This is a genomic window from Paenibacillus sp. SAFN-117, assembly GCF_051966115.1.
Lineage (GTDB): Bacteria > Bacillota > Bacilli > Paenibacillales > NBRC-103111 > Paenibacillus_L > Paenibacillus_L residui.
The window spans coordinates 1-57671 of record NZ_JBQCLK010000037.1; the positions used below are offsets into that span (position 1 = coordinate 1).

Annotated in this window: 51 protein-coding genes, 3 pseudogenes and 1 CRISPR repeat array (1 of these 55 running past the window's edge); of the genes and pseudogenes, 46 read left to right on the forward strand and 8 right to left on the reverse strand. The window is 49.2% G+C overall.

What is annotated here, in order from left to right:
* Positions 1–211: 211 nt before the first annotated feature.
* Complete coding sequence (locus tag ACTHRH_RS20685) at positions 212–388, forward strand: hypothetical protein (RefSeq protein ID WP_379287034.1); 177 nt, start codon at positions 212–214, stop codon at positions 386–388.
* A gap of 46 nt (positions 389–434) precedes the next feature.
* Here ACTHRH_RS20685 and ilvD read toward each other — a convergent pair whose 3' ends face one another.
* Together ilvD and ACTHRH_RS20695 are read right to left on the reverse strand one after the other, a co-directional pair.
* Entirely contained in the window at positions 435–2132 is a 1698-nt protein-coding gene (ilvD, locus tag ACTHRH_RS20690) for a dihydroxy-acid dehydratase (protein ID WP_440417514.1), read from the reverse strand.
* Between the two features lie 6 nt (positions 2133–2138).
* Positions 2139–2822 (reverse strand): GntR family transcriptional regulator, encoded by a 684-nt coding sequence (locus tag ACTHRH_RS20695; RefSeq protein WP_150959888.1) that lies wholly within the window; start codon positions 2820–2822, stop codon positions 2139–2141.
* Positions 2823–3010: 188 nt separating this feature from the next.
* On the opposite strand from ACTHRH_RS20695, the gene ACTHRH_RS20700 reads away from it, so the two are divergent.
* From ACTHRH_RS20700 to ACTHRH_RS20765, 14 genes are all read left to right on the forward strand, one after another.
* The gene (locus tag ACTHRH_RS20700) at positions 3011–3352 is read left to right on the forward strand and encodes a hypothetical protein (protein ID WP_440417465.1); all 342 of its coding nucleotides are present in this window, start codon (positions 3011–3013) and stop codon (positions 3350–3352) included.
* A gap of 156 nt (positions 3353–3508) precedes the next feature.
* Positions 3509–4162, forward strand: coding sequence for an oxidoreductase family protein (locus ACTHRH_RS20705; protein WP_440417467.1), 654 nt, complete (start codon positions 3509–3511; stop codon positions 4160–4162).
* A 926-nt stretch (positions 4163–5088) separates the two neighbouring features.
* The gene (locus ACTHRH_RS20710) at positions 5089–5787 is read left to right on the forward strand and encodes a GntR family transcriptional regulator (protein WP_144938114.1); all 699 of its coding nucleotides are present in this window, start codon (positions 5089–5091) and stop codon (positions 5785–5787) included.
* A gap of 65 nt (positions 5788–5852) precedes the next feature.
* Entirely contained in the window at positions 5853–7355 is a 1503-nt protein-coding gene (locus ACTHRH_RS20715; protein WP_144938111.1) for a sugar ABC transporter ATP-binding protein, read from the forward strand.
* Positions 7348–8334 carry an ABC transporter permease gene (locus ACTHRH_RS20720; protein WP_144938108.1) on the forward strand — a complete coding sequence of 329 codons (987 nt, stop codon included), beginning with the start codon at positions 7348–7350 and terminating at the stop codon, positions 8332–8334. Before ACTHRH_RS20715 ends, ACTHRH_RS20720 begins: the two co-directional genes overlap by 8 nt.
* A gap of 25 nt (positions 8335–8359) precedes the next feature.
* Entirely contained in the window at positions 8360–9328 is a 969-nt protein-coding gene (locus ACTHRH_RS20725) for a substrate-binding domain-containing protein (RefSeq protein ID WP_144938105.1), read from the forward strand.
* A 31-nt stretch (positions 9329–9359) separates the two neighbouring features.
* Complete coding sequence (locus tag ACTHRH_RS20730) at positions 9360–11591, forward strand: glycoside hydrolase family 20 zincin-like fold domain-containing protein (protein WP_440417470.1); 2232 nt, start codon at positions 9360–9362, stop codon at positions 11589–11591.
* Positions 11592–11622: 31 nt separating this feature from the next.
* Complete coding sequence (locus tag ACTHRH_RS20735) at positions 11623–12789, forward strand: M20 family metallopeptidase (RefSeq protein WP_150959859.1); 1167 nt, start codon at positions 11623–11625, stop codon at positions 12787–12789.
* 6 nt (positions 12790–12795) lie between these two features.
* Positions 12796–13182 (forward strand): RidA family protein, encoded by a 387-nt coding sequence (locus tag ACTHRH_RS20740; RefSeq protein WP_150959858.1) that lies wholly within the window; start codon positions 12796–12798, stop codon positions 13180–13182.
* Between the two features lie 36 nt (positions 13183–13218).
* Positions 13219–13956, forward strand: coding sequence for an MBL fold metallo-hydrolase (locus ACTHRH_RS20745; RefSeq protein ID WP_379287045.1), 738 nt, complete (start codon positions 13219–13221; stop codon positions 13954–13956).
* 55 nt (positions 13957–14011) lie between these two features.
* On the forward strand, positions 14012–15163 hold the full coding sequence (locus ACTHRH_RS20750) for an aminotransferase class V-fold PLP-dependent enzyme (RefSeq protein WP_379287047.1): 1152 nt from the start codon (positions 14012–14014) through the stop codon (positions 15161–15163).
* On the forward strand, positions 15160–16200 hold the full coding sequence (locus ACTHRH_RS20755; RefSeq protein WP_379287049.1) for a galactitol-1-phosphate 5-dehydrogenase: 1041 nt from the start codon (positions 15160–15162) through the stop codon (positions 16198–16200). The genes ACTHRH_RS20750 and ACTHRH_RS20755 overlap by 4 nt, the downstream gene beginning before the upstream one ends.
* Complete coding sequence (locus ACTHRH_RS20760; protein WP_379287051.1) at positions 16197–17192, forward strand: Gfo/Idh/MocA family protein; 996 nt, start codon at positions 16197–16199, stop codon at positions 17190–17192. The genes ACTHRH_RS20755 and ACTHRH_RS20760 overlap by 4 nt, the downstream gene beginning before the upstream one ends.
* A gap of 29 nt (positions 17193–17221) precedes the next feature.
* Positions 17222–18157: a fumarylacetoacetate hydrolase family protein gene (locus ACTHRH_RS20765; protein ID WP_440417474.1), complete on the forward strand. Its 936-nt coding sequence runs from the start codon at positions 17222–17224 to the stop codon at positions 18155–18157.
* 161 nt (positions 18158–18318) lie between these two features.
* On the opposite strand, the gene ACTHRH_RS20770 is transcribed toward ACTHRH_RS20765, so the two are convergent.
* Complete coding sequence (locus ACTHRH_RS20770) at positions 18319–18744, reverse strand: VOC family protein (RefSeq protein WP_144938083.1); 426 nt, start codon at positions 18742–18744, stop codon at positions 18319–18321.
* 302 nt (positions 18745–19046) lie between these two features.
* Here ACTHRH_RS20770 and ACTHRH_RS20775 point away from each other — a divergent pair, with 302 nt between their 5' ends.
* Together ACTHRH_RS20775 and ACTHRH_RS20780 are read left to right on the forward strand one after the other, a co-directional pair.
* The gene (locus ACTHRH_RS20775; protein WP_440417516.1) at positions 19047–21290 is read left to right on the forward strand and encodes an ATP-dependent helicase; all 2244 of its coding nucleotides are present in this window, start codon (positions 19047–19049) and stop codon (positions 21288–21290) included.
* Between the two features lie 29 nt (positions 21291–21319).
* Positions 21320–21607, forward strand: a pseudogene (locus tag ACTHRH_RS20780) (RNA polymerase alpha subunit C-terminal domain-containing protein); the annotation flags it as partial.
* A gap of 309 nt (positions 21608–21916) precedes the next feature.
* On the opposite strand, the gene ACTHRH_RS20785 reads toward ACTHRH_RS20780, so the two are convergent.
* The 4 genes from ACTHRH_RS20785 to ACTHRH_RS20800 all read right to left on the reverse strand — a co-directional run bounded on the left by ACTHRH_RS20785 (position 21917) and on the right by ACTHRH_RS20800 (position 25024).
* Complete coding sequence (locus ACTHRH_RS20785) at positions 21917–22672, reverse strand: MerR family transcriptional regulator (protein ID WP_150959851.1); 756 nt, start codon at positions 22670–22672, stop codon at positions 21917–21919.
* Positions 22621–23022: a DUF4870 domain-containing protein gene (locus ACTHRH_RS20790; RefSeq protein WP_150959850.1), complete on the reverse strand. Its 402-nt coding sequence runs from the start codon at positions 23020–23022 to the stop codon at positions 22621–22623. Before ACTHRH_RS20790 ends, ACTHRH_RS20785 begins: the two co-directional genes overlap by 52 nt.
* Before the next feature lie 194 nt (positions 23023–23216).
* Positions 23217–24314, reverse strand: coding sequence for a sensor histidine kinase (locus tag ACTHRH_RS20795; protein ID WP_440417476.1), 1098 nt, complete (start codon positions 24312–24314; stop codon positions 23217–23219).
* Positions 24305–25024 (reverse strand): response regulator transcription factor, encoded by a 720-nt coding sequence (locus ACTHRH_RS20800; protein WP_379287060.1) that lies wholly within the window; start codon positions 25022–25024, stop codon positions 24305–24307. Before ACTHRH_RS20800 ends, ACTHRH_RS20795 begins: the two co-directional genes overlap by 10 nt.
* A 155-nt stretch (positions 25025–25179) precedes the next feature.
* Between ACTHRH_RS20800 and ACTHRH_RS20805 the strand changes: the two are divergent.
* From ACTHRH_RS20805 to ACTHRH_RS20815, 3 genes and pseudogenes are all read left to right on the forward strand, one after another.
* Positions 25180–25866: pseudogene (locus tag ACTHRH_RS20805) on the forward strand (ATP-binding cassette domain-containing protein); the annotation flags it as partial.
* A gap of 37 nt (positions 25867–25903) precedes the next feature.
* Positions 25904–26608: an ABC transporter permease gene (locus ACTHRH_RS20810; protein ID WP_440417478.1), complete on the forward strand. Its 705-nt coding sequence runs from the start codon at positions 25904–25906 to the stop codon at positions 26606–26608.
* 203 nt (positions 26609–26811) lie between these two features.
* Entirely contained in the window at positions 26812–26946 is a 135-nt protein-coding gene (locus ACTHRH_RS20815; protein WP_255453003.1) for a hypothetical protein, read from the forward strand.
* A 132-nt stretch (positions 26947–27078) separates the two neighbouring features.
* Here the strand turns inward: ACTHRH_RS20815 and ACTHRH_RS20820 are convergent, their stop codons facing one another.
* On the reverse strand, positions 27079–27657 hold the full coding sequence (locus ACTHRH_RS20820; protein WP_150959849.1) for a hypothetical protein: 579 nt from the start codon (positions 27655–27657) through the stop codon (positions 27079–27081).
* 293 nt (positions 27658–27950) lie between these two features.
* Here ACTHRH_RS20820 and ACTHRH_RS20825 point away from each other — a divergent pair, with 293 nt between their 5' ends.
* The 26 genes and pseudogenes from ACTHRH_RS20825 to ACTHRH_RS20950 form a co-directional block, all read left to right on the forward strand.
* The gene (locus ACTHRH_RS20825; RefSeq protein ID WP_440417481.1) at positions 27951–28634 is read left to right on the forward strand and encodes an ABC transporter permease; all 684 of its coding nucleotides are present in this window, start codon (positions 27951–27953) and stop codon (positions 28632–28634) included.
* Between the two features lie 26 nt (positions 28635–28660).
* Positions 28661–28825: a hypothetical protein gene (locus tag ACTHRH_RS20830; protein WP_191964290.1), complete on the forward strand. Its 165-nt coding sequence runs from the start codon at positions 28661–28663 to the stop codon at positions 28823–28825.
* 588 nt (positions 28826–29413) lie between these two features.
* Entirely contained in the window at positions 29414–30142 is a 729-nt protein-coding gene (locus ACTHRH_RS20835; protein ID WP_379287068.1) for a Fic family protein, read from the forward strand.
* 310 nt (positions 30143–30452) lie between these two features.
* Positions 30453–30749: direct repeats of the CRISPR family, unit length 31 nt; unit sequence GTTTAGTAACTACCTATGAGGATTTGAAACT.
* 70 nt (positions 30750–30819) lie between these two features.
* Entirely contained in the window at positions 30820–30999 is a 180-nt protein-coding gene (locus tag ACTHRH_RS20840; protein ID WP_150959279.1) for a hypothetical protein, read from the forward strand.
* Positions 31000–31606: 607 nt separating this feature from the next.
* The gene (locus tag ACTHRH_RS20845) at positions 31607–32227 is read left to right on the forward strand and encodes a TetR family transcriptional regulator (protein ID WP_440417483.1); all 621 of its coding nucleotides are present in this window, start codon (positions 31607–31609) and stop codon (positions 32225–32227) included.
* 27 nt (positions 32228–32254) lie between these two features.
* Entirely contained in the window at positions 32255–32800 is a 546-nt protein-coding gene (locus ACTHRH_RS20850; protein ID WP_144938063.1) for a GNAT family N-acetyltransferase, read from the forward strand.
* Positions 32801–32972: 172 nt separating this feature from the next.
* A complete protein-coding gene (locus ACTHRH_RS20855) occupies positions 32973–33899 on the forward strand; it encodes an ABC transporter permease (RefSeq protein WP_440417486.1) in 927 nt (308 codons plus the stop codon).
* An 80-nt stretch (positions 33900–33979) separates the two neighbouring features.
* On the forward strand, positions 33980–34852 hold the full coding sequence (locus ACTHRH_RS20860; RefSeq protein WP_144938178.1) for a carbohydrate ABC transporter permease: 873 nt from the start codon (positions 33980–33982) through the stop codon (positions 34850–34852).
* Between the two features lie 97 nt (positions 34853–34949).
* Positions 34950–36452 (forward strand): ABC transporter substrate-binding protein, encoded by a 1503-nt coding sequence (locus ACTHRH_RS20865; protein ID WP_440417488.1) that lies wholly within the window; start codon positions 34950–34952, stop codon positions 36450–36452.
* Positions 36453–37540: 1088 nt separating this feature from the next.
* Positions 37541–38353 (forward strand): annotated as a pseudogene (locus ACTHRH_RS20870) (sensor histidine kinase).
* A gap of 23 nt (positions 38354–38376) precedes the next feature.
* Positions 38377–39984, forward strand: coding sequence for a response regulator (locus tag ACTHRH_RS20875; protein WP_144935541.1), 1608 nt, complete (start codon positions 38377–38379; stop codon positions 39982–39984).
* Between the two features lie 101 nt (positions 39985–40085).
* Positions 40086–41222, forward strand: coding sequence for a VanZ family protein (locus tag ACTHRH_RS20880; RefSeq protein WP_150959275.1), 1137 nt, complete (start codon positions 40086–40088; stop codon positions 41220–41222).
* A 250-nt stretch (positions 41223–41472) separates the two neighbouring features.
* On the forward strand, positions 41473–41811 hold the full coding sequence (locus ACTHRH_RS20885; RefSeq protein ID WP_440417490.1) for an antibiotic biosynthesis monooxygenase: 339 nt from the start codon (positions 41473–41475) through the stop codon (positions 41809–41811).
* Positions 41812–42116: 305 nt separating this feature from the next.
* Complete coding sequence (locus tag ACTHRH_RS20890) at positions 42117–42308, forward strand: hypothetical protein (protein WP_150959274.1); 192 nt, start codon at positions 42117–42119, stop codon at positions 42306–42308.
* Positions 42309–42315: 7 nt separating this feature from the next.
* Positions 42316–42579 carry a YqkE family protein gene (locus tag ACTHRH_RS20895; protein ID WP_144935530.1) on the forward strand — a complete coding sequence of 88 codons (264 nt, stop codon included), beginning with the start codon at positions 42316–42318 and terminating at the stop codon, positions 42577–42579.
* A 422-nt stretch (positions 42580–43001) separates the two neighbouring features.
* Positions 43002–43316, forward strand: coding sequence for a metal-sulfur cluster assembly factor (locus ACTHRH_RS20900; protein WP_144935527.1), 315 nt, complete (start codon positions 43002–43004; stop codon positions 43314–43316).
* Positions 43317–44424: 1108 nt separating this feature from the next.
* Positions 44425–45378, forward strand: coding sequence for an ABC transporter permease (locus ACTHRH_RS20905; RefSeq protein WP_144935524.1), 954 nt, complete (start codon positions 44425–44427; stop codon positions 45376–45378).
* Entirely contained in the window at positions 45368–46318 is a 951-nt protein-coding gene (locus tag ACTHRH_RS20910) for an iron chelate uptake ABC transporter family permease subunit (protein ID WP_144935521.1), read from the forward strand. The genes ACTHRH_RS20905 and ACTHRH_RS20910 overlap by 11 nt, the downstream gene beginning before the upstream one ends.
* Positions 46312–47070 carry an iron ABC transporter ATP-binding protein gene (locus ACTHRH_RS20915; RefSeq protein ID WP_379290679.1) on the forward strand — a complete coding sequence of 253 codons (759 nt, stop codon included), beginning with the start codon at positions 46312–46314 and terminating at the stop codon, positions 47068–47070. The genes ACTHRH_RS20910 and ACTHRH_RS20915 overlap by 7 nt, the downstream gene beginning before the upstream one ends.
* Positions 47071–47250: 180 nt before the next feature.
* Positions 47251–48255, forward strand: coding sequence for a siderophore ABC transporter substrate-binding protein (locus ACTHRH_RS20920; RefSeq protein ID WP_440417494.1), 1005 nt, complete (start codon positions 47251–47253; stop codon positions 48253–48255).
* A 431-nt stretch (positions 48256–48686) separates the two neighbouring features.
* Positions 48687–51014: a helix-turn-helix domain-containing protein gene (locus ACTHRH_RS20925; RefSeq protein WP_440417496.1), complete on the forward strand. Its 2328-nt coding sequence runs from the start codon at positions 48687–48689 to the stop codon at positions 51012–51014.
* A gap of 115 nt (positions 51015–51129) precedes the next feature.
* The gene (locus ACTHRH_RS20930; protein ID WP_379285452.1) at positions 51130–52083 is read left to right on the forward strand and encodes an ABC transporter permease; all 954 of its coding nucleotides are present in this window, start codon (positions 51130–51132) and stop codon (positions 52081–52083) included.
* 13 nt (positions 52084–52096) lie between these two features.
* Complete coding sequence (locus ACTHRH_RS20935) at positions 52097–52963, forward strand: carbohydrate ABC transporter permease (RefSeq protein WP_440417498.1); 867 nt, start codon at positions 52097–52099, stop codon at positions 52961–52963.
* Between the two features lie 47 nt (positions 52964–53010).
* Complete coding sequence (locus ACTHRH_RS20940) at positions 53011–54531, forward strand: extracellular solute-binding protein (RefSeq protein ID WP_379285456.1); 1521 nt, start codon at positions 53011–53013, stop codon at positions 54529–54531.
* Positions 54532–54840: 309 nt separating this feature from the next.
* Positions 54841–56247, forward strand: coding sequence for a sulfatase-like hydrolase/transferase (locus tag ACTHRH_RS20945; protein WP_379285458.1), 1407 nt, complete (start codon positions 54841–54843; stop codon positions 56245–56247).
* A 1156-nt stretch (positions 56248–57403) separates the two neighbouring features.
* On the forward strand, positions 57404–57671 hold the 5' portion of the coding sequence (locus tag ACTHRH_RS20950; protein ID WP_379285460.1) for an urease subunit gamma. Its footprint extends 35 nt past the window's final position; 268 of the gene's 303 nt are visible here — the first part of the coding sequence; its start codon is at positions 57404–57406; its stop codon lies off the right edge, out of view.

Consider the following 57671-nt stretch of genomic DNA (forward strand, 5'->3'; position numbering starts at 1 on the left):
TAGTTTATCCAGTTAGTTTGATCATTTTCGCCCATTCGCTTGAATCTACCTGTACAAAATACAGTTAGACGTGCCGCCCGCTTGCAACGATGCCTGCAGACGGTAAAATAGACGGATTTTCAAGGTAGATTCTGATTTTCGCCCCTAAAGGGGCAAACTAGCTGGAAGAAATCGAGTTAGATGCACAACCCGCTGCGGGGCGCGCCACCAGATGAAGAAATTGGATGAATTATTGCAGCAAGAATCTCCAGTTTCCAAGGCAGGCATCGATGCCGGAAAGGGCGCCATTCTCCCTGGATATCAGCGGAATATCTCACATAACGCACTCCATAGCAAAAAGGCCCCGAATCCGAAAATCCGGTTCAGGGCTTTTTCTAAATCAGCTTAAAGGTAAGCGGCTTTAATTATTAACCAGGTCAATCCGCAGCCGCGCCTTATTCGGAAAGGTCAAGGTCGGTTACGGCCCCTCTGGAGGCCGAGGAGACCAGCCGGGCATATTTGGCCAGCGCGCCGGAGGTGAATTTGAGCGGGGGCTTCACCCAGCTTTTCGCTCTTGCTTCCAATTCCTCAGCCGTGACATCGAAGTGAATCTCCTGCGTTTCGCTGTCAATCGTAATGAGGTCTCCATCCTGCAGTAAAGCGATAGGGCCGCCTACCTGGGCTTCGGGCGCAATGTGCCCGACGACGAAGCCGTGCGACCCTCCGGAGAATCTTCCATCGGTAAGCAGAGCCACCTCGCTGCCCAGCCCTTTGCCGACAATCATGGCCGTCACCGAAAGCATCTCGGGCATGCCCGGCCCGCCTTTGGGCCCCGCATACCGGATGACCAGCACATCCCCCGGGCGTATTTCATCCTGCATAATTGCCCGAGTGGCTTCCTCCTCACTGTCGAAGACGCGGGCCGGACCGGAGAAGCGAAGCTTCTTGAGCCCGGACATCTTGGCCACAGCTCCTTCGGGAGCCAGATTTCCTTTTAGCACGACCAGGGGGCCTTCGGGCTTGATCGGATTGTCAAAGGGCCGGATGACGGTCTGATTTTCCTTCAACGGAGGGGCGGATGCGAGATTCTCGGCCAAAGTCTGCCCGGTAATCGTCAGGCAATCGCCATGAAGGAGTCCTTTCTCCAGAAGCAGCTTCATGACGCCCGGGACTCCGCCGGCATCGCTGAGATCCTGCATCGCATATTTTCCGCTTGGCTTCAGATCCGCCAGATGGGGGACCCTCCGCCGGATTCGTTCAAAATCGTCCAGGCTCAGATCGACCTGAACCGAATGGGCGATGGCCATCAGGTGGAGGAACGCATTTGTCGAGCCTCCAAGGGCCATCACCAAAGTGATGGCGTTCTCGAACGCTTCCTTGGTCATGATATCCCGGGGCCGTATGTTTCGCTCCAGCAGCCGGATCACCTGTTTCCCGGCCTCCGCGCATTCAACGGCCTTATGGGGGGATATAGCGGCCGTGGAGGATGAACCCGGCAGGCTCATGCCCATTGCTTCGGCTGCGGCCGCCATCGTGTTGGCGGTGTACATCCCTCCACAAGCTCCCGCTCCCGGACAAGCATGGCATTCAATCCGATGCAGTGTCTGATCATCCAAGTTGCCCGCCTGGTGCTGTCCTACCGCCTCGAACGCGGAGACGATGTCGATCTCCTTGCCATCCAGCTTTCCCGGTTGAATGGTACCTCCATACACATAGATGGCCGGCAGGTTCAAGCGGCCTATCGCCATCAGACAAGCCGGAGTATTCTTGTCGCAGCCTCCGATGGCGACTAGGCCGTCGAAGCGTTCCGCTCCTGTTACGATTTCAATAGAATCGGCTATCGCTTCACGGCTGGGCAGAGAGAACAGCATGCCCTCATGCCCCATAGAAATTCCATCCGATACCGTTATCGTGTTGAAAATAAGCGGAGCCCCTCCGTTCAACCGGGCCCCCTGCTTGGCTTCCCGCGCTAATTCATCGAGATGAATATTGCATGGGGTTACTTCGCTCCAGGCACTGAAGACGCCGATCATCGGCTTGCGGAAATCCTCATCCTGAAAGCCGACCGCGCGAAGCATCGCCCGGTTGGGCACGCGGTTAACCCCTTCACTGATTACCTTGCTGCGAATCCTCAAATCCCGCTGTTCTGACATCATACATCACTCCTTGTTTTGGGATGAAATCCATTCATACAGCTCTCGCATAGGTCTTAACAGATTCTGTTTCATCATGGCCGCGGCCGTGTCCGAATCCTTGCGTTCCAAAGCTTCAATGATGCCGGCATGCTCTTGCACGGAGGAATGAGTAGAGGGCTCGGGCTGCTGCAGGAAAACATACTTGAACCGGCGGATATGATTTTGCAGATAGGAGCTGAAAGAAGAAATATAGGGATTGTCCGACATCTCCACCAGGAAGTTATGGAAAAGCTCGTCATATTCCATCGCCTGATAGGGCTGACCATGATCAATCGCCGCGGCAAACTGCCGGTTGAACTCTCTTAACTGCTCAAGATGCTCCGGCAGAATATGCGGACAGGCTTGCTCGACCGCCAAGGAATGCAAAGAAGCAAGGGTTGGATACATCTTGAGAATGTCATCCTTCTGAATAGCCGTTACTCTCGTATCCTTCCCCGGATGCATTTCCACTAGTCCTTGAACCTCCAGAAGCTGCAGGGCTTCTCTGACCGGGGTCCGGCTGACGCCGAGCGCTTCCGCCAATTCCGCGTCCATCAATTTCTCCCCGGGCTGCAGCGTACCGTCTATAATCCATCTCTGAATTTGCGACAAAGCCCGTTCTTTGGCAGACAATCGAATAGGTTTTGAAAAATTGCTGGGAATGGGCATGGCTCTCTCTCCTTCAATATTTAATATGCAATATATCGCATATTTATATTTCAATCAAGTGTTTTCTGTAATTTCATTTCCCCGGCCATTAATAAAAAATACTTGTTGGGCGAAAATATGTTCGGTAAGATGAATAGAAAAAGTACAGGGAAAATGATCCTATTTTTCCTTCCTGGAGGGATGACGAGGTGGGGCAAACCCGGGAGATTGACAAACGGCATGATTTGAATGTAGAAGTGTTGGAGTACGCTGCCAACCGCGCCGCCGGCATAGATGGGAAACTGGAAACATGGACAGGTACGCCTATAGGGGCGGGGGCCGGGAATTTTGTTACTGACGGGGTTTACCGGGTGAAGGGCGCCTCGAAGGCGGGCGCAGGGACCGTGTCGTGGTCTATGGTCGTCAAGCGACTGCGTCCCGACCCGGATCGGGATGATCCGGCACACTATAATTACTGGAAGAGAGAAGCGCTGGTGTATTCGTCCGGGCTGCTGGAGCGGTTGCCGGGCGAACTGCATACTCCTGTTTGATATGCGGTTGAGAATAAACCGGACGGTTCCCTCTGGCTGTGGTTAGAAGATATCGGGGAACATACACAACCGGTCTGGCAAAAAGAAGACTACGCATTCGCGGCTGCGGAGCTTGGGCGATTCCAGGCGGCATTCTGCCTTGGGGAGCCGCTTCCGGTGGAGCCTTGGCTTAACCGGGCCTGGCTGCGCTCCTGGATCAACGAGTGCAGAAAATATCAGCCGTGGCCATCGCTAGCTTCTGCGGAGATACGCGGGAAGGACAAACGGCTGGAGCGGATTGTGGAGCAGTTTGAGCGGGTGAATCATCAGATGGACAACTGGCTTCAAGCTGTAGAACGTCTGCCAAGAACGATGGCCCATCAAGATTTCTATGAAAGTAATCTGATGATCACTCGCGATGCTGCCGGTCAGGCCCGGCTTACGGTAATAGATTGGCAGTTTGCGAGTTTATCCGGCATCGGGGAAGACCTGGGCCGTTTTTACGGACTGACGATGAGCAGAGGAAGTGCGCCTATCGAATGCCTGGACGAATATCGGGAGCTTTTTATAGGTTCATACATAGAAGGAATGCGTCAATTGGGGTGGAATGGGGACGAGCGAGACATCCGCCTGGGCTTCAACATTTCCTGCGCGGCACGCTCTGTTTGGGAGGTCCCGAAGCTTCTGAGGAAGGTCACGGAGGAGGTCAATAAGCCGGAGGAGGAACGATCTGCGGGTTCTGCGGCCGAAGCGTTATTGGAGAGGCTTGTCCGAGCCACGGAGATCCAGATGGAAATGGCCGCCGAAATGGATGAACTAATCAAGCAGTAGCCATATTATTCTACGAAATTATCCAATTCGAACTTAATGAATCCATCACCTGACCAAAAATATAGCCAAGAAGGAGGTAAGCCGCTGATCCCTTATGGAGCAGCTTTTGCAAAGTTACGGACCTGGGGAGGCTGTCGATTCATTATGGGAAAGGTGTAGAACAGGATGTTGTGCTAGTGAAAAGTCCAATTGGTAATCAATGAAACCGGAAATGGAGAAACAGCGAAATTGTAACGGACCTAGGAGACCCTATTTCGTCAAAATAGGCGGTTTTTTTAGACTAACGGAAACAGTTGCGCTTATTGCTTGGAATTCTCCTACTTTCGCGAGCATTTCTTGGGAATAAGGTCATCTGGTTCCGTTAAAATGATCGAGAGGCCCTTTTTAGAGCGATTAAGGTCTCTGGGTTCCGTTAAAACCAAACTGTGCAGGATTTTCGCATGATCTTTGGTTGTACACCATTAATCGCCAATCCTCCGGGGTCCTTTAATAGAATAGGTCTCGTAGGATGTCTCTTTGATTGTAACGGACACCGTTGATGTTTAATTGGTGTTTTCGATACGTATACAAGCCCGGAAATCAGTCAATTCAGGTCAGTGAGCCCCGTTTTTTTTTCAAAAAGGCCAACGTTGCCAATAAGCCTCACAGTGTCCGTTAGCCCGCTGCGACATTCTCTTGTCCTTATGAGGTACGGTCAAATACAGCTAATCTCTTAATCTCCATATTGCGGCTCCCATCGTAGGGTGGGGGCTTTTTGACGTTCGCGCCGACGCTCTTTTTCTATTCTTTAGAAAATAAATATGTTGCACCAAAATTATATATTATATATAATCCATAATATATAATCCGAACATTGGTCTTGAACTGTTAACTTTATCGGCTTTATTAACAAAGCAACCATTATTCTTGTCAGAGCAGGTGATTGGATGAGCGTTATGAGAAATAAACAGTTTTTTATGGATAAGCAGAGCATTAGCCAGGATTTGGTCGATCATATTAAGCAGTTGATTTTAGACGGTGAATTGAATATGGGAGACCGCATAGTGGAAACGAGAGTGGCCAAAGATCTGGGGATCAGCCAAACCCCGGTCAGGGAAGCCATCCGCCAGCTATGCGGAGAAGGAATTCTCATTGTTGTACCCAACAAGGGACCGATGGTAAGAACCTTCGATCAGAAAGACGTCTATGAGATTTATTCCTTGAGAGCGGTGACGGAAGGGATGGCCATTCGTCTAGCCACCCTTAACGCATCGGAGGAGGATATCGATTCCCTTAAGCAGTTTTATGAAGAAATGAAGCGGAAGGAGGAAGACCCTGCCGTCGACTCTTTGTTAAGCGACTCTCTGCACATTCATCAGACGATTATGAGGCTTTCCAACCATTCCCGTTTGATTCAGACTTACGATTCGATATCTTTCCAAATTTCCATGGTCAACCGGATTCTTGGCCGGGAATCGACCAAGCGCAAGGAGGTAGAACAGCACCAGGAGCTGGTGGAGGCCTTGGCGTCAAGAAATCCGGAACATGCCGAGAAAACGATGAGAAGGCATATTTATCGCTCTTATGGAGAGTACGTTCAGCTTCAGGAAGGGGTCATTGAGCATGATGAGCAGGCCTGGTTTTAAACCGGCTGCTCGTCTTCGTCGGAACCCGGCCTCAAACAGGATTCAGCCGATAAGGAGGCTCCAGGATGGATGAGATACTGCTTGAAATGAAAGGAATCACTAAATCTTACTTTGGAATTAAAGCGCTTTCGTCAGCTAACCTTCAAATTAGAAAAGGCGAGGTTCACGCTTTGATGGGGGAGAATGGCGCAGGCAAATCTACATTGATGAAAGTACTGACCGGATTGGTAAAGCCTGATGAAGGAGAGATTTACTTTCAGGGGGAGCGGGTGACGATCGGCAGTCCTAAAGCTGCACTTGATATGGGGATTGCGATGATCCATCAAGAATTGAATCCCATTCCCGAGATGACGATTGCCGAAAATTTATTTCTTGGCCGAGAAAGCAGGTATTCTTACTTGCCCTTCGTCAATCGCAGAAGGATTCATGAAGATACGGAGCGCTTGCTGCAGGAATACCATCTGAGCCTGACTCCGAATCAGAAAGTGAAAGAATTGAATGTAGCCCAGAAGCAAATGCTCGAAATTATTAAAGCGCTTACTTATGATGCCAAGCTGATTATTATGGATGAACCTACCTCCGCGTTATCGGATGAAGAAGTGCAGACTCTGTTTGCAGTTATTAAGCGAATCAAGCAGGAAGGGGTTCCCGTCATTTATATTTCCCACCGAATGGAAGAAATTTTTGCTTTGGCGGATCGGGTTACGGTTTTGAGAGACGGGGAGTACATCGGAACGGAGCCGATTTCCAATCTGACCAAGGAAAGCTTGATCACGATGATGGTAGGCCGGCCCTTGACCAGTATTTTTCCAAAAACAGAGGCCGCAATAGGTGAGCCGGTTCTTGAGGTCAGAGGCCTTACGAGGAAAGGGGTGTTTGAAGAGATCAGCTTTCAGGTGCACAGGGGAGAAATTCTTGGTATTGCCGGATTAATGGGCGCGGGGCGGAGCGAAGTCATGAGAGCCGTGTTCGGGATCGACAGGGCTGATTCCGGGGAGATATGGATAGACGGCGTGAAGGCTTCCATTCGCCGTCCGATCGATGCCATCGCCTTGGGCATGGCCATGGTTACCGAGGACCGGAAGGAGCAGGGCCTTGTTCTAAGCCGCTCAATAAGGGAGAACATCTCCCTGGCGAATCTTCATAAAGTTGCCCGCAGCGGATTTGTCCGCTCCAGGGAGGAGAAACGGCTCTGTGAATTGATGATGAAAGAGATATCCATTAAAGCGAGCGGCTTAGGCCAGCAGGTTTCCTTCCTTAGCGGAGGAAATCAGCAGAAAGTGGTATTGGCCAAATGGCTGATTAACCGTCCCAAAGTGCTTATCCTTGATGAACCGACCCGGGGAATCGATGTAAAGGCCAAGGCGGAAATTTATCGGCTTATTTCGGAATTTGCCTGTCAGGGGATGTGCATTGTCATGGTGTCGTCGGAACTGCCGGAAATAATGGGGATGAGCGATCGGATTCTGGTCATGGGGGAGGGGAGGATCAAGGGCGAATTTTGGAGAGATCGGGTGACTCAGGAGGAAATATTGGAATGTGCAATAGGAGGGGACGGAATTGTCTAAATTGACGGCGGAAGTAAACGACAGAAGTATTTTCAAGGCTTGGAAAAGCAAGCATTCGGCGGATCTGATGAGAAAATACGGTATTATTATCATCCTGCTTCTGATGGTGCTGGTGCTGAGCTCCATCTCCGATGCTTTCCTGACCTGGAACAACATGATGAACGTGCTGCGCCAGGTATCCATTATAGGAATACTGGCCGTGGGGATGACTTTTATTATATTAACCGGCGGGATTGATTTGTCCATTGGTTCATTGATGGCCGTGTCCGCGGTTATTGCGGCGAGTATTGTTCAGATGAATCCCGATTATGTCCTCCTGGCCGTTGCTGCCGGAATGCTGGCTTCGGGAGCGTTGTCCGGAGTCAGCGGGACTATGACGGCCAAGCTCAACGTGGCTCCTTTCGTGGCAACGTTGGCGATGATGACGATTGCGAGAGGAATCGCCCTGATTTATACCAACGGCCGGCCGATCGTCATTGAATCCAAGCCGTTTCTGACGCTGGGTCAAGGTTATATCGGCCCCATACCGACACCGGTTGTCATCTTTGTAAGCGTATGCATCATTTTTGGAGTTCTGTTAACGAAAACCAAGTTCGGGAGGTATGTGTATGCGATAGGGGGAAACGAGAATGCGGCCAGAATATCGGGAGTGAATGTAACGAAGGCCAAAATTTCGGTTTATGTGCTGAATGGTCTCCTGGCCGGACTGGCCGGAATCTTGCTGGCCTCCCGAATCAGTTCCGGTCAGCCTAATAGCGGCCTGGGATACGAGCTTGATGCGATTGCCGCTGTAGTTATCGGAGGCACCAGCCTGTTCGGGGGTGTCGGCACATTGACGGGCACGGTCGTTGGAGTGCTGATCATCGGGGTTATCAATAACGGTTTGAACTTGATGGATGTGTCTTCCTATTATCAGCAGATTATTAAAGGGGTGATTATTGCAGGAGCAGTCATCTTGGACCAAAGAGCCAAAAAATAAAACCCAATAATGGAGGGTGCAGAAGATGAACAGAAGCGCTTGGAAAAACAGAATCCTAGGTTTGCTTGTTATCTTATGTATAAGTTTGGCCGGCTGCGGGAATCCGCCGCAGAGTGAAGGGGGAACCGGGAAGGAAGGCGGCGGATCGGATGCGAAATACCGAATCGGCGTCGCTGCCCAGGGCTTATCGCACGAGTTTATTAAAGCTCTTGTGGAAGCTATGCAGGACAAAGCGAAGGAGCTCAATGTCGAGCTGCTCGTCATGGACAGCCAGGATAAAATTGAAACCCAGCTTAGCCAGGTCGATAACCTGGTCACGCAAAAAGTGGATGCCGTCATTTTGAATACGGTTGACTTTGTAGGCCTGGGTCCTGCTGTGGATCAGGTAAAGGGGGCCGGCATTCCCCTGGTAGAGGTTATTACATTTACGAAGAATGAAAATTATGACGTATTTGTCGGTACGGATCCCAAACAGTCCGGTATTTTTATGGGCGAAATGCTTGCGGAGGTCTTGGGCGGCAAAGGCAATGTCGCCTTGCTGCAGGGGCAGATTGGCCACTCCGCAGAGATTACCAGGGGGCAGGGACTTCAGGAAGCTCTATTCGACAAGTATCCGGATATTAAGCTGATAACTCAGCAAACGGCAAACTGGAATCGTGATGAGGCAATGAGAATAACGGAAGACTGGCTGCAGCGTTTCCCCGAGATCGATGCGATCGCTGCCCAGAATGACGAGATGGCGATGGGGGCGCTGCAGGCAGTGGAAGCAGCAGGGAAAGACATAGTGGTCATGGGAATTGATGGTATACCGGATGCCCTGAAAGCGGTCAAAGAAGGGCGTTTGGCGGCAACGGTATTGGATAATGTGACGGCAGAGGGCAAACGGGCGGTTGAAGTAGCGGTAGGTCTGATCAAAGGGGAAAAATTCGAGAAGAAAGAATTGATCGACTATGTTCCCGTTACCGCCAAGAACGTGGATGAGTACTTAAAGTGATTAAAGAATACCTAGAGGAGGCTGAGCTTTAGTGAACGTTAACCTTGAAGAGAAGTTCATTCTGTTCCCTACTCCTAAAGAGACCGGGTCGCTCCCCGGGGAATACACCCTGCCGGCATCTCGCTGGAAGGTGTTCGTCCCACAGAGTCTTACGAAGGTTCAAGACATCATAGCAGCGGAATTAACGGAAGCCGGAGCAGAAGGGACCGAATGGTTATCGCAAGGTGAATCGTGCGATTTGCGATTTGCGCTGAAAGAGGAATTAACCGAAGAAGAGGTCGGTCGGCTGAATGGCTGTCCTGTCCCGGAGCAATCGTATGTGTTGGCTGTGAAGCAAGATGGGATCCGACTGGCTGCCCTTACCGTTCAGGGAGCCTTGTACGGACTGACGACTCTGACCCAAATGATCGGCAAAAGCGGCAGGCAAACCATCCCATGCTTGCAAATGCTGGATGGCCCCGATGTGGAAAAACGGGTGATTTCTCCTACCTTGACCTGGTATGCGGGCTATGCCAGAGCCGGCTTCGGCATGCAGTTGTGGAACGGGGAGAAGTGGAAAGCCTTTATCGATTGGTGCTTCCGGCATAAAGTTAACGCGCTGAATGTTGTCATGTACGGCTTCTGGCCGTTTGAGTTTCCCGAATATCCGGAAACCGTTCTAAGGGACCTGCCCGTTCAGACCTGGTGTAAAGAGACAGGCCAGTGGATGGAGGTTTCGTTTACTCATCCCAACCTGCTCCAGCCCTTCCTGTCTGAAGTTATCGAATATGCCAACAGGCGAGGGATTGACGTATACGCCTATATCGGTCTCAACTCATACAGCGGAGGATATGCTGTCCGTCATCCGGAAATGAGGGCGGTCCTTTCCGAAGAGTTGAAGGAAGCCGGGCATGTGAACAATTATGATGCGCTATGCCCTTCCAAGGCAGAGGTAAGGCAGTACTTGATCGCAAGCGTAAAGCAAATCGAAAGTCTCGGCTTTAACGGCCTTGTCTTCGAGGAAAGCGAGGAGGTGCAGTGGTTCTGCCAATGCTCCGCCTGCCGGAACACCTACGGACATTTGCCGCCCAACGATGCCAAGCACCAGGTTTCTGTCGATTTATTGAAGGATTATGTCCGGGTGCTTAACCCGGATACACTCGTCGGCGTAAGGTGGCTGCGTGAACCGCCGATTGTTAAAGAGCCGGATGCACTCAAGCGATGGGCGTCTCTCCTTCCGCCCAAGGTCAATCTGTTCTGGGCACCCGGTTTGGAGGATGACGACCGGGAATTTATCAAGTGGGTCAATATTTTCGGAAGAGAACGAATCTATTCTCGCAACTGCGAAGGCAGCGGATTCGCCGCCAGTCTAGGAAGAATCCCTTATCTGATTCCCGATACGTTCCCCGAAGAGCTCAGCAATTACGCTTTTCAACACCTGCGTAATGACATCGCCCAGTTTCAGGGGGCGGCCAGTGCAGGCTGCAAGGGAATCAACGGCTATGGCTTTGAGTGGTACGGTCACGAGCTGTACTTCCTCGCAACGGCCCAATACGGGTGGAACAGCCGCAGGCTCGATCAAGACGAGTTCCTGGCCGTGGCGAGCCGGCATCTGTTCGGTACGGAGCATGGGCCTGCCTACGAGCGCATCATCCGGACAATTCCATGTATTCACGAAACCCAAATTTGTGCGGAGCTTCCTTCATTTCCATTCATGCCTAACAAATACATCGGACCTGAGGGCCGGTTGTATTTGGAGCAATGCCTCGATTCGGCTGCAGCGGTTATCGCCGCGCTGGAGGCCATTCTGCAAAGCTCCAGTCTAACCAGCCTACAGCAAGAATGTGCCTCGGCAACTCATTTGATGGCGCTGCGCATGAAAGCAGTCGCTGAAGCCGGAATCGCCTACAACCATTATTTGGAGGCCAAGAAGAACATGCCGGAAAATCGGGAGCTGCTCCGTCATTTTGCCCGGAAGGCTCTGGCCGCTGCCGAGGAGGATTACCGGATGATCAAAGAAAATTATTTCGATTCGAAAGAGCATACCTGGACGGGGGTGGCCATTGGAGAGTATTACATTCCGATGGTGATTAACGAATACCGCAAACAATTCGAAGCCGATCTGGGAGAGGAATTTGCCTCCAAGGAAAGGGTCGCTTACATTGTCGGAGGCGAGAGCCTTCCCTGGGAATGGCTGCTGGAATGGGGCCCCAAGATCGCTCAAGCCAAGCCCTTGGCCGCCCTAGGCCAATTGCTTCCTGATGACAAAGCCCCGGTTGGATAAATAAATCATGGAACGAAGTGAGGGCGTATAAGTGCAGGCAGACAAACAAACCGAAGTGCTGGAGCTGCTGGAAGCAATGATTGCTATTCCCTCCGTAAACCCGGCTTATGAAGAAGGAGCGGAAGGAGAGATGGAGCTGTCCCGATTCATTGAGCAGCGCTGCAGAGCCGCCGGCTTGTCCGTATATCGGCAGCCGGTTCTGCCGAACCGGGATAACCTCATCATTGAATTAAAGACCGGTCATCCCCAGCGGACCTTGCTGTTCGAAGCCCATATGGACACCGTATCCCTGGGGGGGATGCCTAATCCGCTGCAGCCAAGGCGTGAAGGAAACCGCCTCTACGGGCGTGGGGCCTGCGATACTAAGGGAGCGCTTGCAGCTATGCTTCATACGATGGAATATTTCTCACTGCATCGGGAAGAGCTGCAGGCCGATCTGCTTATGTGCGCATCGGTAGATGAGGAGCATGCCTACCGCGGGCTGCTGGCATTCATGGACCTGGATCTGCCCATCCAGGGGGCTGTGGTTGGTGAACCGACCAATCTGGATATTGTTATCGCTCATAAAGGCTGTGTCCGATTTGAAGTGGAAACGTTGGGTAAGGCTGCGCACAGCTCGGTGCCATGGGAAGGCCGAAATGCTATTACCGATATGATGAAGGTGATGGAGTATCTCGAGAGGTCCAAGGGGGACCTTGAACGCAAGGTTCATCCGCTGTGCGGCGCACCCACTTTATCGGTAGGAACGATTCATGGAGGCAGCCAAATTAACATCGTCCCCGATCAGTGTGTGATTAAAGTGGACCGCAGGCTCATTCCCGGGGAACGGCCGGATATAGTACTGAACGAAATCAGGAAGGAGTTGGCCGCTTTCCTGCATGGGCAAAATGTACAATTTGCCATTCATGAACTGCTGCTGGATGAAGCATTGGATACTCCGCCTGAATCCGAGGTTGTGAGAAGCGCCCTTGCGGCAGCCGGACGATTGGGGACCAACACCGCATTATGCGGCGCTTCTTATGGCAGCGATGCCAGCAAGCTTCAGCAGAGGAAGGGGATTCCGAGCATCGTATTCGGCCCCGGCTCCATCCAGCAGGCACATACGGATGAGGAATGGGTACCTATGGATGAAGTAGAACTGGCGGCCGAGTTTTACAAGGAGCTTGCCCGTCAGTTCGGAAAGTCGCCAAGGAGGTGATGCCATGTGAGAAAACAAATCATCAGAACCGATAAAGCGCCGGTCCCTTCAGGAGCTTATTCACAAGCGGTTCGTCTCGGGGACATGGTCTATGTATCGGGGATTTGTCCGTTTGATTTAGTTACAGGCGAGGTGCTGTATCCCGGCGACATGAAACGGCAGACGGAGCTGGTTCTGCATTATATATCCGAAATTCTGAAGGCGTCCGGCACTTCCCTGGAGCATGTAGTCAAAGTCCTTTCATTTATAAATGAACTTGACAGATTTCAAGAATACAACGAAGCTTACGGCAAGGTCTTCGCTGCTGAACCCCCGGCCCGAAGCACGGTGGAGATCGTGAAATTCCCGCCGGGAATGTGTGTGGAAATCGAGTGCGTCGCCTATGTACCGTAAGCCGGGGGAAAGAAATAACAGGCGAGGAGGAAGCGGATGAAGATCAGCGATAATCTGTATCTCGTGGGCAGCGGCCAATTCGGCATGCAGCTCAGCGATTTGAAGGACTGCAATGTCTACCTCGTGGATTGCGGCGAGGAAGCTGTGCTCATCGATGCCGGAGGGGGAGTCCGACCGCAGGCTATCCTTTCCAATATTGAACAGAGCGGTATTCCGCTTGAACGGATCACCCACATTCTGCTTACCCACGTTCATGGGGATCACGCTGCCGGAGCGTTCTATTTCCAGAATACTTATGGCTGGAAAGTGATCGTGTCCGAAGAAGCGGCCCCGTGGCTGGAACAGGGGGATCGGGACAAGACCAGTTTGAATCAGGCGATAGAAGCCGGGGTTTACGCCAGAGACTTCTCCTATCCCGCCTGCCCGGTTGCAGGGACGGTTCAGGATGGGGATGAGCTCCGAATAGGCAGCGTTACCTTTCGCGTGATCGATACCCCGGGACATTCCCGCGGCCATGTCAGTTATTTATGGGAAAAGGAAGGAAAACGGAGCTTGTTTTCCGGGGATGTTATTTTTGCCGGAGGGAAGATTGTTCTGCAAAACACATGGGACTGCGTCATTCAAGACTATGCGAGGTCGATAGCGCGGCTTCACGGCTTGAAGATAGACGCGCTCTATCCCGGACATGGCCCTTTCCTAAATACTCTAGCGTGGAAACATATCGAGATGGCCCATGAGAAATTCGTGAGGTTGGACATTCCGCCCAACTTGTAAGAAGATTAACCGTCAAGCACAAATTCCGGCAACGGATGAAGAAAGGTATTGGGATATGATGAGAGCACTTATAGATAAATCGGAGTTTGTCGGACTGGAGAATACGACCTGGCTATACAGCGGCGCGGAGACCCCCACGCACAGGGGGAGTATGGCCGCTGTCGAGGATTATATGCGTTCACGGAGCCTGGGGCCGATCGGAAGGGACCGCAACACGTCCGTGGAAAACAACTGCAAAGCCTTGTTGGCGCAAATGATGAATGGCCGGCCGGAAGATATTGCATTCATGTCCAATTCTTCCGAAGTGATATCGATGATCGCCAGCTCCATGGACTGGCAGGCCGGAGATAATCTGATCCTCCATACATTGGAGTTTCCTTCCGGAGTTTTGCCGTGGCTGAAGCTGAAGGAAAAGGGCATCGAAATCCGGATAGTTGAGGATACGAATGGCGAGGTAGGTGTCGACGATATCCTTCGGGTCACCGATGAGCGGACCAGGCTGGTTATGACCAGCCATGTCAGTTACTTGACCGGGGCGCGGCTGGATTACCGTTCTCTATACCGCAAGCTGAAAGAGACCCGCACACTGCTTCTGCTGGACGTAACCCAGTCTCTCGGCGTTGTTCCCGTACAAATGTACGAGGCGGATTTTGTCGTCTGCAGCTCGTATAAATGGCTTTTGTCCACGCATGGTGCCGCCGTATTCGGGATTAACCGGGAACGGATATCACTGGTTCCCGCTTACGTAGGCTGGAGAAGCGTCAAGGATATGTTCGGTCCGAATCGGTTTCAAGCTTTTGAACTGCAGGATGATGCCAGAAGATTCGAGCTGGGCTACCCGAGTTATCCGACTCTTTACTCAATGAATTTTACCGTTCAACTACTCCTGAATATTGGAATCGCCAATATTGAGCGCCATGTGCTTGAGTTGGGGAGCTATCTCATCCGGGGGCTCAAGGAGCTGGGACTTGAGGTCATGACTCCGGTACAGCCGGAGAAACGGGCGGGAAACATATCGGTAAGGCACGAGGCGGGAGAGCAAATTGCCGAGGGACTGCTGAAGGAACAAATCTATATCTGGGGAGGAGACGGCCGGTTCCGGATCTCTCTCCACTTGTTTAACGACAAGGACGATGTCGATTGGCTGCTGAACAAGCTGGCTCCGCTGTTGGCCGGGATTCAAGGGGAAGGGGGAGAGAATGGATGAAAGCTCTGATCTGGACTGCGCCTAATGAGATGGAATGGACCGAGGTGGAGCCCCCTCGCCCGGGGGAAGATGAGCTATTGATCCGCGTGGAAGCCGTCGGTATCTGCGGATCGGAAATCGAAGGATATCTGGGACATAACAGCTTGCGGGTTCCGCCGCTCATAATGGGGCATGAGTTCTGCGGCATCGTAGAGGGGACGGGATCGAAGGCGGATGAATTCATTGATATGGGAGCCAGGGTGGTTGTTAATCCGCTCCTGGCTTGCGGCCGCTGCCGATCTTGTACGAAAGGCTCGCCTCAATTATGTGTAAACCGGCAGATTATCGGGATTCACCGTCCGGGAGCTTATGGAGAACTGGTCACGGTTCCCGTATCATCGGTTATCCGGCTGCCGGATAGTATTTCTCCTTATCGGGCAGCGCTCGCCGAACCGCTCGCCTGTTCGCTTAGGGCGGTGAGGAGGGCGATGGAAGGATATGTATTTCCGAATGTGGTTATTTTCGGAGCGGGAGGCATTGGTTTGCTTTGCGCCAAATCGGCGAAGCTGCTTGGGGCCGAATCCGTTCTTATGGTGGATACGAATTCCCGGCGATTGGAAATAGCAATGGCGAACGGCGCGGACATGGTGATTAATCCGCTGGAGCGATCCGTAGAACAGGCCGCCGCGGAGATGTATGGAGATAAGGGAGTAGACGTGGTCGTAGATGCCGCAGGGTTTCAGCCGACCCGGTCCGCTGCAGCCGCTTTGCTAAACCCAGGTGGAACTTTAATGAATATTGGTTTGGGAATAGATGCTACCAGCCTGCCGGTTAATCATTTGATCCGCAGCGAAATCAATGTGCTGGGTTCCTTCTGCTACACCCGCCAGGATTTTGCCGAAGCGGTAGAGCTTCTTGTACGCGGGGCAGTTACAGAGGAGGGATGGACGGAAGTTAGGCCTCTTGCTTCAGGCGGCCAGGCTTTTGCGGATTTAGTGGCAGGCCAAGTCCATCATGGCAAGATTTTACTGGATGCGTCAGGGGGGAGAATCGGTTGAGAAAAGTAAGGGTAGCCGTAATAGGACTCGGAAGCTGGGGGGAATGCCATCTTCAAGCTTTTCATTCCCTCCCTTATGTTGAAATTGCAGCCGTATGCGATATCCGTGAAGAGAGAGTACACAGCTTGGCAGACCAATACGGGGTTCCCGGAAGGTATACGGATTATGAGCAGCTTTGTGAACAGGAAGAGATTGATTTGGTCAGTGTCGTCACGTTCGAAAAGGACCATCTGCAGCCGACGTTAAAAGCCCTGAAGTCCGGCAAGCGTGTTCTCGTGGAAAAGCCGGTAGCGACGCTCGTGGAGGAAGCAGCCGAAATGCGGGATGCGTCCATCAATCAGAATCGCAGTATTATCCCAGGTCATCTGCTTCGTTTTGATCCCAAATATGCCGAGGTTTACGAAGGGATTCGCAGCGGCTCAATAGGAAAACCACGAAGCATTTATTTAAGAAGGGGCCGAGCCAGGTCTCTCTTTGCCACCTACCGAAGAACCCATACCGTTTATGAGCTCATGATTCATGATATTGATCTGGCCATCTGGTACGCGGCTAGCCGGGTCCGCAGGGTAAGGGCCTATGAGATAGCGCTGACGGACCCCGAGTGTCCGGAAATTTTGTGGGCGAACCTGGAGTTTGACAATGGAGTGCTTGCTGTATTGGAAAGTCATTGGATGACGCCCGATGAAGCGGGCATTGCCATCGCCGACACCGCTGAAATTATTGGAGAGCAGGGAACCGCTCATGTGGATACGCGTGAGACTGGTGTGCAGATTTGGAACAGCGGGGGAAGATTAACACCGGATTTAGCGATTCACCGGGACATCAATGGTTTACGGTTCGGGGCTTTGCGGGAGCAAATGAACTATGTATGCCAATGTATAGCGCAAGGGGAAGAGCCGCAGTACACTTCTTTTGCAGATGCGCTTCACGGGATTGAAGTTGCCGGGGCCATCTTGCAATCGGCGAAATCCGGTAAAGAGATTAGCTTGTAAAAAGACAGAAGCAGGAAGGAGCGGAACCGTTGAAGCTGGTACAATACCGAATGAAAGAAGGGAACAGGTCTCCAAACACGGCACGGGACCGGGAAGGGACGGCGGCTAGGGGAGAGGAGGCAGCCCTTCGTTTAGGAGCTGTCAACCGGAACGGAGAGGTCATCCCTCTCAGTTTCTCAGGGACGATGAGACAATTAATCGAGAAGGTGAGCCATACTCCCGAATATAAGCGGCAGATAGAGATAGAGGCGGAGGAGCTAACTTCAAGCCTTCCCATGTCGCAGGTCACGCTGTGTTCACCGCTTACCGATCCGGAGAAGCTGATTTTTGTCGGGCTGAATTACGCGGATCATGCCAGGGAGTCCGGGATGGACATTCCCGCGAAGCCGGTTTTGTTCGCCAAGTATAACAACTCCATAGCCGGGCCGGAGGAAGACATTTGGATCCCGGACGAGGTCAGTCAGTGTGATTATGAAGTGGAACTGGCGGTGATTATCGGCAGAACCGCCCGGAACATTACCGAGGAGCAAGCGGTTGAGCACATATTCGGTTATACGATTATTAATGACGTTAGCGCCAGGGATATTCAATTGACGGAGGGACAATGGACCCGGGGGAAGGCGATCGATGGCTTTGCCCCGATGGGGCCATGGCTCGTAACGGCCGATTCGCTGAGACATCCTGATGAGCTGTCTATCTCTTTGAAGCTGAATGGAACAACGATGCAGAGCTCCAATACTAGAGAGCTGATCTTTAACATCCCTTATCTGGTATCGTTCTTGTCCAGAACGATGACGCTGAAGCCGGGGGATGTGATCAGCACCGGTACCCCTCCAGGTGTCGGAATGGGCATGACACCTCCTGTCTGGCTTCAGGATGGGGATGTAACCGAAGCGGAAATCCAGGGGATCGGGATTCTTCGAAATACATTTAAGAGAGGATGCCAATGTCCGGAACATAAATAAAGCCCCATTCGATTTCCCGTGGAAAGAGAAAAGGGAGAAAATATCATTTTTAACATTATTTGGATATTTGTTCTCTGGGAACCGCCGCATGCGGACCGACATGTAAGGTGAGTGGAAGGGGGTTAGCCGCCCCCTTCTTAATTCGTTTGGCCAACGATTCCTTACTGAAGGCCCTCGGTGAAAACTTGGAAGGTGACGCCGAACTTGTCCGTTACACTGCCGTAAGCAGGGCTGAAGAAGGTTTCTTGCAATGGCATGTTCACACGGCCGCCTTGCTGCAGGGCTTCGAACATTTGCTTCGCCTTCTCCTTATCGTTCGTCGAGATACAGATGGTCACTTGATTCCCGCTCTGATGAGGCTGTCCCGGGAACGTGTCCGAAAACATAAGATCGGTTTCGCCGACTTTTAACATGGCGTGGGCTACATGGTCCTTCGCTTCCGCCGGCAGAGGGAAGTCCGGATTCTCCGGCATCTCTCCGAATGATTGGCTGAAGACGAGTTGGGCATCCAAGACTTGTTGGTAGAATTCGATTGCTTCTCTTGCATTTCCGTCCATCACAAGATAAGGGGACAATCTTAAAGACATTACTGATCAGCTCCTTGACCATATTTTTATTACTTGCCTGCTCCGTGCATTCCTCTGTGCAACATGGGTCGTTCAGGACACCGAATGAAACAAATCAAAGGGCCCACCCTCCATTATTACCCATAATTCAAGCATAAATCAGGAACATACGTTTGTAAATGAAAAGTATAAGGATGATGCTACAGAAACAAATGGGCATCCGCACTCTCCATCAAGGTCCCATTCGAATTTATTCCCTATCCGTGCGATGTTATAATGAAGGGACACACAATTTGACCGGTGGAATGGATGGGAATATGGGAATGACCGTACGAGAGCATTTTTTTGCCCGCAGTCGAGATAGGCTTGGGGTGGCCCTGAATGATATTCAGAAGCAAGCCGTTCTTCAGACGGAGGGCCCTTTGCTGCTATTAGCTTCGCCCGGATCGGGGAAGACGACGACCCTTATCATGCGGATAGGCTATCTGATTGAAGAGAAGGGCGTGAATCCTTCACGAATCAAGGCGGTGACCTTCAGCCGGGCATCGGCGACCGATATGAAGGAGCGGTACCGGCTCTTTTTTCCGCAGCATCCGGCCGTGGAATTTTCGACAATTCATAGCTTCGCTTATGAAGTGGTGCGGGATCTCTTCCGCCGAACCGGAATGCCTTATCGAATCATTGAGGGGGATATGAAAGGGGAGAACCAGGCACCGGGTCCGGACCATCTGCCTCTCCACAAGAAAATGATCCTGAGAATGCTGTTCCATTCGATAGTCGGCGAACAGATCACCGATGACCAAATGGACGAGCTGACGACCTATATCAGCTTTATCAAGAACAGGATGGTCCCTAGAGACCAATGGTCCGGGGTTAAGGTGGGCGTTCCGGGAGCCGAGGCTGTCCTGCGCGAATACGAGAAGTACAAGGAGTCGAGCCATCCCGAGCGATTGATCGATTACGACGATATGCTGATCCTTGCTAACGATGCGCTGGAGACGGACCGGGAGCTGCTTCGCAGGTATCAAGGGAGGTATGATTATGTTCTAACGGACGAGAGCCAGGATACTTCCAGGGTGCAGCATGCCATGATCGAGAAGCTGGTTCGGGAGCACCGGAATCTGTGCGTCGTGGCCGACGATGACCAGTCGATCTATAGCTGGAGAGGGGCGGATCCGTCCTATTTGCTTAATTTCAAACAGACCTACCCCGAGGCCGTTATTATGCGAATGGAGCAGAACTACCGGTCATCCAAGGAAATTGTCGGTGCGGCCAATCAATTCATAAGACGCAACAAGAATCGCTACGTCAAAAATATGTTTACCGACAATGCCTCTTCAGAGCCTCCCAAGATTCACGTGTTTGCCCGCTACATAGACCAGACCCGATATTTGACGGAGGCAATTCAGAATGCCGAACTGCTTGGAGAAGTGGCGATTTTGTACCGAAACCATTCCTCATCCATTGCATTAATCAATGAGCTGGATCGGGCAGGGATTCCCTTCTATATGAAGGATGCGGATAATCGTTTTTTCTCGCATTGGGTAGTGGAAGATATATTGAACTTCATGAGGATGACCTTTACCGACAAGCGCCCGGACCTGCTGGAGAAAATCCATCTCAAATTTAACGGGTACATCAGCAAGCGGCAGATGGCGGCCTTGAAGGAGATCGACAATCAGGAATCGGTCTTCGACAATTTGCTGAATCATGTCCCGCTGCAGGATTATCAGGTTAAAGCCCTGCAGATGTGCCAGGAAACCTTTCGACAAATGAAGGGAATGCCTCCGCTGCACGCCATCCGGGTCATTCGCGGACGGTTGGGCTACGAGAAGGCTCTGGAGAAGATGTGTGAGCGTCTCGGGTTCCGCAAGGAATCCCTGATCGGAATTCTCAATACACTGGAGGAAATTGCCCATTCCCTAGAGACGATGGAGGAGTTTGCAGGACGGTTGAAATATTTGGAGTCGGTTCTGAAGTCCGCGAAATCGCGGAAGGGGCAGGACGCCGTGACGCTGTCCACGTTTCATAGCGCGAAGGGCCTGGAGTTCGACAGGGTGTACATGATCGATCTGATCGAGGGCATTATTCCGTCTTCGGAAGACCGGAAGGACGATTCGGGCGGGGCACCATTGATGGAGGAAGCGGCCCGTCTCTTCTATGTGGGAATGACGCGGGCAAGAACGCACCTGGAATTGTTGGCCTATCGGGAGAGGGATGGGGAAAAGACGGAGGAATCCGTATTCGTTACGGAAGTCAGAAATATCCTCAACCCGCCGAAGCCGATTTCGCAGGCCGGGAAGGCAGGGAGCGGAAATGAGGGGCGAAGGGGGAAGAAGGGCAGTCAGGGACAGGTGCCCATGGCAATCGATCCCCACGCGATAAGGACTCTATCGGAATTGCAGATGGGCGAGACGGTAAAGCATTCCGTCTTCGGACACGGGGAAATCGTCGAATTAAGTGAGGAAAGCATCAGCATACGGTTCCAAAGGGGAGTCAAGAAGCTCTCCATCCGGGTTTGTCTGGAGAAGGGGCTCTTATCGAATGGGGCGGAGGATGGATCTTAAAGTTAAATTTCGGGAAGGTGGTAAACAAAATGGCGGCCTCAAAGAAGACATTAAGGATTTGTGACAAAGGACATCGATACTACAAAAGCAGCGACTGCCCAGTCTGTCCGGTTTGCGAACAAGAGCAGAAGCCGGACACCGGATTCCTGTTACTGCTTTCCAGCCCGGCCAGACGGGCATTGGAGCACCATGGAATCACTACATTACACAAGCTGTCAGCCTATACCGAACACGAGATACTGCAAATTCACGGGATTGGACCGCGTTCAATGCCTATTCTTCGGAATGCGCTGCAGTCAATAGGCTTGGCGTTCAAGCCCGGGAACAAAGCGAAAGGCAACAAAGCCAATGCCGTGGAAAGCGGCAAAGAGGAAAACGGGATAGCCGACCATTAACGATTCCGGGGCAGATCATTGACCAGTGCGAAACGGCGGCTCCATTTTTTACGGGGGCATGAAGTGGTGGAAATCGCCGAGAAGCGTTACAACAATTCGCAGAACTTTATCAGGGTGTTCAAGCGGATCCACGGCACAACTCCCGGGGAGTTCAGGCTTCTTCGCGGCAGCGTGGAAATCGCATGGAAGCCTTGCAGTGGAAGAGGATTGAACCATCAGACGGAGCCGGGATTACACGGCTCCGTCTTTGTGCTGATAAGCCTCCATCGCTTCTTTCAAAAAGCGCTCCTCTTCCTCGGTAAATGGGGTGGGGAAATCGAATGCCGTAGCCTCTTCAAGTTTTTGGTTAAACTCTGTCAAATTCCCCTTCAATGTCTTGTCCATAAGAATCATTAGCTTCCGGACCATATCTTGGGCTTCAGGAGCGAATGGAGAAACAGCTTGCTGGACCAGCGATTTTATTGTCGATAAAATCTGCATCCATTCTTGTTCTAACCTGAGCTTATCTTCGTGGTGAAGATCGAACAGTTCGTCCGCCTCTTGCTCCGGGAAGTGCCGGCGGCACCAATCCTTCGCCTCTTCCTCCCAAATAAGGGAATGGAGCATGGAGCAAAAAACGGAGACATCGACTTGATGTTGGCCGGCTATCATTTCGCTTAGGTGAGATAGGTTGGCTAAGATATGTTGAATTTCTTCCTGCTTGGCCTTAAATACTTTTTGCTGATACTGCAGGGATTCAGCCAAAGAGGCTTCGTCGATGATGCTTGTATCGATAATCTCTGCAATTTCTTTCAGCGAAAAGCGGAGAAACTTAAGAGCCTGAATTTGGTGCAGCTTCTGCAGATCAGGTATTCCGTACAAACGGTGTCCGCCTTCGGTATATCGGCTCGGAGTCAATAGTCCGATACTGTCATAATAACGAAGGGTACGGATGCTTACCCCAGACCTCTGTGCGAACTCTCCGATTGTAAAGCTCTCTTGTTCCATTGTCGTCCTCCCCTTTCACTGGTTTTAAAATAATGAATGACGGGATAAGAGAAGGTTTTCCCTCTAAGTGTACTGATGGCTGCAATACCAATCAATACAGTTTCAAGCAGTATTAATGCAAGCGAAATGGTTGAAGCAGGACTCCATAGCCTGGATAAACCAGAAAGAAGCAAAAATACCGGAAAAAAAGTAAAGTGCAGGTTCAACCCCTCCTTGGCATGGAAAGAGAAATAGTCGCTTTTTTTACGAACGGCGAAATAGACGATCAGCGGTAGAAAAAACGTCAATAGCAAGGATAAGAAGTGCATTAAGGCGGCCAATAATCTGTGAAGTAACGGTACTTGTTGCATGGTTTGCTCTCTCCTTCAACTTATGGTTATCGCTCACGGCTTCTGATGCAGAAGGTGACTGATGCCATTGTAAAAGGTGACGCGACTGGAGAATCAAGCCCGATATGCTCCAATAATAAAAGAACAGTATAAACTGTCGCTCGCTGGATCGCACGAGCAGGGCTACCGGAAAAACCGATAGCCCTGCTCCTTTTTTATCCTTTTTTCGGCAACCTAATATCGAACGTTGTTCCTTGCGAAGGCTCGCTCTCGACCGTAATGGTGCCGTTGTGGGCTTGAATAAGCTTGTAGACAATGGCCATTCCCAGGCCGGTGCCCTCGGAGGAGGAATCCGTGGTCGTGCCGCGGTAATATTGCTGAAACAGATGCTCCACCGTATGAGCCGGCATGCCTACGCCATTGTCCATGATGCGGATAGCCGCATATTCTCCTTTGTCCGCAAGCTCTACGTAAATATCGGTATTATCCGGATTGTGGATTATGGAGTTCATAAAAATATTTTGCAGGATGCGCTGCATATATTTCGAATCAAAATCAACGTGAATGACAGGCGCATCCGTTTGAAAATGCATAGGGTAGTGGCTGGCTTGCGGATTGTTGCTAATATCGGCAACCACCCTTTTGGTAAATTCGACTATATCCTGATTCGTCTTCTGTAAGGGTAACGTGCCGTCAGCCCGATTGAGCTGGATGACGAGGCTTAAATCCTGGATCAATTCTTCCATGTGTTTTCCTTTATCATCAATTTCCTCGATGAAAGAAATCGCCTCTTCCTTCGACCACTCGTACTGCTTATTCAATAAAAGGGTGGAGTAGCCTTTGATATAGGTCAAAGGTGTTTTCAAATCATGGGAAATCCCCGCAATCCAGTCCTGTTTGGCTTGTTCAATTTTGTTTCTCTCTACTTCGTTCGCTTGCAGTGTGACACCGAGGGATTGAAGCTGCTGGAGCACCTCCTTATACAGGCGGTAGCGCATCCGGAGCTTCCCTTGGCGGGTATATATTTTGGATAAATCGGGAGGCTGCTTATAGTTATCCTGCGAGAGTTGACGAATCCAGGCCATGATAAATCCGATCGGGCCGCCGAAATACCATCCAAACAGGCCGATGCATAGCAGTGTGCTGACCCCGAAGATCCATCCTACGAGCAAAGCTTCATTTTCCGGATTGACACGGATGTCGAAAATGGGAAGCAGGCCTTCCAACAACATGATGATGATGACTCCCGTCCCAAGCATCCAGAGAATAAGTCCTGATGCCAAATGAAGAGTGAATCGAGTTTTTATTCGCATCGGAACGCCTCATTCGGGGGGATGAACTTATAGCCGATTCCCCGCAAATTCACGATAATTTTTGGCTTCCGGGTGTCATCGCCGAGTTTTTTGCGGAGCTTGGAGATATGGATCGTGACTGTTTTCTCTTCTCCGAACACCTCATTTCCCCATACCAATTCATAAAGCTGGGCAGTCGTGAAAATATGATTGGGATGCTTGCAAAAGAAATGCAGCAGTTCCAATTCCTTAGCTGTGCATTCTACAGGTTGATTCTTCACGGTCAATGTTGCAGATTCGGGATGAAAAGTAAAGTATCCATAATCGTATACCGTGTTCTGTTGATGCGTAGTCTCCACCATCCTTTGCCGGCGAAGGATCGCTTTAATTCGGGCAATAACTTCCAGAGGATTAAAAGGCTTCGTTATATAATCATCTCCACCGATTCCTAAACCCGTTAATTTGTCGAAGTCAGTGGAGCGCGCGCTAATAAAAATTATGGGCGCATTCGTATTTTTTCTCATCTCCGTGCATAGTTCAAAACCGCTTATATCCGGAAGCATGATATCGAGCAATATAATATCATATGCTTTTTCTCTGATCCGCTGCAGCGCACCTTTGCCCGTCGATGCGGTGTCTATATGGGTGAAATTTTCTTTCTTCAATGTGATTTCCAACAATTTCGATATTCCGACTTCATCGTCTACGACTAATATTTTTGCCGATTCCATCGATCTTCCCTCATTTCAAACTTATCCTGTCCATCTCTTTCCATTTTACCCTATTTAAAAATGTTACGACTATTTTCCGCAGCGTTTACTTTGATTTTACTTTCATTCCTTAAGCTTAGTGTAGCACATCAATATGAACTCGGGAGGAAATCAAAGTGGAAGCTATCATTGAAATCAATCGAGTCAGCAAGACCTTTCAGGGCACGGAAACAATATCGAATGTCAATATGACCGTCAGCAGGGGAGAAATTTATGGATTTTTAGGCCCGAATGGAGCAGGCAAAACAACCATCATGAAAATGATTTTAAATCTGGTCAAACCATCTTCCGGCGTGATTAAAGTGTTCAAGCAGCCAGTTTTGCCAATATCTTATCAATATTTAAAAAGGATAGGCAGCATCATCGAATATCCCGTGTTTTATGACCGGCTAACGGCGGAACAGAATTTGGAGTTTCATTGTAAATATGTGGGCTATGGCGATAAGACAGCGATTAAGGAAGCGCTGGGAATCGTAGGTCTTCATGGAGTGGGGAATAAAAAAATCCACGAATTTTCCTTAGGTATGAAGCAGCGGCTGGGGATTGCGCGGGCGATTGTTACGAAGCCTGAAATCCTCATTCTGGATGAACCTATTAATGGGTTAGATCCTATCGGGATTAAGGACATACGCGAGCTCCTCTTGCTTTTGAAAGAGAAATACGGGACAACCATATTAATTTCGAGCCACATCGTATCGGAAATCGAATCTGTCGCCGATACCATCGGCATTATTCATCATGGGAAATTATTAAAGGAAGTAAAGATGGAGTCCATCCGAAGGCAAAATTCCGGATCGTTGGAAGAATACTTCATCAAACTAATTCATGGAGGCAATCTATATGCTTAAACTGATTCAACTTGAGTGGGAAAAAAGTAACGTATCCAGTTATTTTAAAGGATTAGCCATTTGCATTGCCGCTATTTTCGCTGCCGTTGCTCTGATGGCGTGGGGTTCTCACGAGGAAAGCAGCCACATGTTTCCGGATTATGCCGCATTCATGTCTTTAACAAATATTTTGATTCGCATCGTGTATATCATTTTCTCAAGCGTTATCTTATCACGATTAGTAATTGAGGAATACAAGAGCAACATGATTCAAGTGCTGTTTACCTACCCGCTGCAGCGGAAAAAAATCATTCAAGCCAAGCTATCCATTGTCTTTGGATTCTGTTTCTTCAGCATCCTCTTAACGACGTTGATCATTAATCTGTTAACTTACTTCTTGAACCCGATAATGGGTTTATTCGAAGCGCCGGTTCGTATAGACGAAATGGCGGCTGCCATTCCAGCAACGTTGTTGAGTGCATTTATGATAGCTGGAATCAGCTTGATTCCTTTATCCTTTGGCATGAGGAAAAAATCTGCGGCTTCCACTATCACCTCGGCTGTCATCATTGGATTTGTCATTAACGCGACGGTTTCGGATGGGGGAACCTCGACCAGCTTGTTCCAGTTCATAGCCATCCCGATTTTACTCTGTCTGCTGGGTCTAATTATCGGGTATCTTTCTTTTTTCAAAGTGGACAAAATCGATGTGCGTTGAGATTTACACCTAAATTAAGCATTCCATTCCGATCGCCAACGTATTATGGCTGGTTGTTTATAAGGCTCGTCTGTCAGGGGAGTGACGGTTTCTCCTTGTACTCTATCATTGACTTAACGAAGATTGGTTCGGTGCCTCCGGGAATCTATGAGGCCTTTACGTCGATACGCCACAACATGTCGATAAGAAGGAGGGGGAAATAGATGGCGAATCAAGTGCTGATATGGAGTTGTTTATTATGGGTTGCCACCATCATCGTCAATGCGATTCCTAAACTTGAAACGGGAAGTCAGAAGGTGCTTATCAGTCTGTTTTATACGGGCGGACTTGGAGTCTAGGGCGGTATCGGATGGCTGGTCACGAGGAATAAGGGGTAACTGGAAGGACATTAATGAGGTATAAAAATCGCCGCTTAGCCGTAAGGCAAGGCTGGGGATTTTTATACCTAAAATCTATTTGCTATCTAATAGTTATTGCCAGTCAAACGTTCCGTTCACACTAACATTAGCAGTATTTGTATCTGGTGTGCCGATAACGACATAGTATTCACCAGCATCTAGGGTGCTTGTACCTATAGTTCCAGAAGCACTACCTCCTGATAATTTTGAAATATAGTACTGTATATTAGGGTCGTTTTTACTTACAAATCCAATTTGAATATCTTGTCCGGTAGGAGACCAGTTTACACTATATTTTAATTTGTCTTTGCCTGGATCAATGTAATAGGTTGAAGAACTGGCCACGTAATGATTTGGTTCTAAACTTGAAGAGCTGATTGAAAAACTAGCCAAGATATCAAAGTCAGGACTCGTGTCCTCAATTACCTCAAGTACTCCAGCAGTTTCAGCTCTTTGGTAAGATTCTTGCTTCAAGACCTCATTTTGATCAGGTTGTTCGATCTTAACAGATTTCGGTTTTTGTAATACAGCTTCATCAGTAACTCCATTCCCATCAGTATTGTTAGATGGGAACGCAGCAACCGATCCTAGCAATACTAATACTAAAGACAATGAAATGACAGAAAACCACTTCTTTCCTTTCAAAGACATACAAATTCTCCTTTCATATTATTGCAACAACCCATAATAAAAAGAAAAAAACCTCCTTTATATTAGGTATCTATCCAAAATTTGGGTTGTTATATACTAAGACACCGTCAACTTCAAAAACGTTCTACGAAAATTAGCAAAATCAAAATTAAGCGGGAAAACACAGAGAGGCTCTCTGTGTTTTTTACTAGGTTCATATCCGGTCGCAACATAAGAAATTTGTAAGAAACGAGTAAGAAATAAGCAAACAATGATTTTTATAATGAAGCTTGTAACGAAACGGAGGTGGTTTAATGCTGGAACTGATGAGGCTCGAAATGCGCAAGTTTCCCGTCGGTCCTTATATTCGCGCGGCAGCGTTAGCCAATGTCGTGGTTTTGGCCCTTATTTGTCTGGTTAGTATCTTCGGCGAGGTAAAGGAGGCTCTGTCTCATTACGGCATGGCTTTTACGCTCATCGATACGATTATGCGGGGGATTTATATTGTGTTCGCAGCGGTGCTGCTGTCACGAATAATCATCGATGAGTTCCGCAGCAGAACGATCACGCTTCTGTTCATGTATCCCATCAACCACAAAAAGCTCCTCGCAGCCAAGCTGCTTATCGTGGTGCTGTTCACGTTGTGTGCGATTTTTGCGGGCAATTTGTTCGTAGGGATCGGCTTCTATGTGTTTAATCTGGTCACACCTATCGTACCGGAGCCGATAACTGTATCTGTGGCGGCCCAGTCCCTGATAACGATGGGGATGAGCGCCTTGGCGACAAGCTTCTTGAGCTTGATTCCGTTGTTCTTCGGAATGCGCAAGCATTCCATTGCGGCCACCATCTTATCATCGCTTATCGTTGTGATGCTCGTCTGTCAGAATGTTGACGGCTTCTCGCTGTACTCTGTCATTGCTGTGCCGATTAGTTTGGCGCTTCTGGGAATCTCCGTGGCCTATATGTCGATACGCCATATCAAACATGCTGATGTATGAAATAACGAAGTAGAGGAGGAAAAGAGATGGCCAATCAAGTGTTGAAATGGATCTTTTTATTATGTGTGGCCACCATCGTCGCGAATGGGCTTCTTTATATGGGAACGGGAAACCAGAAGTTGCTCATCAGTTTGTATAGCGCGGCCGGACTTGGAGTTTTAAGCGGGATCGGATGGCTGTTCACGAGGTAACTGGAAGGAAATTAACGGTATACTATCATAGGTATTACCTCCCTTCCGGAGATTAAACCGCCCCCCCCCATCCGAGAATATCGAGTGATTCTATAATTTTACTTCCCATGATTACAAGTTCTGTGTGTCCTACCCTGAAATAAACTGGAAATAAAAATTTCGAAAAATTGGATAGGGAAAACTATATATGCAACTTTACTTTTGTCGTCGACCCCGATAGTGTAATAACACCCGGGGACCGACGACATATTGATTTTTGGAGATATACGAAGGAATAAGGAGAAAAGTAAAGATATTCTGGAGAATCTTCTTTTTCAATCAGGTGAAAATAGCAAGCAGGACATACAAGGCAGAATGTAGAAGGTTTATATGACGCTGTTTTTACGGGTTCAGTAACTACCTATGAGGATTTGAAATTCAGTAGGGTCGTATGCACGGAATTTAATGCGAAGGTGTTTAGCAACTACTTATAGGGCAAAACTATTAAAAATGGTAAAGCTAGGCTAAGGGTTCAAACGTTACCTGAACGACAAAAAAAGTAGCGATCACAATGATGAAATTTTCTGAAAATGGAAAGGAATCAATCCAATGTGGCAACAAATCGATGATTTAAAGCGTCAGATTGATGCGAAGCGACCGCTGCATCCGGATCTAATGAAAACAATCGCTCAGAAATTTCGTGAAGAGTGGACGTATCATTCAAATGCTATTGAGGGCAATACGTTTTCGTATCAGGAAACCGCTTTTTTTCTCCGTGAGGGACTTACCATAAAGGGGAAAACGTTGCGTGAACATCTTGAAATTGTAAATCACGCCGAAGCAATCGATTATCTCCAGGACGCTATTCAAGACAGAAAGCTTAGCGAAAGATTAATTAAGGATTTTCATGCCATCCTCTTTCAGGGCGTACGAAACCTTGATTTTCAGCCGGGCGAATATAAAAAGAAAGATAATCATGTCTTAACGATTTCGGGGAAAATCCATCATTACACATCATATGTTCAGGTTCAGCAAGAAATGGAGAATTTGATACGCTGGTATGAGGAGTCTAAGAAACATCCGGTAGAACTTGCCGCCATGTTTCACCATAGATTCGTTGCTATCCATCCTTTTTCGGATGGCAATGGGCGGGTTGGGCGCTTAGCCATGAACTTTATCTTGATGCAAAATGGTTTTCCTCCGGCGATCATCCGAAATGAGAACCGACAAGAATATTATACTGCGTTGGAGCAGGCTGACCAAGGCAACCCCAAGCCTTTTATCCAGATCATCGCAAATGAAGTCTTTCACGCGTTACAATTGATGGCATCGGTCTAACGCGGTCTAACGTTTTCCGGTTCAAGTTCTCTTTTTGGTTCCGATGATAATAACGTATTTATAAGGATTTGAAATAACGCTTCAGGTGAGTAATCCTCTTTGGATAGATTGAAATTAATATTTGTCGTCGACCTCCAATAGCGTAAAAATCCCCGGGGATCGACGGCACAATGGTTTTGGGAGTAGAACGAAGAAAGTGGATGAGAAGTAAAGATATTCTGGAATAATCTTCTTTTCTTAACTGGGTGAAAATAGCAAGCAGGACAAAGAGGCTGAATGTAGAATGCTTATTATGATGCCGTTTTTACGGGTTTAGTAACTACCTATGAGGATTTGAAACTGATGAGCTCAAGGCGGAAGAGAATGTCCGAGCCCAGTTTAGTAACTACCTATGAGGATTTGAAACTTGAAGAGGCGAAACGTCAGAGGGACGAATCGGTTGTTTAGTAACTACCTATGAGGATTTGAAACTCGTCAGAATAGTATCGACCGGGAAAATCAAATTTGCAGTTTAGTAACTACCTTTGAGGATTTGAAACACCGAAGTGGTTCATAATGTATCGAAAATGTTTTTGAGTTTAGTAACTACCTATGAGGATTTGAACTCACGAGAACAAGGAGCAGATCACCCCCGTCCGATAACATATATGGTATTTTAAAAATGGGAGGCTGGTAGCATGCGAGCGACAAGCATTTTGAAAAGACTGGAATCCCTCGATTATGTCGTCGAGGAGAACGTAATCTATCCTGCCGTCTATATGTCGTTTGATGAAGTTTCTGAGGTAATTGACGACTATGTAGACGGGAAAGGAATCAATTTCAAGTCCATCCCGCTTCCGCGCCGGAGGCGCTCTTGAAATGTGGAAGGGAGCCTATCGGCTCCCCTGAGTGGTATATCCGTTTGCGTTGCTGCTGCATTTGGATTTGCTTCTCGTAGGCTCTCTGCTCCTCGTCAGTTAGTGCATACTTAGCGAGATTTCAGCCTCCCAATCCCGGAACATCTCCCGAGACATGCCATCCGGTTTCGCCGCTTTTTATTGGGGTTTTTCACCCCCGACGCGGCACTAACGTTTAGTAACTACCTATGAGGATTTGAAACTCGTTCATGACAAGCTGATTCTTGTCCTTCGTTAGCGTTCAGTAACTACCTATGAGGATTGAAACAATGTTCCGTTTTTCAATCATCCCCAGATATACAGTCGGGAGCCGCTTGAATCCATATAGCTGTCGCGTCTTCGTTTGTAACGTACCTATAAGGATTTGAATCTGTCAACGAGTTGCAGGTGTACAGTCTAGATATTCGGTTTATAACCCACCTTGCCCCCCCAATAACACCTATAGCCCGCAGCGGGGTTCCCCAGAATCATGCTGCGGGCTAAAATCTGCCTTGAAAAACGACACCGTTGTCGTTTATAATGAACTAAACCGACGTTCATGCCGTTTTTATTAAGGAGGGTAAGCTTCATGGCCCCGAAGGTCAGCGATGAATACAAAATTCAGAAGAAGAAAGAACTGCTGGAAGCCGCGGAGAGAGTGTTCGTTCGCAAAGGTCTGACTCAAGCGACGATGCAGGATGTTATGGAGGAGGCTGGAGTATCCAGAGGGGCGTTGTACTCTTATTTTGACAATATAGAGCATGTGTTTGTAGAGGTTATGCAGCAGGAGGACCAGCGGGAGCTACTCTTCTTCGCATCGGAGGAGCGAGCCCCTTCGTGGACGGCGTTAGCCGGATGGATCCGACAGCAAGAAGGGAGCATAGAGTGCATCCGGAACTCTCTTCTGCGGGCTAAGGCGGAGTTTTTCCTGACGGTCCATGATGTGCGAAATTCGCAGGCCCACCCTTATGTTACGGAGCGGTATCAAGCTTTGGCGGACGCTATTACGAGATTTATTGAATTGGGGATGGAGCAGGGAGAGTTTCAGCCCCGGCTGGCTCCTGCGTCTGTCGCTTTATATTTAATTTCATTTATGGATGGATTGATGCTGGACACGTACCAGTTAGGGTCGGAGAGAACCCGGGTCAAGGAGCAGCTTGAGGCTCTGCTTTTCTCATTGCAGGGAATGCTGAGTCCGGTCAACCATTAGCCTCACGGCGGGAAAGGAGCAACAGTGATGTTATTCGAATCTTCGAAAATCACTTTCAGAAAAATGACGGCGGAGGATGCAGAGCTCTATCATGAGTGGCGCAATGACTTGGAAGTGATGCACACGACCAATCCTTATTTGGATATTTATCCGCTGGAGGAGACGAGAAGCTTCGTCCAGCAGGTGATCCTGGGCTCTCCCTCCTCGAAGAGCTACATCGTTATGGATAAAGAGACCGGAACGCCGATCGGAATCACTTCATTAATTAATATCGATCTGAAAAACCGCAATGCCGAATGCATTATCGATATTGGAAATAGAGCGTACTGGGGACAAGGATACGGGAAGGAGACGCTGCGGCTGCTGCTCGATTATGCGTTTCTCGAAATGAACCTGCATCGTGTGTCGCTCAGGGTCTTTTCCTTCAATGACAAAGCGGTCAAGCTGTATGAGAAGCTGGGCTTTCAACATGAGGGGATTTCCCGGCAGTGCCTGTTCCGTGGAGGGGCATGGCATGACATCGTTCATATGGGGCTTCTCCAGAGAGAGTATTTGGCCGAAACGCGACAATGATAAATAGCTTTGAAAAGCAGCCATCTCCTAAGTTTAGGGGATGGTTTTTATTTTTGGAAGAAGTCATCATTGTGGCATCAGAAAGTCATAAGGATGGTGGCCGGCTATTCCGCCTGCAATATAGAATGAAGTTGTAAGGGCTTACTTCACCTTGATGAGAAGGGGCTGGATCATGAGAAGGTTGTCGCATTTAAGGAAAAGTCTGAAAAAGTACAAATGGCTGCTTCTTATGACATTGCCGGGAATTGTGTATTTGTTTATCAACAATTACATCCCGATGTACGGCGTCATCCTTGCATTCAAAAATTATAATTATGTCGATGGGATTTGGGGGAGCGAGTGGGCCGGGCTTGATAATTTTAAATTTTTGTTCAACTCGCAGGACGCCTACATCATTACCCGGAATACCTTCCTCTACAATTTCGTCTTTATCGTTCTGAATTTGGTTCTATCCGTACTGGTGGCGCTTCTGATCAATGAAATCAAGGACAAAGTGATCAGCCGGTTCTATCAGAGCACTTTCCTGCTTCCGAATATTATCTCTATGGTTGTAGTCGCTTATCTGGTGTACAGCTTTCTGAATGCGGACAGCGGTCTTGTGAACAGGCTGTTGATCAAATGGTTCGGCGCCGAGGCGATATCCTGGTACGGCGAACCGAAGTATTGGCCGTATATTCTCGTCATTGTTAACGCCTGGAAAAATGTCGGCTATCTCTCCATCATTTATTTTGCCTCGATTATAGGAATAGACAAGGAATATTATGAAGCCGCCACTATCGATGGCGCTAACAAGTGGAAACAGATGACCCGGATTACGATTCCGCTCATATTACCCGTCATCATCACCATGACTCTGCTTGCAATCAGCGGCATCCTGCGGTCGGATTTCGGATTGTTCTATCAGGTGCCTATGAATACCGGCGCTTTAATTCCGACGACAAATACGATCGATACCTTTGTGTACCGGGCCATGATTCAATCGGGCGATATCGGAATGTCGACGGCGGCGGGATTCTATCAATCGGTAGTCTGCTTCGTTCTCATCTTGGCGGCGAATACGGCTGTCCGACGCATCAATAAACGGGACGCATTATTTTAGACAAGGGGGAAATGGGAATGGAGTTGAACCTAAACGGGAAGAAGGAAGAAATTGCGGTGAAATTGACCCTGAAAAAACGCATGGGCTCATCCTTGATTCACCTGTTTTTCTGGGCATTTACCATTGCCTCGATAGTTCCGTTCCTTCTTGTATTCATGGTATCCATATCCAGCGAGGAATCTATTCTCCAGAATGGTTACTCATTGTTTCCGAGTGAAATCAGCTTTGCGGCTTATCAATTTCTGTTCAATGATTTTTCAGAAATCGCGCGAGCCTATGGAGTCACCATACTGACCACTCTCGTCGGCACGGCTGCCAGTCTGTTGATCACCGCTTTTTTTGCATACCCGTTATCCCGGCCGGACCTTCCCTTCCGCCGCACCATTTCCTTCTATATCTTCTTCACGATGCTGTTTGGCGGAGGGATGGTGCCTTGGTACATCACCTATGTAACGATGTTTAATTTGAAGAATACGATTTTTGCCATGATTATTCCCAACCTGCTGCTTAGCGCATTTAACGTGCTGCTGATGCGCAGCTTCTTCGCCTCGACCATCCCCGAATCGGTCATCGAATCCGCAACCATTGACGGGGCCGGTGAGCTGAAAATATTTTTTCAAATCGTCGTACCGCTTTCTCTGCCGATTATGGCTACGATCGGGCTGTTCAACACATTATCCTACTGGAACGACTGGTATAACTGCATGCTATTTATCGATAAGCCCGAGCTCTACAATATCCAATATTTGATGACGAAGACACTCACCAATATCCAATATCTTCTGATGAAGTCCAACAGTTCGGCCCAGGTCGGCGAGCTGCTTGCCAAAATGCCGCGCGAAACGGTGCGGATGGCCCTTGCCATTGTCGGAATTGCCCCTTTATTGTTCGCCTACCCGTTCTTCCAGAAATATTACATCAGCGGGATTACGAGCGGCGCGGTCAAAGGTTAGATAGAACCGGATGCCTTAGAGGAGGTGAGGTTGGCAGGATACTGCGGCTTCCATGCATGTTTTACAAAAGATTAAACGAGGAAGGGGACGCCATGACATGAAAAAAGTCTACCATTTAGTATGGATGATTATGTTATGCGGAATGCTGGCATTGACAGGCTGCGCTAAAGGGGAAGCCGGAAAGACAACGGATTCCGGGACTACGCCCGCAACAAAGACGGGAGGTACCAGTCCTTACAAAATCACGCTAGTATACCCTGCGACCGCACCCAAAGATCTGCAGCTTGTGCAGGATGAAATGAGCAAATATTTGACGGAAAAGATCAATGCTACGATTGAGCTTAAACCTATCGAATGGGCTTCCTGGGACGATAAAACCAATCTGATGAAGATATCCAACGAACCGTTCGATCTTATGTTTACGGCCAGCTGGTTCTCGTATGCGAAGGATGTGGCCAAGGGGCAGTATCTGGAACTTGACGAATTAATGGCCGAATACGGCAAGGATATTCCAGGGATTCTCGGTGAGGATTTCATTAAAGGCTCGAGAATCGGGGGCAAGCTGTACGCGCTTCCTACCAAGAAGGAGTTCGGGCAGGGCTTCGGTTTTCTGCTCGACAAGAAACTGGTTGACAAGTACAAGTTCGATATCAATGGCGTGAAATCTCTCGAGGATATGGAAGCCATGTTCCAGACGATCAAGGAAAATGAGCCGGGAGTTACACCGATCGTATCAAGTAAATTTACGAATATTTGGGAAGCGGCGAATTACGATGGAATCGTTGCGAACCTGGCTATTCCCCTCGGAAGCAAAGAACTGAAGGCTATAGATACGTTGGAAGACCCCAATTTTATTAATTTCTATAAACGTATGCATCAATGGAACCAGAATGGCTGGTTCGATAAGGATATCCTGACCTCGGATGCCGATCAGGGCTTGAACATGATCAAGGCAGGGAAGGCGTTCGCCGTTGCCCAATCCTTGAAGCCGGGGAAGGACCGGGAAATGAGCGTGAGCCTGGGGATTGAGCTTGTGCAGGTAGAAACGGCAGAGCCTTTTACGACGACAGGGGATGCCCAAGGGGCCATGCTGGGAATATCCCGGACGTCCAAAGATCCTGCGAGAGCGATGATGTTCCTTAATCTGCTCTACAGCGATCCGAAGCTTCTGAATATGCTGGACTGGGGGATCGAAGGCAAGCACTATGTGAAGAAATCCGATAACATTATCGACTATCCGGAAGGCATGAATGCAGATACGCAAACCTACCCCAATCCCGGAGGCTGGATGTTCGGCAATCAGTTCAACTCCTACCTGTGGGTGAACGAAGATCCGAAGAAGTGGGAAAAATTCGAGGAATTTAATCAACGGGCAGAGCGTTCCATCGCTCTCGGCTTCACCTTTAACCAAGAGCCTGTCAAATCGGAAATGGCTTCTTTGGCAAATGTGGAGAAAGAGTTCGGAGCGACCTTAAGATCGGGAGCCGTTGATCCGGAGAAGATTATCGCCAAGTGGAAGGAAAAGCGGCAGGCCGCCGGCTTTGACAAAGTCCGGGCGGAAGTCGACAAGCAGTTGGCTGAATGGGCGCAGAACAAATAACGGATATATAAGAGACGAGAGGGAAATCTGAACCGGGACTATCGTTATGAGTCCTTAATAAGATTCCCTTTTTCTCGTATGAAGCTATACTTGGAAGTGTAGATAAAAAGCATCACATTCTACTAATATCCTCATAGAGCGGGGTAGTCAAGACGATGTCCAATATTAAGCATTCGCTTCGCTTTAAGTTAATCATCGGCTTTTCTATAATCGTGGTGCCTCTGGTCATACTGCTGCTCTACAACAATTATTACGCTTCGAACATTATCAGGGAGCAAGTGGCGGATTCCAATAAAAACTCGATGATTCTCTATTCGAATCAGATCGAGGCGGCCCTGAACAAGGAAACCAACTTTTTATACAATATCGCCGTCGAGGATCCGAACATCGCTGCCCTGTCGCAGCTGCTGGATGATCCGGATGAGTACTATTTGGCCAAGGCCAGAATATTGAACACGTTGACTCGCTATCACCGTTTTGACAACAGCGTTGATCTTCTGTTTATTTACTCGGTAGAGAAGCAGGATCTCTTCAGCACGCCGATCAAAACCCAATCCTATGAAGAGCTGCAATCGATTAAAACATCCATTGAAAACCTCGTCAAGGACGTTCGCCCGGACAGCGCCTATTTCGGCGAATGGAAGGCAATCGAATACAGTGAACACCAATATGCATTAATCCGGTTGGTGGATACGGGAGACGATTTTTATCTGGGAGCCTTCGTCAAGCTGGAGAACCTGATGATCCCCCTCGATTTAATCCACCTTGAGGAAGGCTTCGCCAGCTTCGTTAATAACCGGGGAGAATGGATGACAAGCACGGCCGGGATCGACCCGCATCGCTTGAATGACTCTCTTGCCCTGGAATCGAATGAATTGTATCAGGTAGTAGAGAAGGATGACCGAAATTATATCGTCGTTATGAATCCGATTAATGGAACAGATGTGATTCTAAGCGCGTTTGTTCCGGAAGCCCGGATGCTGAAAAATTTATATCATTTTCGGAAGGGAATTATTATTTTATCGGTCGGTGTGTTTTGTATCCTGATCATTTATTTGGCATACCTCAATGATATCATCATGAAACCGATGAACAATCTGATTCGGGGGATGCGGAGAATTAAGCATGGGAACTGGGATACCCGCCTACATTCGTCCGGATCGAAGGAATTTGCCATTATCAATGAAACCTTCAACAGCATGGCCTCGCAGATTCATGAACTGAAGATCAGCGTGTATGAAGAACAGATCAAAGCGCACAAGGCCGAGCTTAAGCATTTGCAGCTGCAAATCAATCCCCACTTTCTGCTCAACTCTATTAATATCGTTTACAATCTGGCTGAGATAAAAAATTATAGCGTGATCCAACTGATGTGAATGAATTTGGTCAAATATTTCCGGTTTACGACCAAGACAAACCAAATCGTTGTAACGATCGCTGAAGAAATGGAGCATATGGAGAGCTACATCAAAATTCAGCAGGTTCGTTTTCCCGGGCGCGTAACCTATGAGATTCACATATCCGACGGAGCGGAGAAGGCGGCCATTCCGCCCCTGTTAATTCAGCCTTTCATCGAAAATGCAATTAAATATGGTTTTGATTTCATGGATCATCCTTTTCATATAGCTATTTATATCCGTCTACTAGAGCACGAGCGATTGGAAATTGTCATTTCGGATAACGGCAATGGCTTCTCTGAAGAAATTCTGGAGAAGCTGCAGACGGGCGGCTACTTGGAAAGTCAGAACGGAGAGCATTTGGGGATTTCCAATGTGCAGTACAGGCTCAAGCATATTTTTGGCCAGCAGACGCAGCTGGAGTTTGATAACGCACCGGATTCCGGTGCGAGAATCCGAATCGCACTTCCTTTTCGAACGGTAGAGAAGTTTACTTCATATTGATGATCTGAATGGAGGCAGTCGCAATGTACAAGGCGCTGATTGTGGACGATGAGATCTACGCGGTGATGGGGATCCGAAGCGGTGTGAATTGGCAGGATCTCCAGGTGTCCGAAGTATATGAGGCTTATAATATGCGGGATGCGCTGCGGGTATTTGAACGCACTCCGATCGATGTCATGGTTTGTGATATTGAAATGCCCAGAGGAACAGGGATCGAGCTTCTTGAGCGGGTAAATGAAATTTCTCCCGGTACGGAAACGATTTTTCTGACCGCCCATTCAGCCTTCGACTTCATGAAGAGAGCGATCCAACTGGACGGATTCGATTATCTGTTGAAGCCGATTGAATTCGATGTGCTTCAGGAGACTATCGCCAAAGCACTGCAGTCCATTAGACAGGAACGGGAGCTGCTTCAATTGCGCGAGCAGTATAAACCTTACTACGAGATGTGGCGAAGGAAAAAGACTCTCCTTACGGATAAGTTCTGGAACGATTTATTGTCGGGCAGAATGGTCTGCTCTGCGGACAATATAGCAGGCATCCTTGAGGAGCATGAGCTTACGGGTCTCCAGGATGCCGTATTCCTGCCTGTTCTGGTAAGCGTCGAATCGTGGCTGCGCGAGTTCAGCACGAAGGATGAAGAGATGATGGAATATGCCGTTCGCAAAGGAGCATCCGAAATGCTGCTTCTTACCGGCCAGGGTGAAGTCATTCAGACCAAGCAGGGCGTGAATGTCGTTATCATCGTCGGAGTGGATGGAGGAGCGGAAGCGATGAACGAGCTGCATTCGCGCTGTGAAAGCTACATCCGGGACTGTCGTAAATACTTCAGCTGTAACGTTTCCTGTTATATTGGAAAGAGCTCCACTCTCTATGATATAGCCGAAACGTACAGACGGCTGCTGCAGATGGAGTACAACAATTTGAATAAATCCAACCAGGTGTATACATTGGCTGCGGCAGGCCCCTATTCGATTAGGACGATGATTCCGCGCCTATCTGCCTGGACCTTTCTGCTGGAACAGGGCAAGCTGGACGAATTGCAGAGAGAGATTCGCTGCCTTATCGCGGAAATGAGCGGCATTCCGGGACTTTCGATTGTAGAGCTGGAAGGGTTTCGTCATGAATTTATGCAGATGGTGCATTATATTCTTCATAAGAACGGACTGTCCGCCTTTGAACTGTTTCAGGATCAAGAAGGAATTCTGCTGAACGCCAGGCCTCGCAGCCTTGAGCAATTGGAGGCTTCAACTCTTCGAGCGGTTCAGGTTATTTATGATCAATTGCATCAGAATCATTCGGTGGTTCAGCGTGTCCAGTACTATATCACAGAGCACTTACATGAACCGATCACCAGAGAGCAGCTCGCCGGCTGCGTTCATCTCAATCCCGCCTACCTGTCCCGCCTGTTCAAACGTGAAGTCGGGGAATCGATCACGGATTATATCCTGCATGCCCGGATGTCCCGGGCCAAAGAGCTGATTACCGGCTCGACCATCCCGATCTCCGATGTAGCCCGAAGCCTTGGCTATCACAATTTTTCGCATTTTTCCAAAATGTTCAGAAAGGTATATCATACTTCACCACAGCAATGCAGACAGCAATCCGGTAAAATGAACCAGCACTTATAGCGGGCTCATGCCGTATTTGTTCCGACAAAAGCTTGCTTCAAAAGGAAGCGGTCTGTATAATTTCAGAAGTGATCTTGACCTAATGAACAGGTGGTTATTCCATGTCGTCGTATTTATTTCCGATCAAGCAGGCCTTTATTACTTTCCCGATTGCGGCCTTCGTCATTCTGCTTCCGTTCCTGCTATACCATTATCGCAAGTACGGCTATGTCAATTGGTATCGCTCCATTGTGCTCTATTCCTTGCTGCTGTATGCAATGGCGGCTTACTATCTGGTCATTCTCCCTCTTCCGGAGACGACCAATACTTGCAGTCTGCAGCCTCCTGGCACGAAGCATATGCAGTTAATGCCGTTTTATTTTGTCGTAGATTTCTTGCGGGAGACCGGGTTCCAGTGGGACCATCCGATGACCTATATCGGAGTTCTGAAGGAGAGGGCTTTTCAGCAGGCGGCCTTTAACTTCTTGCTGCTATTTCCATTAGGGATTTATTTGAGATATTACTTTCATCGAACCTGGTTCCAAACGCTGATATTGTCGTTTCTGGCTTCGTTATTTTTCGAGCTGACCCAGCTTTCCGGGCTTTATGGCATTTACAATTGTCCGTACCGGCTGTTCGATGTGGACGATTTGCTTCTGAATACATCAGGGGCCATGGCGGGATGCCTCATTGCGCCAATAATCACCGGATTTCTGCCGAACACGAAAAAGCTGGATGAAGGAATTGATCTGGCTGCCCGACCGGTTTCGATGATCCGCCGGACCATTGCCTTGGCCATCGACTGGCTGCTGATCGGATTCATCAACGGATTTTTAAGCCTATTCGGGAGGATGAATTCCTGGCTGGAGGTTGCTCTCGTTGTCTTCCTCTACTTCATTGTCATTCCTTCCGCCACTAATGGCGTTACGTTGGGCAAATCGATCGTCCGCATCCGGGTGAAAGGGGCCGGGGAGAAGGTGACGCTGAAGGAGCTGTCGATCCGTTACGGCATTCTGTACTTCGGGATTTTCGGTTTGAATGTTCTGTTCCTGCAGATCGCAGCGGGAGGGAGCTTTGTCCGGATATTCTTCATGGCGCTTCTGTTTATCGTCGGGCTGGGCAATCTTGTCTTCGCCGTTCATTTCATGCTTCGCTTGTTCAGCCGGGACAAAACGTTGTTTTACGAAAAGCTCAGCGGCACCAGGAATGTGATCATTCCGCCCGGAAATAAACAAAATGAAAAGCCGGATCCGTCTTAACGGGTCCGGTTTTTCCTTTTTCCGGATCGGCATTCGCTTCGGAGAAGGGGTGGTGACCGGTGTCGCCGCAGGACGAGCATATACCCGGATTTTCGGTACTCTAACAGACGGCCTCGGTGATTCTTTTTTTGCTGAGGCCCTTTTTCTGTGAAAAGCTCAATTTTCGGATTTCATTGACAATGAGAATCTTTATCAATTAGAATGGTAGGGAATACCACCATCCGTAAATGGGAGAGGAGAGGGACAGATCGTGTTTATCGAGACTAAGACCATCGTGGTTAAGGAAGGAACCTCCAATAAAGTCGTTGAACGGTTTAGCGGAGAAGGGGCTATTGAGAAGTCTCCCGGATTTATAGATTTGAGCGTAATGGTCAAGAAAACGGTACGAGGCGATGAAGAAGTGGTCGTCATGGTCCGCTGGGAATCCGAGGAGGCGTGGAAAGGATCGGAGAAGAGCGAAGTCCATCTGGAAGGACATCGGCAGGCTAGAGGCAAGCCAAAGCCAGAGCATATCGTTAGCTCCAGTCACGCCGTATACTATGTCAAGGCACAGAAAGGCCCCTACGCCGCAAGTGCTTCCGAAGTATGATCGACCGATATGGGATAGTGGGAGCTTTTATGCGGTAATCCTCTACCGGGTTAAGTATCGCCTTTATAGATGGAATCCGGATCAGGACTGGCATATTGCCGGTTAATGGGCAGCTGGCAGTAGTAGACTTGATAGGCTGCCTGCCCCCTAAATGTTCAAAACGCGCGCCTTCTCGGGGGCGCGTTGCTGCGTTTGATGGACTGGTCAAAAGCGGTCAAAAGCCTTTTCGCCCAGGGCGAGGCCTTTTCTCAAACGTGTGCTTCTCCCGGGAATCAGGATTGTACTGTGGAGGGATGACGGGTACAATGGATTCCAAGGTGGTGCTTGGCGAATCTAGCTCTGTCGTTGCTTTGACGACGGAATACCGAGGCGCCGTAACCGGAAGCAAGAACGACCAGAGATCATTCGCACGCTCTTCTGCCCGGCAGCTCCATTTAGACAGCGTCTTTAAGGGAATGTACCGGATGCAGGAGGACAGGGTGAATAAAGCGGGGTGAGCAACAAATGGCCAAGAAGAGAAGACAGGCTTCACCGTCCAATCGGCCTTCTTCTGCGGAGCAGCCGGCCACATTGAAGGATTTACTGAGCAGCGAGATGGTCGATAAGCTGAAAGCTCAGGCGAACGAGATCAAGGCGGAAGAAGAGAAGCGGAAGGAAGAAGAACGCAAGAAGGCGGAACAAGCCCGCAAGGTCGAGCAGGAGAGACTCGATAATGATTTCGAGCATTTGCTGAAGAACTCCAATATGGACTGGCGGAAATACAAATAACGGGCTTCCATGGGGAGCCGGGAGTGGCACTTCGTGGCGAAGGAACACTGGGGAGAGCAGCCTGGCGGCATGTGGTTGACCACCGTCATGTGACGTCAAACACCGCGCGCAGGGATGGGAGCCGCGCGCGGTGCGGAAGCAGACGACCGACAAGGTGCGGACCAGCGAATCCGCGGATTCTATGAGAGGCTCCCAGATTTTACTGAAAGCCCAAGAACTACGGAGTAAGCAGCCGTTCAACTCCCGGCACAAGAGCTGACAGCGAAGGGCAGCCGAGATGATGCACCCGACATGTGATGTTTTCGGGGTACCCGGCCCAATCAGATGCCTCCTTGCCGCAAGAGACGCTTCATAAAAATTTTCCCGTTGGATACTTTAAGGAGGTATCCTATCACAATGAAATGTAAAGGAGAAGCGGGAAAATGGACTTGAAGGATAAGGTATGGTCCGTATTGGAGGAAGTGATGGACCCCGAGCTGCATATCAATATCGTGGACTTGGGGCTTGTTTACGAACTGGAGGCCGATCCGGACGGTAAGGTAATGATTACCATGACTTTGACGATTCCGGAATGTCCGCTGAAGGACGAGCTTCTGAGCGAAATCCATGAGAAGGTAGGGGCCGTCTCCGGCGTCACAGACGTTGAAGTGAATCTCGTCTGGGAGCCGAAATGGACTCCTGCAAGAATGAGCGATCAAGCGATCCAGGAATTCAAGCGCAGACAAACTCTCGTGTAAGATTCATACACAGCGGCAGGGTGGGGCTGCAGGGCTCCATCCTTTTTATTTCCCGGGATTCCTATTCATTCTATAGGCCGTCTTCTCGAGAGGAAGGTGGCGTAATTGAATCATTCTATATAAACCGGCTTCGTAACCCGGACTAAAGTAAATTCGCCTATACTAAATGGATTTCATCCGGTTAGTTTTGCCCATTTTGACCGAATAACCAAAACTAACCGGAGAAACCTCCATCTATTGGGTACAAAAAGAGCCATATCGCCAAAAAACCTCCATTTTAAATGGAGGTTTCCCATTTAGACCCCCATGCCGCTGACCGCGACACCATCAGATGGTGAAAATGGATGGATTTTCAAGGTAGAATAGAGTTGAATTGCTTCAATAGTGTGAAATTTGAATACTAAATGGATTTCATACAGTTAGATTTCTAGATTCGGAAGAAATATGGAAACTAACTGGAAAACCTACAGTTAGTTTGCGCCAAAACAGCCGTTTCGCCCAAAGTTGCCCATTTTAACTGTAGTTTATCCAGTTAGTTTGATCATTTTCGCCCATTCGCTTGAATCTACCTGTACAAAATACAGTTAGATGTGCCGCTCCGCTTGCAACGATGCCTGCAGACGGTAAAATAGACGGATTTTCAAGGTAGGTTAGCGATTTTGGCGGCTAGATCCCATCTATCTACATAAAATCCAGTTAGTTACCCAGTCCCCGGTACGTAGCCATGTGGTTGACCACCGTCATGCGACGTCAAACACCGCGCACTGGGAGTCGTGCGCAGTGGGAGATAATCACCACAAGGGCCGGTGGTTGGCTAAGCTATTTTCCAATCAGACGCGCTACTCCATTCCCTTGGCACAACACCAGCAGAAATAGACGGATTTTCCAATACATCCCGTTGTTGCGGGCAGACGTAACGAGCAAGTTGAAAAAATGAACCAACATTATGAATAATTATTGAATTTTGTCGTTTTTTTATCCGGAAAACCATGGATAATGTTGACAGCGGGGTTCAGCATGTTATAATACTAATCGTGATCTAATTGAGAATGAATATCATTATTACCCTAAATGAGAATGAGATTCATTTGCGCAAAGGAAAAAAGTGATGAAAAAAAGATACCTGGTTATCGCACTGATAGTTTTCTCCTTTATTTCATTATTTATAGGCGTTACGGATATATCCATCTTCGATATATTCAGCTTGACAGAGGACCAGTTGGAAATTATTATGATCAGCCGCGTTCCCCGCTTAATCAGCATTATTATCGCCGGAACGAGCATGAGCATCGTCGGTTTGATCATGATGCAGCTGACGAGAAACAAATTCGTCTCCCCGACTACGGCGGGAACGATGGACTCGGCCAGCTTGGGAATTCTCGTATCGCTGTTGATCTTCGGCTCGGCCAGCCCTCTGCAGAAGATGCTTGTCGCTTTTGTTTTCGCGCTGGCGGGAACATTCGCATTCATGAAGATTTTAGACAAAATCAAGTATAAAGATTCAATCTTTATTCCGCTAGTCGGTTTGATGTTCGGCAGCATCGTCGGCTCGACGACGACATTCTTGGGTCTCAAGTATGGTCTAATCCAGAGTGTGGGCGCTTGGCTTCACGGCGACTTTTCCATGATCATGCAGGGTCGCTACGAGCTGCTTTACTTAAGTATCCCGTTAGTTGTCGCAGCATATCTATACGCGAACCGGTTTACCGTTGCCGGCATGGGGGAGGAGTTCTCCGTCAACCTGGGGCTGAATTACAAGCGGGTAGTCAATATCGGCCTGGTGATCGTCGCACTTGTATCCGCGATTGTTATGCTTACGGTTGGAAACATCCCTTTCCTGGGGCTGATCATTCCGAACATCGTAACTATTTACCAAGGCGATAACCTGAAGAAAAACCTTTCTCATACGGCGTTGTTAGGGGCAGTATTCGTCCTGGCTTGCGACATTCTCGGCCGTATTATCATTTATCCGTTCGAAATTTCTATCGGCCTTACGGTTGGGGTCATAGGAAGCGGCATTTTTCTTTATTTGCTATTGAGGAGAAAGTCACATGAGTCATAAAACGAAGCTGTATATCCTGGGCGCCCTGGCACTGTTGCTCATCTGCATCCTTTTATTCATCGATGCGGCCGGCAATTGGGATTATGTATTGCCGCGAAGAGGCAAGAAAATATTGGCCATATTGTTGACGGGCGGCAGCATCGCTTTCTCAACCGTTATGTTTCAAACCGTTACGAACAATAAAATATTGACGCCGAGCATCATCGGATTGGACTCTCTTTATATGCTGGTGCAGACGGCGATTGTCTTCATCTTCGGCTCCACTACGTTGACCATGATGAGCAAGAACATTCACTTTCTCATCTCCGTCGGTTTTATGGTGCTGTTCGCGGGACTATTGTATAAATTTTTGTTCAAAAGAGAGGGCAAAAATATTTATTTCCTGCTGCTGGTCGGATTAATCTTCGGAACGTTCTTTTCCAGTATTTCGTCCTTTATGCAAATGCTCATCGATCCGAACGAATTTATGGTGGTCCAAGACAAGATGTTCGCGAGCTTCAATAACGTCAACTCCGACATTCTCCTGCTTGCCTACATCGTCGTCTTCGCTACGGCAGCCTACTTTATCAAGATCAATAAATATTTGGATGTGCTGTCTTTAGGCAAAGAACATGCGATCAATCTCGGTGTCAGCTACGATTATGTCGTCAAGAGAATTCTGATTGTCGTTGCAATACTTACAGCCGTGTCCACCGCACTGGTCGGACCGATCACGTTCCTGGGCTTGCTTGTCGCGAACGTAGCCTATCAATTTATAAGAACGTACCGGCATTCGTATGTAATCACAGGATCTATCCTGATCAGTATTATCGCTTTGGTCGGAGGACAGCTCTTGGTCGAGCGGGTATTCACGTTCTCCACCTCGTTAAGTGTCATCATCAATTTTATCGGCGGAGTATACTTCATATACCTTCTGTTAAAGGAGAACAAATCGTGGTAGAAGTCAGAAACGTTTCCAAACGGTACGGAAACAAAAATGTCGTAGATCAAGTATCCGTTAAGATAGCGAAGGGGAAGATTACCTCGTTTATCGGGCCGAACGGGGCGGGGAAGAGCACTCTGATGTCGATGGTCAGCCGCCTGATCCCCAAGGACGAAGGGGAGATATGGATTGAGGGACGTGAGATCGGTCAGTGGAAAAGCAACGAGCTGGCCAAGCGGATTTCCATCCTGAAGCAGTCCAATCACATTAATATCCGGTTAACGGTTAAAGAACTGGTCGGCTTCGGACGTTTTCCTTACTCCCAAGGAAGACTGACGGCGGAGGACAAGAAATATGTGGACGAAGCCATTCGCTATATGGAACTGGAAGACATGCAGGACAAATATTTGGATCAGTTGAGTGGCGGACAGAAGCAGCGAGCTTTCATCGCCATGATTATTGCCCAGAATACCGATTATGTTCTGCTGGATGAACCATTGAACAATTTGGATATGAAGCATTCCGTTCAAATTATGAAGGTGCTGAGGCGCTTGGCCGACGAGCTCGGCAAAACAGTAATTATCGTAATCCATGACATCAATTTCGCTTCCTGTTATTCCGATTATATTGTGGCGCTTAAGGACGGTAGAATTGTAAAGGAAGGCACGACCGCCGAAATTATCGATTCGTCCGTACTGCGGGAGGTATACGATATGGACATTCAGATTCATGAGATTGACGGCAATAAAATCTGCGTTTATTTTACTTAATCTGTCTACAAAAGCCGGTGAATCTTATTTGACGGTTCCCAGCACGGTTCGCTCCGACAGTTCGCCGCGAAAGGAGGATAGTGAAACCATACTTATAAAAAGGCAGCGGACATCAAGTTAAAGTTAGCGATATCGTCAAAATAATTTCATATAAAAACTAAATTATTAGGGGTGTTAAGAGTGAGCAAGAAATTATCCATGTTGTTGATGACGATTTTTCTGGTTTTCATAGTCGCCGCGTGCGGGGCGAAAAATTCGGAAGGAAACCCGGGCGGATCAGAGGCAAAGACAACTAACGCCGCGGCAAATAACGAGAATAAGAACACAGAGGCGCCTAAAGACGAGGTGCTTACGATCAAACATCAGCTTGGGGAAGCAACGGTTAAGAAAAATCCGAAAAATGTCGTTGTATTTGACTACGGTGCTTTAGAAACATTGGATAAGCTGGGAATCGAAGTGGCTGCTGTACCTCAAAGCTCGCTGCCGGGCCACCTGAAGAAATATGAAGACTCCAAATACATGAATGCAGGAACGCTGTTCGAGCCCGATTTCGAGAAAATCAACGCGCTTAAGCCGGAGCTGATCATCATTTCGGGCAGATCTTCCGAAGCTTACAAAGAGTTGGATAAAATCGCCCCAACGGTCTTTATGGGGGTTGATACGCAGAACTATATGGAATCCTTCACGGAAAACGTAAAGACGCTTGCCTCGATCTTCGGTAAGGAAGCCGAAGCGGACAAAGAGCTGGCCGCGATTAACGAATCCATCAAGCAGTTGAACGAAACGGCAGCCGCCAGCGGTAAGAAAGGTTTGATCATTCTGACAACGGGCGGGAAGGCCAGCGCTTATGGTGGAGGCTCCCGATTCGGCTTGATCCATGACGTATTCGGAGTTTTGCCGGTAGACGATAAGATCGATTCTTCCACACACGGTCAAAAAATTACGTTCGAATACGTCGCCGAGAAAAACCCGGACTATCTCTTCGTCATTGACAGAGACGCGGTAGTCAGCGGCGAGAACGTAAAACCGGCGAAGGAAGTTGTAGAGAACGATCTGGTGAAGAAGACCAACGCGTTTAAAGAAGGCAAAATCATCTATCTCGACCCGAATTACTGGTATCTGTCCGGCGGTGGACTGATTTCCATGGCAGAGATGGTTAAAGAAGTTGCCGAAGGCGTGAAGTAATTAAAGAAAAATAGAATAATGCCGATATGCAAGCCGGAAGTGTATACTTCCGGTTTTTTTGTCATGGACATTTTCAATTATTGACTGTGCATGTCGTGTTGCTAGAATCAGGGAAATTCAGGAAAGGACGGACAAAAATGCAACTAATTCCTCATCAAAATCCCAAACTGGCCCGAATGGGCAAATTTACCTGAACAAATGTGCTGTTTCTTTTCGATTTTAACCAAAAATCTTGCCAGGACCTGTACCTCTGCTTGTTCCTGTTGCTTCCTTCTATTCTCCATCCCAAAGGTTTAATTCTACTTTAATTCGTACCTGCGGATCCAAAGGTTAGAATTGGTAATCGCTGAGTGAAGTGTGGAATCTTTCCTCTTAAAGGCAGACCCGATTATATTATAATGTAAGGGCATACAAAAGAGGGGGGAGAACTTGTGAGAACGGTTTTTGTCCGGCTGCTGCTGCATCTCACGGTTGCGGTCGTTCTGATTACATTGCTGGTCGGTGCACTGGTTTACCGGTATACGACGGTCATGCTAAAAGAGGAGGTTCTCGGAGCGAACACCGAGCTGCTCGCACAGACTCGGAAAATCGTGGAGCAGGCTCTGGGGGAGGTGCAGCAGATGGCAACATCGCTGGCGATCAACACAGATGTCCAGAAATCGGTCTGGCTTCCTTGGAATTTGGAAGAGGAGTACCGTTTCCTGCAGAACACCGGTAATTTGTTCTCGGAACGCATCCATTCCTCCAACTATCTGCATTCCATTTATTTGTATAGCTCCGTCAATAATAAGCTGATTTCCCCGTCGGGAATCATGGACCTGACAGACTTCCCGAACCGGGAGCCGCTGCGGGAATTTATCGAAGGCCGGGAAACGATGAGCTGGGGAGCGGGCCGCTGGCCGGACGAACGCAATTCCTCCGACAGTGTCCTTCGCTTCTATTTCAGCGTCCCTCTGAACCATATGGAGAAGAAAGGAGTTCTTCTTATTCATCTGAAGGAAGACGTGCTCTACAACGCAGTGGTCAATACGAACAACCGCAAGCTGGGGAATGTTGCAATATTGAACTCCGAAGGGGAAGTATTGTCTTATAAAGATAAAAGCATGCTGCTTCATCCGTTCGCCGATACCGATATAGAGCAAATTCGTACGGAGAAGACAGGCTCGTTCGTCGAGAAGATTGGCGGGAAACCCACGCTGGTCTCTTATCTGACCTCCGACTTTAACGGATGGATCTACGTCACTCTGAATCCCTATCAAGAGGTGTTCAAGAGATCGAATGACATCATCCGGATTACACTTCTGATTTCACTTCTGGGACTTGCTCTCGGGGTGGCCCTCATGGTGCTGGTTTCAAGAAATTACTACAAGCCGGTAAGAAGAATGGTCCATGCCTTATCCAACCATCTGGAAAGACCGTTCACCAAAGCTCTTCACCGTGACGAATTCAGCTATATCAGCGAATCGATAGATCATTTATTTAATGAAAATGAGGAATTTAAAACTAAATTTTATAACAGCGAGCTGGTTTTACGGGAGCACGCCCTGATTCATCTGTTGTCGGGAAGCCCGTCCGGAAGCGAGGAACTGAAGCGCCAGCTTGCCTATTACGGCATACCTCTCCAGCCTGAGCATTTTATCGTGATTGTCCTTCGTCTTTATCTGGACGAGGAGCCGGAGGAGAAGCTGCGTAATTTGATTCATTTTCAGGTCCGTATGCTGTGCGAGGAGACGATGGCAGCTTACGGGTCGGGAGTTTACATTCCCCAATTCCATAAGCAAGACGTCATGATCATGAATACGGGAACATGGGGGGACCGGGAACAGACGGTTAACAAGGCGAAAGAGCTGGCTTTTCAGGTAAAAAGAAACGTGACCACGCAGCTGCCAGAAGCCAGTCTGACGATAGGAATCGGCGGCAGCTACCGCAGCCTTGGAGAAATTTGTCTCTCCTATAACGAAGCGGTCGAGGTTCTGCTGTATGAACGCTTTACCGGCACAGGAAGCATCTTGTCCATCCATGATCTGCACATCAACTATATGAACCGGAACCGCTTTATGAACTTCCGCCAATGGGTGGACAAGGCCGTGAACGAGTTGAAGATAGGTCGGCTGGATGCTTCCCTGGCAGCTAAAGACGAGCTGATCCGGCAGCTGGTCGGGGATTCGGCGCTTGGCCTCCATCACAAAAATTTGATTCTGAACGGGCTGCTCCACGCGTTAATGACGGTTCGTGCTGAAATGTTGACGGGAAGGGAGGGGGAAGAGGAGGATGACGGTCTCGTATATGAATTTGCGAAGCTGCAGAGCCTGGAGGATATCCGTCTGTGGTTTGACAAGGTGTTCGCCCGGACGGCAGACGCTCTGCAGGATAAGCGGGAATACAAGAACGTTGAACTGATCGGCAAACTGGTGTCCCATATCCAGGCCAACTTCCGAGAGCCTCTCAGCCTGCAAATGCTGGCGGATCTGACTTATATGAACAGCCAATATTTATCGAAATTATTTAAAGAAGTGACCGGGCAGACGTTCATGGACTATCTGACCTATATCCGCCTGCAGGAAGCTTACCGTTTGCTAAAGGAATCCTCATTAGGCATTAACGAAATCGCGGCAGCATCGGGCTTCGGGCAGAAGCAGAATCTGATCCGGACAATCAAGAAGCACACGGGATTAACCCCTACCGAATATCGGAAAAGGTATGCGATAGAGCGTTTGAACGGGGAAAAATCGAAAATAGATACCGATCCGATCCATTGATACCTGCCCAATCTCCATAATTGATACCGTTTACAAGTATTGAATCTTGTCGGGCTCAACCTCCTCCTTCTATGCTGAAAGTGCTTACAACAAATGAAAGGAAGGAGGTTTGCTTATGCCAACGCCTGCTGCAAAACCGGGACGAACCGGCATAGGACCTGCAAGATTAGAAGTGCTGAAACGGATTTATAGCTATCGTTCCTTTTACTTGATGCTTCTACCGGCCATTCTCTATTATCTTGTGTTTCATTATTATCCGATGTACGGAGCGCTGATTGCCTTCAAGCAATTCAGCATCACCAAGGGGATCACGGGGAGCGCCTGGGTCGGCTTCCAGCATTTCGAATACTTGTTTGGCCTGGATAAGTTCTGGCAGATTTTCTGGAACACCATCGTGATCAGCTTATACCGGCTGGTCTTCGGCTTTCCGCTGCCGCTGATCGTCGCCCTTCTGCTTAATGAGGTTCGCAAGCTGATGTTTAAGCGGACAGTGCAGACAGTGATCTACTTGCCGCACTTTATTTCCTGGGTGATCATGGGAGGCCTGCTGATCAATCTGCTCTCGGTCGACGGCGGGGTGGTCAACAATTTGATACGATCGCTTGGCGGACAGCCTGTCGGCTTTCTGATTGACGAGAATTATTTTCGCGGCACATTGGTCTGGTCCATGATCTGGAAGGAGTTCGGCTGGAACACCATTATTTATATGGCAGCCTTGGCCGGTGTCAATCCGCAGCTTTATGAGGCGGCGGTCATGGACGGGGCCAATCGGTGGAGAAGGGTATGGCATATCACCTTGCCCTGCATCCGCAGCACCATCATCATTCTGCTGATTCTGCGTATCGGGGGGCTTATGGAAGCGGGATTCGAGCAAATTTTCGTCCTGTATCATCCCGGAGTCTATAACGTAGCGGATATTATTGATACGTATGTCTACCGGGTCGGCCTCACGGAAGGCAAATTCAGTCTCGCCGCCGCAGTCGGATTGTTCAAATCGGTCATCAATTTTACCCTTCTGGTCATAGCCAACAGTTTGGCGCGGAGAATGGGTGAACAAGGGATTTATTAAAGGGGGAAGGGGCATGACACATAGCGGTGCGGGCAGCAAAATATTTGATACAGTTAACTACATGTTTTTGACATTTCTCGCATTCCTGACTTTGTACCCGTTCTGGGATTCGCTGATCGTCTCGATTACTCCTCTGCAGGAAAGCTTGTCCTCCAACCTGCATCTCTATCCGAAATCGGTCACTCTAGAGGCTTACCAGTACCTTCTGCAGCTTAAGCAGCTGTGGGTTTCCTACGGGAACAGCATCTTTATAACGGTATTCGGAACGATTATCAGCATGTTCGCCACGACGATGGCGGCCTATGCGCTGTCGAAACGGCAGTTGCCGGGAGGACGCCCGATCATGTTTTCCATCGTCTTTACGATGATGTTCAGCGGGGGCATCATTCCCACTTATCTGGTTGTGAAGCAGCTTGGCATGATGAATACAGTATGGTCGATGATGATTCCTACTGCGATTCAAACCTACAACCTGATTATCATGCGGAATTTTTTCACCTCCATTCCGGACAGTCTCGAGGAGTCGGCCAGGATAGACGGCTGCAGTGATTTGGGAATTCTGCTTAGAATCGTCATTCCGCTGTCGATGCCGGCTATCGCCACAATCTCTTTGTTTTATGCTGTGGCGAGATGGAACGAATTTTTTACGGCGGTAATGTATGTCACCGATAAGGGAGTTTGGCCGCTGCAGCTGTTCCTCCGCTCCATGCTGATCGACAACGAAGCTTCTTTCCAGTCGGGGGGAGACAGCCCTTTTCTGCTGGGACAATCGATCAAGATGGCAACCATTATGATTTCAACCATACCGGTGATGATTATTTATCCTTTTTTTCAAAAGTATTTTGTGCAGGGGGTTACGTTGGGAGCGGTCAAGGAGTAGCATCGACACCTTAAGTTTTATATGCCTATAGAGGGGGAAGCAGGGACATGAAAAATATACGGAAGAAGAAATGGCTTACAGGCGCTTGCGCGTTGATCGTGCTGACTTCGGCGGCAGGATGCGGGAATAATGAAGCAGGGGGATCGTCCGCAACAGACGACAAGCCGGTCAAGCTGGTGTTTCTGACACCGGGTGATACGGCGGCGAATCCGATTGGGCCCGATGACCGGATCATAGCGGAAATTAACCGGAGGCTGGGGATTGATCTGCAGGTTCAGGTCGTCCCCGAGGGCAGCTACGAAAAAATAAACGTGTCCATCGCGACCGGCGATTTGCCCGATGTGGTCACGATTAATTATCCATCGCCCTCCCTCAGCCAATGGATCGAGGAAGGTATTCTTGTCCCGCTGAACGATTATTTCGATGTAATGCCGACGGTCAGAGGAAAAATTGAACAAAGGCTGACCTGGACGGCGGTGGACGGCAAGTATTACGGCTATCCGTTCATTGAGGAGCGGTCCAATACAACGATTGCCTATCGCGCGGATTGGCTGGAGAAGCTCGGTCTGAAGCCTCCGGAAACGCTGGATGAATTCTATCATGCGATGAAGGAGATTGCCGCGAAAGATCCTGATGGCAACGGAAAGCAGGATACGTACGGGCTGACGGCTACGAAGAGCACCGGCTTTAACAGCTCCTTTAACTTTATTTTCTACGCCTATGGGCTGCCGCATGGGGATTGGGTGTTAAATGAGCAGGGGGAAGTCGTGCCTATCTTCGAGCATCCGGCATTCCGGCAGGGAGTGGAATTCATCCGCATGCTGTGGGATGAGAAGCTGCTGGACCCGGAATTTCTGCTTAACGATACGCAGCAGCGGGAACAGAAGTTTTATCAGGGCAAGGTCGGATTCATGGGAGCCCCGCTGTTCCGTCACGTAGGACGGCTGGAGGCAAGCCTGCAGAAGGTGAACCCCGAAGGCAAGCTTGGCTTCATGGCCCCGCCTGCTGGTCCGGACGGTAAGCGAGGGATGGCCAACGCGCCCAAGAACGGTTTGTTCACGGCCGTTACGAGTCATGCCCAGGATCCGGAAAAAGCGGCGAAATTCATTGAATTCATGCTTTCTCCGGAAGGCCGCGATTTGTTGAAGCTCGGGATTGAAGGCATTCATTATACGAAAGACGGCGATAAAATCATATATAATGAAGAAGAACGAGCCAAAGACGGCTTCGCCTCCAATGGATGGTCGCATCCGCTCGCCTGGGGCAGCGTAGTCTGGCCGCTCGGCGAAAATTATTTGCCGGAAACCGAGCCGCAGGTGGACCGGGCGAGGGAATCGGTAGAGATTGCGACGGCCAATATCGTCCCCAATCTCCTGAACGTGACCACTCAGGAAGAGGTGGAGTATGGCGGTATTCTGGGTGAATTGTTTAATCAATATTACACCGAAATGATCACCGGCAAGAGAGAGATCGACGCAGGGATAGCGGAGTTGTCCCGGAAGTGGCGGGAGCAAGGCGGCGACGCCGTTTTGAAAGCGGTTAATCAAGCATATCAAGAGCAGAAATAGCGTCGTGTCCCCGAATTTGGAGCGGGGAGGGGCCGGCATGGGCTTGTAAGTGCTAACCTGTCACACAGCGGAGTGATGAGCGGCCTGAGAGGTGTGTGTACATGGAGAGCACCCGGTGTAACGGCAAGACGGGAGAGGCGTGTGTGCATGGAAGTACCGAATACAACAGTCGGACGGGAGAATCTAAGCGGCTAATGTGCTGAAGCATCGAGATACCAATAGCCTGAACGGAAGCCTGAACGGGACCCCGACCGGATGATAGGATTAGAAGGCAAGAATGACTAAATCATTAATTAGGAGGATGTTCAAGTGACGGCTTCTATATCGGATTATCCCAACATTTTATTCATCTTAAGCGATGATCAGGGGGCCTGGGCCTTGGGCTGTGCCGGTAATGACGAAATCCGCACCCCTCAACTGGATCGTTTGGCGGCGGAAGGAATGCGGTTTACCAATTTTTTCTGCACGTCGCCGGTTTGCTCGCCGGCCCGGGCCTCTCTGTTGACGGGAAGAATTCCGTCCCAGCATGGGGTTCACGACTGGATTCGCGGAGGCAGCGTAGGGGAACGGCCTATCGAGTATTTGCAGGGACAGAAGGCATACACCGAGATTTTGGCCGAGAACGGCTATCTTTGCGGGCTTAGCGGCAAGTGGCACCTGGGAGACAGTGTGAGGCCGCAGAAAGGCTTTACTCATTGGTACGTTCACCAGACGGGGGGGAGCGAGTACTATAACGCGCCGATGATCCGTGACGGGAAGCCGATCAATGAGCCGGGTTATTTGACCGATGTAATCACGGACGACGCGCTGCAGTTTCTGGAGGCGCAGGACGGGAGCCGGCCCTTCTATCTGAGCGTGCATTATACGGCCCCGCACAGCCCATGGATCGACAATCACCCGCAGGAAGTGGTAGACTCCTACGATGACTGCGAGTTCAAGAGCTGCCCGCAGGAGCCGAAGCATCCCTGGGCAATCAAGACCGCACCCTGGGCGGATAACCAGAAGGAAAACTTGAAGGGTTATTTTGCCGCCGTCACGGAGATGGACCGCAACATTGGACGGATATTAGACAAACTGGAGGAGAAAGGGCTGCGCGGCTCGACGCTGGTCTGCTTCCTGAGTGACAATGGGTTCAACTGCGGGCATCACGGCATTTGGGGCAAGGGTAATGGCACCTTCCCGCAGAATATGTATGACACATCGGTGAAGGTGCCGGCTATTTTCAGCCATCCCGGCCGTATCCCTCAAGGGGCGGTTTGCGATGCGCTTGTGAGCGGCTACGATATCATGCCCACTCTATTGGAGTACGTGGGCATGGAGTATACGGAGGCTGACGGGCTTCCGGGAAGCAGCTTCCTGAAGCAACTGCTCGGTGAGGAGGACGGCAGCCGGGAACCGGTCGTTGTCTTCGATGAGTACGGCCCGGTCCGGATGATTCGCACCCGGGAATGGAAGTACATCCATCGTTACCCTTATGGGCCGCACGAGCTGTATGATTTGGTCAACGATCCCGGGGAGCGTCACAATTTGATTGGCAGCCGTGAAGCGGAGGACCAGCGTATCGCCTTGAAGAGACAGCTTGAGCAGTGGTTCGTCCGTTATGCCGATCCGGCGCTGGACGGCACACGGGAGCCGGTGAGCGGCTTGGGGCAGCTGGACCTGGCCGGCACAGCGGGGGAAGGCCGGAAAGCGTACCATCCTTTGGAGGAAGGGTGAAGCAGCAGAAGGCACCCGGATCGGCCATCCCCAACTGATGGCCGATCCGGCATTGGCCGGCATCGTCGTGGCCGCCAGGTGACACCGGCTAGCACTGCAGGCCGCCCATCTGCGATAGGCGCGCGCCGCCGCCATTGGTCAGACGGCACATCGCCGTTATCGACTACGCCTGCCGGCGATTGCCGGGATCAAGAACCAGCATTTCTGCAGGTCTTCGGAACGATTTTAGTAAATCCGCGCAGGACATGCAAATGTGCAGGTGAATTTGGCCATTTTGCCGATTTTCGGGATTTTGGCGGGAAAGACCTGCACTATCGCATGTCTTTTGCCGTATTTACCGGATTTCCGTGAAATGACCTGTACTTTTGCTTGTTTTCAGCATTAAGGGATTTCCGGTGGCAAGCTAGTGACCGGAACGCTTACCAACAGGAACGTCCCGTCGTCAGGAGCCCTGGCAGCACTGTGAAAAAACAGCTAAGACCATGAAATAAGACAATCGGTAATGAAAGCCTGCGAAAGCGATGGTTTTAAGGCTGATTCGAGTCAAATTCTACATTATTCGTTGAAATTGGGTGCTATAGTTTCCCAACCAAATTTACTATGATGGGAGTAGTGCTATAAGCGTTATATTAGATAATTAGTGGAAGCAAACCCTCCCAATAAACTGGTATGAGAGAATGATCCCCTTATTTCTGCTCATGCCCTGCCACTAATGCAGCACTAACCGGCTTTATCCGCTTCGGCATTCCATGCCAATTAACCCTGGTTGCAGCCCTAAGAAACCGCATTGCAACCACTCCTTATTTAAAATGTTACAGGTAAGACTTCGGTTAGAAAAAACTCGTTAGCGCTAACGGGCTTTTTGACGGCAATAGATTTTTATTTGGCGATAACTCCGATAGGAGTTTTTCTATTCGCGAATTTGTGAAAAAAGATACAAATCCCAATAGAAAGAAGGGTGCTCCTCACCGGATCTGGCTTAAGTCTGCGTGAACGAGCAGTCTATTTGAGTGCGCGTTTCTGCTTGTACAATGAGTTTGAATAAGCCAATGATGCTCTTTGATTCAACAGTGTATGGAAAAATATGTAACAAACCTTGAGGAATTTTAAAAAAATCAATACAGGCCGATGAAGCCGGGGGATAGGAGGAATACGGATGAGACTGACACCTCGAGAGCAGGAGAAGCTGATGATTGTCGTGGCGGCCGATCTTGCCCGCAGGCGCAAAGAAAGAGGGTTGAAGCTGAATTATCCGGAGGCGGTGGCGCTGATCACCTATGAAATTATGGAAGGAGCCCGCGATGGCAAAACGGTGGCTCAGCTAATGAGCGAAGGGGCCACCATTCTACGCAGGGAAGATGTCATGGAGGGAGTGCCGGAGATGATTCCGGATATTCAGGTCGAGGTGACCTTTCCGGACGGCA

Bases quoted from the DNA above. Each gene is read 5' to 3' on its own strand.
- ACTHRH_RS20685 (WP_379287034.1), top strand. From the start codon at position 212: ATGAAGAAATTGGATGAATTATTGCAGCAAGAATCTCCAGTTTCCAAG.
- ilvD (WP_440417514.1), bottom strand. From the start codon at position 2,132: ATGTCAGAACAGCGGGATTTGAGGATTCGCAGCAAGGTAATCAGTGAA.
- ACTHRH_RS20695 (WP_150959888.1), bottom strand. From the start codon at position 2,822: ATGCCCATTCCCAGCAATTTTTCAAAACCTATTCGATTGTCTGCCAAA.
- ACTHRH_RS20710 (WP_144938114.1), top strand. From the start codon at position 5,089: ATGAGCGTTATGAGAAATAAACAGTTTTTTATGGATAAGCAGAGCATT.
- ACTHRH_RS20715 (WP_144938111.1), top strand. From the start codon at position 5,853: ATGGATGAGATACTGCTTGAAATGAAAGGAATCACTAAATCTTACTTT.
- ACTHRH_RS20725 (WP_144938105.1), top strand. From the start codon at position 8,360: ATGAACAGAAGCGCTTGGAAAAACAGAATCCTAGGTTTGCTTGTTATC.
- ACTHRH_RS20745 (WP_379287045.1), top strand. From the start codon at position 13,219: ATGAAGATCAGCGATAATCTGTATCTCGTGGGCAGCGGCCAATTCGGC.
- ACTHRH_RS20750 (WP_379287047.1), top strand. From the start codon at position 14,012: ATGATGAGAGCACTTATAGATAAATCGGAGTTTGTCGGACTGGAGAAT.
- ACTHRH_RS20755 (WP_379287049.1), top strand. From the start codon at position 15,160: ATGAAAGCTCTGATCTGGACTGCGCCTAATGAGATGGAATGGACCGAG.
- ACTHRH_RS20770 (WP_144938083.1), bottom strand. From the start codon at position 18,744: ATGTCTTTAAGATTGTCCCCTTATCTTGTGATGGACGGAAATGCAAGA.
- ACTHRH_RS20775 (WP_440417516.1), top strand. From the start codon at position 19,047: ATGACCGTACGAGAGCATTTTTTTGCCCGCAGTCGAGATAGGCTTGGG.
- ACTHRH_RS20785 (WP_150959851.1), bottom strand. From the start codon at position 22,672: ATGGAACAAGAGAGCTTTACAATCGGAGAGTTCGCACAGAGGTCTGGG.
- ACTHRH_RS20790 (WP_150959850.1), bottom strand. From the start codon at position 23,022: ATGCAACAAGTACCGTTACTTCACAGATTATTGGCCGCCTTAATGCAC.
- ACTHRH_RS20795 (WP_440417476.1), bottom strand. From the start codon at position 24,314: ATGCGAATAAAAACTCGATTCACTCTTCATTTGGCATCAGGACTTATT.
- ACTHRH_RS20800 (WP_379287060.1), bottom strand. From the start codon at position 25,024: ATGGAATCGGCAAAAATATTAGTCGTAGACGATGAAGTCGGAATATCG.
- ACTHRH_RS20810 (WP_440417478.1), top strand. From the start codon at position 25,904: ATGCTTAAACTGATTCAACTTGAGTGGGAAAAAAGTAACGTATCCAGT.
- ACTHRH_RS20815 (WP_255453003.1), top strand. From the start codon at position 26,812: ATGGCGAATCAAGTGCTGATATGGAGTTGTTTATTATGGGTTGCCACC.
- ACTHRH_RS20820 (WP_150959849.1), bottom strand. From the start codon at position 27,657: ATGTCTTTGAAAGGAAAGAAGTGGTTTTCTGTCATTTCATTGTCTTTA.
- ACTHRH_RS20825 (WP_440417481.1), top strand. From the start codon at position 27,951: ATGCTGGAACTGATGAGGCTCGAAATGCGCAAGTTTCCCGTCGGTCCT.
- ACTHRH_RS20830 (WP_191964290.1), top strand. From the start codon at position 28,661: ATGGCCAATCAAGTGTTGAAATGGATCTTTTTATTATGTGTGGCCACC.
- ACTHRH_RS20835 (WP_379287068.1), top strand. From the start codon at position 29,414: ATGTGGCAACAAATCGATGATTTAAAGCGTCAGATTGATGCGAAGCGA.
- ACTHRH_RS20840 (WP_150959279.1), top strand. From the start codon at position 30,820: ATGCGAGCGACAAGCATTTTGAAAAGACTGGAATCCCTCGATTATGTC.
- ACTHRH_RS20845 (WP_440417483.1), top strand. From the start codon at position 31,607: ATGGCCCCGAAGGTCAGCGATGAATACAAAATTCAGAAGAAGAAAGAA.
- ACTHRH_RS20850 (WP_144938063.1), top strand. From the start codon at position 32,255: ATGTTATTCGAATCTTCGAAAATCACTTTCAGAAAAATGACGGCGGAG.
- ACTHRH_RS20855 (WP_440417486.1), top strand. From the start codon at position 32,973: ATGAGAAGGTTGTCGCATTTAAGGAAAAGTCTGAAAAAGTACAAATGG.
- ACTHRH_RS20860 (WP_144938178.1), top strand. From the start codon at position 33,980: ATGGGCTCATCCTTGATTCACCTGTTTTTCTGGGCATTTACCATTGCC.
- ACTHRH_RS20865 (WP_440417488.1), top strand. From the start codon at position 34,950: ATGAAAAAAGTCTACCATTTAGTATGGATGATTATGTTATGCGGAATG.
- ACTHRH_RS20875 (WP_144935541.1), top strand. From the start codon at position 38,377: ATGTACAAGGCGCTGATTGTGGACGATGAGATCTACGCGGTGATGGGG.
- ACTHRH_RS20880 (WP_150959275.1), top strand. From the start codon at position 40,086: ATGTCGTCGTATTTATTTCCGATCAAGCAGGCCTTTATTACTTTCCCG.
- ACTHRH_RS20890 (WP_150959274.1), top strand. From the start codon at position 42,117: ATGGATTCCAAGGTGGTGCTTGGCGAATCTAGCTCTGTCGTTGCTTTG.
- ACTHRH_RS20895 (WP_144935530.1), top strand. From the start codon at position 42,316: ATGGCCAAGAAGAGAAGACAGGCTTCACCGTCCAATCGGCCTTCTTCT.
- ACTHRH_RS20900 (WP_144935527.1), top strand. From the start codon at position 43,002: ATGGACTTGAAGGATAAGGTATGGTCCGTATTGGAGGAAGTGATGGAC.
- ACTHRH_RS20905 (WP_144935524.1), top strand. From the start codon at position 44,425: ATGAAAAAAAGATACCTGGTTATCGCACTGATAGTTTTCTCCTTTATT.
- ACTHRH_RS20910 (WP_144935521.1), top strand. From the start codon at position 45,368: ATGAGTCATAAAACGAAGCTGTATATCCTGGGCGCCCTGGCACTGTTG.
- ACTHRH_RS20930 (WP_379285452.1), top strand. From the start codon at position 51,130: ATGCCAACGCCTGCTGCAAAACCGGGACGAACCGGCATAGGACCTGCA.
- ACTHRH_RS20935 (WP_440417498.1), top strand. From the start codon at position 52,097: ATGACACATAGCGGTGCGGGCAGCAAAATATTTGATACAGTTAACTAC.
- ACTHRH_RS20940 (WP_379285456.1), top strand. From the start codon at position 53,011: ATGAAAAATATACGGAAGAAGAAATGGCTTACAGGCGCTTGCGCGTTG.